We start from the raw sequence: 41,573 nt of genomic DNA on the forward strand, positions 1-41,573 counted from the left end.
CCGGCGAAAACACGCCGGTCACGCACCTGATGCTGGTCGTTGCAGCGTGGATTGCCGCTTGCGAGGCGCGCGGCGGCAAGCTGTCCATCGGGCTCTTCAGCGACCCGCTGGACGGACCGCTTGCCGATATCGCCGCGGGCGAGTTTTCGGCAGCCGAAACAGTGCGCCGCGTTTTCGATGCCGCGGGTTTCGCCAAGGACCAGAACAACCGCGAACGCCTCATGTCGGCAGCAGCCGATCATCTCGAAACCATCCGCCGAAAGGGTGCTTCCGTTGCCCTTTCCGAACTTGCCGAAAAGGATTCCGCAGCGTGAAACAGACCTGGCGCTGGTTCGGTCCCGACGACCCGGTGAAGCTTTCCCATGTCCGGCAGGCCGGTGCGACAGGCATCGTCACTGCCCTGCATCATCTGAACGACGGCCGCGCCTGGCCGGACGACGAGATCGGCAAACGCAAAGCCGAAGTCGAAGCGGCCGGCCTCACCTGGTCAGTGGTCGAAAGCATCATCGTCCACGAGGATATCAAGACGCGTACGGGGCGCTTTCACGAACTGATCGAGAACTACAAGGCGTCCATCCGCGCCGTCGCCGCGGCCGGCATCAAGACCGTCTGCTACAATTTCATGGCGATCACCGACTGGACACGCACCGACCTCGACTATCCCATGTGGCACGGCGGCACCGCGCTGCGCTTCGATATTGTCGAGTTCTGCGCCTACGATGTCCTGGTGCTGAAGCGCCGCAACGCGGAAAACGAACATCCGGCCGAGCGCATCGAGGCCGCCCGCAAGCGGCTCGCAACGATGAGCGAAAGCGACCTCGTGCGGCTGGAGAAAAACCTGATCGGCTGGGTGCCTGCGCGCGAATTCATCTACGACCGCGAGAGCTTCCGCAGGGCGCTCGACGTCTATCGCGACCTCTCGGCCGACGGCCTGCGCGAAAATCTGTTCGCATTCCTGCGCGAGATCGTTCCCGTCGCGGAGGAGGCCGGCGTAAAACTCGCCATCCATCCCGACGACCCGCCCTTCCCGATCTTCGGCCTGCCCCGCGTCGTTTCGGGTGCGGCCGATGCCCGCGCCCTGCTTGCCGCCATCCGCTCCTCGTCGAACGGGCTGACGCTGTGCACCGGTTCTTACGGCGCAGGCGCGCAGAACAACCTAGTCGCCATGGCCGACGAGTTCGCTTCGGACGTCTATTTCGCGCACCTGCGCAACGTCACCAAGGAAGCCGACGGCTCCTTCCACGAAGCCGAGCACCTCGAGGGCGACACCGATATGGTCCGCGTCGTCGCCCTCCTGATGGCCGAGGAACGCCGGCGCAAGGCAGCAGGACGCGAAGACTTCGAAATCCCGATGCGGCCCGACCATGGCCATGCGATCGTCGACGACATCGGCAAACAAGTGAACCCGGGCTATTCCTGCATCGGCCGCCTTAAGGGGTTGGCCGAGTTGCGCGGCATCATGCGCACCATCGATACATTCGGGTATTGAGAAGCATGGCAAAGACACGCCTCGCCATCATCGGCCTCGGCATGGCCGCGGCACCGCATGCAAAGAGCCTGGCGGATCTAAGTGATCGCGTCGAGGTGGCGGCAGCGTTCAGCCCCACTCCGGCGCGCCGAAAAGCCTTCGCCGAAACTTACGGCTTCCCTACATGCGACGATGCCGAAACCATCTTCAACGACGCGTCGATCGACGCCGTGCTGCTGCTCACGCCGCCCAACACGCATCTGGAACTGGTCCGGCGCGCGGCCCTGGCGGGCAAGCACACCCTTCTCGAAAAGCCGCTGGAAACGAGCTTTGAACGCGCCGAATCCCTGGTCGCCGCGGCGGAAAGGGCAAAGGTCAAGCTCGGCATCGTGTTGCAGCACCGGTTTCGACCGACCAGCCTGGCGCTCGCCGATATCATGAGACAAGGCCGCCTCGGCACCTTGGTCAGCGCGTCGGCACGATTGCACAATTGGCGGCCGCAGAGCTACTACGACCAGCCGGGACGCGGCACCAAGGCGCGCGACGGCGGCGGCGTCCTGCTCACGCAGGCGATCCACACGCTGGATCTCCTGATTTCACTCGCCGGCCTGCCGGTCGAGACGATCGCCTACTGCACGACCAGCCCGATCCACAAAATGGAAACCGAAGACCTGGCGATGGGCGCCATACGATTCGAAAACGGCGCCATCGGTTCGATCAGCGCCACCACCTGCGCCTATCCGGGTCAGCCCGACGCGATCGACATCATCGGCACCATGGGTATGGCGCGTCTCGACGGAACACGGCTGTCGGTTCAGTTCCACGACGGCAGCGAATTTTCAGCGGCTGACGAAGCCGCGGGCGGTGGCGCCGGCGCCGACCCGATGGCTTTTCCGCACAACCATCATCGCGCCGCGATCGCCGATTTCCTCGAGGCGATCGGGCAGCATCGCCATCCCCTGGTAACCGGTCGTGAGGCGCTGAAGGTGCATCGCCTCATCGAAGCCATCCTTCGCTCGTCTGATACGGGCCAAAGGCAGCCGGTCTGACCTTAGAGTGAGCCGCGCGCGAAAACCGCGTTCGCTTCCTTGAGACTTGGCATCGATGGCGCGGTGCCGGGGCGGGTCACCGAAATGCCGGCCACCGCGCAGCCGAAACGCACCGCTTCCAGCGGCTCGAAACCGCGCGCCAAACCAACCGCGAAGCCGCCGTTGAAGGCATCGCCGGCGCCGGTCGTTTCGGCCACCGGACCGACGCGGTAGGCCGGCACCAGTTCCGAGAGCGTCCTGGTGTGTAGCAACGCACCCTTTTCGCCGAGCGTGATGACGGCGGCGCCGGCACCGCGCTCCATCAGCTTCGCCGCCGCTGCACGCGCCTGGTCGACGGTCTCGACCTTCATGCCGGTCAGTTCTTCGGTCTCCGTCTCGTTCGGCGTGACGTAGTCGCAAAGCCTGAAGATTTCGTCGGCAAGGGGCGCGGCTGGTGCCGGATTGAGCACCGTGGTGACGCCGGTCTCGCGTGCGATCCGCAGCGCCCGCAGCGCCGCCTCGACCGGCTGCTCCAGTTGCGTGACGAACACGCCGGCGGAGCGGATGAGATCGGCATGCGCGTCGATGTCGGCCGGCGAGATCAGCGAAGCCGCACCCGGCGAAACGATGATGGCGTTGTTGCCGGTGTTTTCCTCGACAAAGATGTAGGCCGCGCCGGTGTAACTTTCCGGCGTCTCGATCACCGCGGGTTTTACTCCCGCATCGGCCCAGGTCTGCATCGCCATCTCGGCGAAGGTGTCCTTGCCGAGCCGGGTGATGAACGAGACATCGGCCTCCAGCCTGGCAGCCGCGACCGCCTGGTTCGAGCCCTTGCCGCCCGGCCCGAGCGTGAAGCCGGTGCCGAGGATCGTTTCGCCCATGCGCGGCTGCCGGGACGCGCGATAGGCCGTGTCGGCGACGAAAACGCCGAGAATGACGATGGGCTTGCCCGTCGCCATGACGCTCACTTGGCGTCCGGAGGCACGACGCCTTTGCGGAACGCGAAGCAGCCATAAAAGCGCCGCTCACCCGTCTGGATCACGCAGTAGGCCTGCTTGGCGCGCTCGTAGAAGGCATAGCGTTCGACCGAAATCATCGGCCAGGACTTGCCTTCGGCCTTGTCGATTTCCTTCTGCACCTCCTGCTGCACCGGCGGTATTTCATCGGGCGAGCCGACGATCTCCATGCGGCCGGCCGCGTCATCCACGAAGGTATCCAGCGGGTAGACCGACAGGACGGCCGCCGCAGCTTCCGCGGCCGTCACATTGTCGATCCTGAGAAGTTTGCCCAGCCGCGTCTGCCGCGCGATGGAATCGGAGGGGAAGTTGGTGTCGGCGATGATCAGATCGTCGCCATGCCCCATCGCCCGCAGTGCCTGCAGCACGTCGGCGTTCAACAGCGGGCTGATCCCTTTCAGCATGATTTTCTCCCTCGTCCCCGATTATCTGAAGTGGTCTAAATTCGTTGTCCGGTCTCGGCATGAAACAGATGAACCCGGTCCGGACGCGGCCTGAGATGGATGGTGTCGCCCGGCTTGAAATCGTGACGCTCGCGAAACAGCGCCACCAGCTTGTCTTCGCCCGCACGCAGGAAAACCATCGTCTCCGAACCTGTCGGCTCGACCACCGAAATCTGTGCCGGGAAACCATCCGAGGCCAGTTCGAGGTGCTCCGGCCGGATGCCGAACAGCACGGGCTGGCCGTCAGCGACCTCGTACTTTCCAGCCACGGGCAGGCTGACGCCGGCCAAGGAAACCGCCGGCTTGTCGCCGCCGGACACGGCACCCTTCAGCAGATTCATCGAGGGCGAGCCGATGAAGCCCGCCACGAAAACATTGGCCGGCCTGTCGAACAATTCGAGCGGTGCGCCGACCTGCTCGACGCGGCCGTCCTGCATGACGACAATCTTGTCGGCCATGGTCATCGCCTCGACCTGGTCGTGGGTGACGTAGACCGTGGTCGTCTTCAGCCGCTGGTGCAGTTCCTTGATCTCGGTGCGCATCTGGACGCGCAGCTTGGCGTCGAGGTTGGAAAGCGGCTCGTCGAACAGGAAGACCTGCGGGTCGCGCACGATGGCGCGCCCCATCGCAACGCGCTGCCTCTGCCCACCGGAAAGCTGGCGCGGGTAACGCTGAAGGTAAGGCTTGAGGCCGAGTATGTCGGCGGCCTTGCCGACCCGATCGGCGATTTCTTTCGGATCGGTCCGCCGCAGTTTGAGCGCGAAAGCCATGTTCTGCGCCACCGTCTTGTGCGGATAGAGCGCGTAGTTCTGGAATACCATGGCGATATCGCGTTCGGCTGGCGCCAGATTGTTGACGACCCTCTCGCCGATCGACACCTGACCGGCGGTGACGCTTTCGAGGCCGGCGATCATGCGCAGCAAGGTCGACTTGCCGCAACCGGACGGTCCGACCAGCACGACGAATTCGCCGTCGGCGATATCGATCGACACACCGTGGATGACTTCCACGGCTTCGAACGCCTTGCGCACGTCGCGAACGGTCACCTTCGCCATCGATCCTCCCATGCGGCCGGCGATTGGCCGAACGAAACGATTAGCTGACCCGCCCGCGGGTGTCCACCGCGAGAACAATCCATTGAAAATCGCCGGCGACTTGTTCCATACTGGAATGGTGTCGTTTCCGGGAGAGAGAAGGCAAGCGGCAGGTTTGGGAAGGAGCCTGCTTGCAGACTGGTTGCGTATCGCGACCGGCAGACGACCCCTCAAAGACATTCCAGCCAGACGCTGGACCAAACACTTCAGGGAGGAACTGACATGAGGAAAGAGGTCTATGACCGGCTGATGATGATGCAATCCAGCCGTCGAAACGTTTTGAAAGGCGCTGCGGCGGTTGGTGCGCTTGCCGTCGGATCGTCAGGGATCGTTGGTGCGCTGACGCGCCCGGCCAGCGCGCAGGACAATTTGCGTGCGCAGATCCTGCAGATTCCGGGTATCGGCAAGGGCCAGCCGACCGATGCCGATTTCCAGAAAGTCGGCGAACTGTGCCTCGCCGCCACCAAGGCCAATGTCACCGAAGGCGAATTCGCCGGCGTCGAACTCACCTTCATGGGGCTGAACAACCAGAACCTGCACAACGTGCTGTTCCGCGGCTTCCTGAAGCCGTGGGAGGCCTACACCGGCGCCAAGATCAACTGGATCGACCTGGCGCAGGCCGACTACAATGCCCGCCTGCAGCAATCGATCGCCACAGGAACGGTCGACTTCGACATCCTGCAGATGGGAGCGCCTTTCGAGGGCGACGTCTGCGGCAAGGGGCTGACCTCCGAGATGCCGGACTGGGTCAAGACGCAGATCGACATGCAGGACGTCGTGAGCTACCTGCAGCCGCCGGTCGGCACGTGGGACGGCAAGCAGTACCGCATCACCGTCGACGGCGACGCCCACAACTTCAACTACCGCACCGACGTATTCTCCGACGCGGCACTGGCCGAAGCCTGGAAAGCTGACGCGGGAGACAAGGCGGGACTCGCCGAATGGGGCGTACCGAAAACCTGGCAGCAGGTTCAGGCGACGACGAAGTTCCTCAAGGGCAAGCAGGTCGGCGGCCAGGATGTCTACGGCTACCTCGATGCGCCGAAAGCCTGGGGCGGCTTCGGCTTCTACTTCCTCGGCAGCCGTGCCAGCGCCTATGCCAAGCATCCGGACGACAAGGCGTGGCTGTTCGATTCCGACACCATGAAGCCGCGCATCAACAATCCGGCCTGGGTGCGGGCGATCCAGGATGTCATCGACGCGCTTCCGTCGGAACCGCCGGACCAGATCAACGCCGACCCCAACCAGACCGCGTTCCAGCAGTTCCTCGCCGGCACCGGTTCGATGGTGGTGTGGTGGGGCGACGTCGGTTCCAACGTCAAGACCAACGATTCTTCCGTGGTCGGCGACGTCACCGGCTTCTCGATCCTGCCGGGCTCGGACGATGTCTACAATTCCAAGACCAGCCAGTGGGACAAGCTGCCGAGCGGTCCGAACTATGCTCCAAACTGCGCCTATATCGGCTGGGGCATCTATGTGATGGCGCGCGTCGACAGCGACGAAAAGAAGAAGAAGGCGGCGTGGTCGGCCGCCGCGCATCTCGGCGGCAAGGACCTGTCGCTCTGGTGCGCTGCCTATCCATCAGGCTTCCAGCCCTACCGAAACAGCCATTTCGACATTCCGGAGTGGGTGGCGGCAGGCTACGACGAGGCGTTCATCTCGTCCTATCTCAAGTCGGAGGCGGATTCCTACAACCACCCGAATGCGGCGATCGAACCCCGCATCCCCGGCATCTTCCAGTATTATTCTGTCGCGGAAGACGAGTTGGCGAAAACCTTCGCCGGCCAGGGAACTGCACAGGAGGGCGCCGACCGCATCGCCTCTGCCTGGGAAAAGATCACCGACCAGATCGGGCGTGAAAACCAGATCAAGCTCTACAAGGCTTCGCTCGGCATGTAGGCGCTCATTGAGCATTGGAGGGCCGGCGACGGAGACGCCGCCGGCCATTTTGATCCAAAGCGATAGCCATAATTCAACGACAGGCAGGTCGGGTGCGCAAGATGATCTTCCACGGCGAGAGCGTGCATGACACTTGAGGTCGTGACGGACGAAATTTCCACCGCGCGGCGCAATGCTGGCAGGCTGGTCATCGCCGCCGGCTCGCTTCTGCTGGTTGCCGCGTTCGCCATGCAGATCCTCTACAAATCCGGCACGACGACGCTCGGCTACGAGACTTGGCGCGTGGTGCTCTACGCCTATGTCGCCTGGGGCATCGCACTCGGCATCGGCCAGGTGCTGATGCGCGGCGAGGCCGGCTGGCGGGCGCTATTCATCCTGCCGGCGGTGCTGTTCACCGTGGCGATGGTGATCTTCCCGACGCTGTTCGGCTTCTATATCGCCATGACCGACTGGAACCTGTCCAGCTTCAGCGGCCGCAAGTTCAACGGGCTCGCCAATCTCTGGCAGATGCTGGCCGATCCCTATTACCGCAATGCCCTGCTCAACATGGTCTTCTATGTGCTCGCCGTGCTGGTCGAATACATCGTCGCCTTCGGCCTGGCGCTGCTGCTCAACGCGCAGATCCGCGCCCGCAAATTCTTCCGCGTCGTATTCCTCCTGCCGCTGATGCTCTCGCCCGTCGCGGTCTCCTGGATGATCGGCAAATCGCTCATGGAATACCGCTTCGGCCCGGCCGCCAAGCTGGCGCGCTGGCTCGGCTGGGACACGCCAGCTTTCTTCGCCACACCCGAGATCGCCCGCCTCAGCATCATGCTCCTGGACGCCTGGACCTTCATCCCGTTCATGATGATCATGCTGCTTGCCGGCCTGCAGGCGCTGCCGAAGGATGTCATGGAGGCTGCCCATGTCGATGGCGCCACACCCTGGCAAGCCTTCTGGGGCGTCACCTTCCCGCTGATGCTACCGGTATCGATCACCGCCGTGATCCTGCGCATCATTTTCAAACTAAAGCTCGCCGACATCGTCATCAACGTCACATCGGGCGGGCCGGGTGGCGCCACCGACACGGTCACCAGCTTCATCTTTCGGGAATACCGCGACCGCTCGAATGTCGGCTACGGCACCATGCTGGCGATGGTCTATCTGATCTTGATCATCGTCTTCATCACCCTGCTCCTGAAATTCGTCAGCCGGTGGACGCGCGATGTCAACTGAAGTGGTTTCGTATGACGAGGACGCGGTGACGCCGGCCATGAAGGCGCGCTTGCTGAGCAGCCGGGTACTGATCTACGGCGCCCTGTTGCTGTGGGCGTTCATCTGCCTGTTCCCGCTCTACTGGACAGTGACGACGTCGTTCAAGGTCGCCGTCAACGTCACCCAGGGCCATCTGATCCCATGGGTCGATTTCCAGCCCGACTGGCGCGGCTGGCGCTCGCTCGGCCTGTCCCCCGACACCATCGGCACGACATCGACGGTGCGCGACGAATTCGTCAAACGCTTCACCAACAGCGTCATCACCAGCGTCTGCGCTTCACTGCTCGCCATCGTCATCGGCAGCCTTGCCGCCTACGGATTGACCCGGTTCCGCTACCGTTTCACATTCATGCGCAACGCCGACATTTCGTTCTTCTTCCTGTCGCAGCTCATCCTGCCGCCGGTCGTGCTCGCACTGCCGTTCCTCGTGCTCTACCGGGAACTCAACCTGCTCGACACGCGGATCGGACTCATCCTGCTTTATGCGCTGATGGTGTTGCCGATCGTCATCTGGATCATGCGCGACCAGTTCAACTCGATCCCGGTCGAACTCGAGGAGGCAGCGCTCGTCGACGGCCTGTCGATCTGGGGCGCTTTCTTCCAGATCGTGCTGCCCATAGCACTGCCCGGCATGGTCGCCGCCTTCGTGCTGTCGCTGGTGCTGTGCTGGAACGAGTATTTCTTCGCGGCGCTGCTGACCAGCACCGACGCCAAGACCTTGCCGGTGATGGTGGCCAGCCAGACCGGCTCGCAAGGCATCAACTGGTGGTCGATGGCCGCGCTCTCGACCGCCGCCATCGCGCCGCTGGTCATCATCGGCATCGTGCTTGAGCGCTACATCATCCAGGGCATGACGGCCGGCGCGGTGAAATAGAACGCGACCTACGCTGTCAGCACCGCCCGCATGTGGGCGAGGATCAGGTCGCGGCCCTTGCGGCCCAACTCGGCCGAAGCGTCTTTCGCGGTCGCCGTGTACCAGCCCTTGTTGTCGCCGAATTTTTCCATCTCCACCGCCTCCGGGCACAGCGCCATCATCAGCGACGTCTCGCCGATCCCGGCGTGATCGAAGGGATACTCGCGCATGATTTCCGCGGTCATCAGCGGATGGGCCTTGATCCAGTTGAAGGGATCGCTGCCCGTCGCATGCTGCGCATAGTAGTCGGCCATTTTCTTGTCGCCCCACCAGCCCTCGCCGCGCTGCTTTTCCAGGAAGCGGAAGATCGCCTGCCGCGCAGCGAGCTTGAAGGCCAGATCTGTCGGCATCCCGGCGGCGAAATTCTCAGTCTGGTGATGAACGAAAACATGCATGTTGCGGAAACCTATCCGCAGCAGCCCGTGGAACAGCTCTTCGGCGAACGGCATCAGCTTGCCGGCGTCGACCTGCACCGAACCGTTCCCTTCCGGCGGTTCGACAGCATAGCTCGCGGCGCCATAATAGAATGGCGGCAGGATGATGATATCCATCTCCGCCTCGATGAGCTCCACCATCTTGATGACAGCGATCGTGTCCATGCCGAAGGCCATGTGTTCGCCGTGATATTCGAGCACGCCGAGCGGCAGGACGACCGGCCAGTTCCCGTCGATCGCCCTGCGCAATTGGTGCGGCAGCATCAGTTCGTAACGCATGATCTTGCTTAGCCTCGGGTGGAAAATGGCCTCAGGAAAGCTCCGCCATCAGGTCCTTGGTCTGCCGGTACAGCGCCTTGAACACATCGTACTGGCGTCCGTAGACCGCGCGGTTGCGCTTGTCGGGGGCGATCCGCCGCGCCACCGGATTCCAGGCAAGGATATCCTTCTTGCGTAGATCGCCGACGGCAAGTGCTGCAAGGAATGCGTCGCCATAACAGGCGCCGACCGTCTTCTGGCAGACAATCTGCGCCAGACCCGAAATATCCGAGGTCGCCTGCGCCCATACAGCGTTCTTGGTACCGCCGCCTACCGCCAGCAGTTTCTTCGGCAGGTGGCCGATGTCGCGATGCGTCTCGAAGATATGGTTGGTCCCGAAAGCGATGCCTTCGAGCAGCGCCCGATAGATGTCGCCGCGCGTGTGGGTGAGATTCAGCCCGAAAAGGGTGCCCTTGGCAGCGGGGTCGTGGATCGGCGTCCGTTCCCCGGAGAAATACGGCAGCATCACCAATCCACGTGCGCCCGGCGGCGATTTTTCAGCCTCCCGCATCAGCTTGCCGAAGGCGCCCGCGGGAGCCAATTCGCGCGCCGCCTGGTCACGGAACCAGTGCGTAAGCGTGCCTGAGGTAGCGAGTCCGGCCATCGACGCGTGTTCGCCGCGAAACAGCCATGGCGCATACCACAGCCGCGGATCCTCGATGCGCGCCCTGGACAGCATGATGGTGAAGATGGTCGAGCCATACATGACCATCATGTCGCCGGCGCCGATCACGCCTACACTCAGCGCTTCGGACGCCGCATCGATGGTGCCGGCGATCACCGGCGTACCCTCGGCAAGACCGGTCGCACGCGCCGCTTTTCGTGTGATCCGGCCGGCAATGTCGGTCGACCACAAGAGCTTCGGCAAGCGATCGAGTCCGATAATATCGGCCGAAAGTTCATCGCTCCAGTTCTGCTTGCCGACATCGTAGAGCGGCGAGAAATTCGCCGCCGAATAATGGTCGATGACGCATTCGCCGGTGAGTTTCTGGACGAGGTAGGTGGTCGAGGTGACGATCTTCGCCGCCTTGGCGAAAATTTCCGGACGGTTCTTTTTCAGCCACAGGATTTTCGGCCCGACCGACTGCGCGGTCAGCGCATTGCCGCAACGAGCCAGGATCCGCTCCGGCCCGATCGCCTCGTTCAGTTCTTCGATCTCCTTCGCCGCGCGTGCATCGACGCCGTAGAGCGCGGCATTCGAAAGCGCTTCTCCGTCGGCGTCGACGGGCAGCATGCAAGGGCCGATGGCGCTTGCGCCAACGCAGCGGATCGCCTTCGGATCGATCTTTGCCTCTGCAAGCATCTCCTTGCAGATGAAGGTGAAATCGCCCCACCAGTCCTGCTTCGGACGATGTTCGGCCCAGCCCGGCTTCGGCACCAGCATCTTGTGCGGCCTGGCGGCACTGGCGACGATCCGGCCCGACTGGTCGACGATGACGCCTTTCGATTCGAAGGTGCCGATGTCGATGCCGAGATAATGGTTCATTGGATATGGTCGTCCCGGTCGAGGCTGAAACCCGGACCGATGCCCGAAATGCCTTCGACCAGAAGCCGCGTCAGTGCTTCGAGATCGCCAAGGTCGCAGACTTCCAGCGAAGAGTGCGAATAGCGCATGGGGAAACCGAGATCGATCGAGGCGACGCCGCCGCCGACCAGTTGCACATACGCGGAATCGGTCAGTGCGCCAGTGTGGGCGCTGCGCTGCAGCGGCATTTTCAGTCGCCCGGCTGTCTTGTCGAACAGCGTCACCAGCGCTGGATGCGGGATGGTACCGTTGAGGGTTCCGCGACCGTGGAAGGAATACATGCTCATTGCCGGTCCGCCGCCGAGCCGCACGTCACCGCGATAGCCCATGTCCGGCGTGTCGGTTGCAAGCAACAGGTCGAGCTGGATGGCAATATCGGGCTGCAGTACCTGCGCCGCCGTTAGCGCGCCGCGCAGGTTGAATTCCTCCTGTACCGAAAAGACGAAGTGCACGGTTGGCCGTTTCTTCATCCTACCCAGCGCACGCGCCACTTCGACGATGACCGCGCAGCCGGCGCGATCGTCCACGGCGCTGCCGGCGATGCGGGTCTCCGACAGCGCGACGACATTGGGGCGATAGATCACCGGCATACCGATATCGACGCCGGCGGCAAGAACCTCGTAAGCCGAACCGAAACCAGTATCGATATAGAGGTCGGAATACGGCACAACCTTGTACTTTTCCTCGGGCATGGTCGCATGATGGCTCTTGTTGGCGATGATGCCGGCAACATCGCGTCCCTCGCCAACGCACAAAAGAACCGCCTGCGATGGCAGCGCCCGCTCGGGCACTCCGCCCAGCCGCTCTACACGGATGAAGCCGTTTGCCTCGATCTTGCGCACCACGAAACCAAGCTGGTCCATATGTGCAAACAGCATGACGCTCGGCGCATCGGCATGACCTTCGAGCGTCGCGATCAGGTTGCCCAGCCGATCGGTGCGGGTCTCAAGTCCCAGGCCAGTCAATTCGCGCGCCAGATAGCGCCGCACGCGGCCCTCATAGCCGCTCAAGCCCGGAATAAGCATCAGTTCGGTCAGCAAGGTCCGCAGCCGGTCTTTCATGTGCTTCTTGCCCTGCATTCGGTCCCTAGCCCCGCGCGGCTCTGACGAGCCGCATGAACTCACTGGCACGGTCGGGATCGACCGCGTTCCAGGTGTTGCCGTCGACCTTCAGCGACGAGCCGACGATGCAGCCATCGGCAATCCTGAGCACGTCGCCGACCGTCGCGTGCTTGACGCCGGTATTGGCGAGCACCGGCGTGTCGGGCAGCACCTTTTTCACCGCCTCGAGGTCACTGAGTGCGGCCGCCTCACCGGTAATCTGACCTGAAACCAGGATGGCATCCGGGATGCTGGAAAACACCGCGCTGCGTGCCCGGTCCGGCAGGCTGCGCTGGTCGAGCGAATGGGCGAATTCAGCCGAGACGTTGTAGAGCATAGCGAGGTCGGAGCGGTGCAGCCGGTCGCGGTAGCGCATTGCCTTGCCGGCGTCCGGCGTCCAGGAACCCATGTCGGATGCGTAGGTGCCGGTGAATATCTCGCGCACGAAGGACGCGCCGGTCGCTGCGGCAAGCGCGATCGAACTCATCGGATCCCACAGCACGTTGACCCCGAACGGGATCTTCATCGTTTCGCGGACGCGGCCGATGACATAGGCCATGGTGGCGGTCGAGGCCGTATCGACGTCGAACTCGTAAGGCCGGTCGTTCTCGTTGCCGAACATCACGGCATCGAAGCCGGCGTCCTGCAGCGCCTTCAAATCCTTGGACACGCCATCGATCAGGCCCTCCACGCCGCCTTTGGCATCGTAGAGCGGCGAGCCCGGCAGGGCACCAAAATGCACCATTGCGATCACCGGTTTTGCCGTGCCGAACACGCGTCTGAACTTTTCGGTCATCGCCTCCCCTTCGGCCCCTCTCGGCCGCCGCGATGCTAGCAACGCACCTATCCACTGTCCAATGGTCCACCGGGCTTTTGGCGATGGATCATTGTGCTAGTTTGCGCGCCAGGCGGAGTGAGCAGGAGCATTTTTCATGAAGACCAGGCGTTGGCGGCGAAGCGGAAGTGAACGACTGGAATTCACCGAACTCGGGTTCGGTGCCGCACCGGTGGCCAATCTCTATCGCGCGATATCGGATGAGGATGCGCACGCCGTCCTTTGCGAAGCCTGGGACACCGGCAGCCGTTATTTCGACACCGCGCCGCTCTATGGACTCGGCCTTTCCGAGACGCGGCTCAACCGCTTCCTGCGCGGCAAACGGCGCGACGATTATCTGCTGTCCAGCAAGGTCGGCCGCGTCCTCAAGGTCTGCGCGCCGGAGGAGCGCACCGGGATCGGAAAGTTCTTCGACACGCCGACTAGGCGCGAGCACTACGATTACAGCCATGACGGCATCATGCGTTCATTCGAGGCGTCGCTTGAACGGCTCGGCGTCGACCGGATCGACATCCTGTATGTCCACGATCTCGACCTCTTCACACACGGCACGCAGGATGTTGTCGATGCGAAGCGTTCCGAGTTCATGAAGTCGGGGTATGCCGCCCTGCTCTCGCTACGCGACCAGAAAGTCATCAAGGCGTTCGGTGGCGGCATCAATGAATCGGAAGCCTGCCAGTGGCTGGCCGAGCGCGGCGATTTCGACCTGTTCCTGCTCGCCGGGCGCTACACGCTGCTGGAACAGGGCGCGCTCGATACGCTGCTGCCGCTTTGCGAGCAGCGCGGCATCGGCATCGTGCTCGGCGGGCCGTACAATTCAGGCATACTGGCGGGAGGACCGAAGCCCGGGGCCTTTTACAATTACTCCGAGGCACCCCAATCCGTGCTCGACAAAGCCGCCCGGATAGAAGCGGCATGTCACCGATACGGCGTGAAGCTCATCGAGGCCGCGCTGCAGTTCCCGCTTCTCCATCCATCCGTGGTCTCGGTGATCCCGGGCGGACAGACCGTCGATCAGGTTCGCGGAAACCGCTCCATTCTCGATGCCGAAATACCGCCGGCGCTTTGGGATGAACTGAAGGCCGAGGGCCTGATCCGTCCGGACGCGCCGACCGAGCCAAGAGAAGCCGCCGCATGACCCCCCGTATCGACGCCCATCATCACTTCTGGAACCCGGCTCGGGGCGACTACGACTGGATGCCGAAGGACAACGCCGTTCTCAACCGGTCCTATCTGCCGCACGACTTTGCACCGCATCTGGCAGAAGCCGGTATCGGCAGCACCGTGCTCGTGCAGGCCGCCGCGACAGTCGAGGAAACCGAATACATGATCGGCATCGCCGACGCGACCGGCAGCGTCGCCGCCGTCGTCGGGTGGATCGATTTCGAGGACCGTAGCCACCTCAAGCATCTGGAACGTCTGCGCGATCATCCGAAATTCGTCGGCGTGCGGCCGATGATCCAGGACATTCCCGATGTCGACTGGATGCTGCGAGACGATGTGCAATGGGCCTATTCCGCGCTGGTCGACCTCGACCTCACCTTCGACGCGCTGGGTTTTTCGCGGCATCTCGTCAATTTCCTCGCGCTCCTCAAGCGCTATCCGAAACTCCGCGTCGTCGTCGACCATTGCATGAAGCCGCAGATCAGGGACCATGGAACGACGCGCGAAGAGTTCGCCTTGTGGGCGGAAGGCATGGCCCGCATCGCCGACGAAACGACCGCGTTCTGCAAATTCTCAGGGCTGGTGACAGAAGCAAACGAAGGCTGGACCGTTGACGACCTTCGGCCCTACGCAGCGCATCTCCTGCAAGTTTTCGGGCCTGACAGGCTGATGTGGGGGTCAGACTGGCCGGTGTGCCTGTTGCGCGCGGATTATCGCGACTGGCACCAGGCCGCACAAACGCTCATGGCCGAATTGAGCGATCCCGGCAAGGAACAGGTCTTCGGCGGCACCGCCGCGCGCTTCTATGGGATAAAGTCCTGACGGCCGGCTGCTCGGCCATCAGTAAGCAAACGCTTACATGACCGCGCCGAGCTGCCACGGTACATACTCATTGTCGCCGAGGCCGAGATTTTCGCTCTTGCTCTTCTCGCCGGACGCGACCGCCAGAATGCGGTCGATGATCTGCCGCCCCTTTTCCTCGATCGGCACGCCATCGTCGATGATGTCGCCGCAGTTCAGGTCCATGTCCTCCTCGAGTTGGCGGTACATGGCGGAGTTGGTCGCGAGCTTGATGGTCGGGGCAGGCTTGGAGCCGAAGGCCGAGCCGCGGCCGGTCGTGAAGACGATGATCTGCGAACCCGAAGCGATCTGGCCGGTGGCAGAAACCGGATCGTACCCAGGCGAATCCATGAACACGAAGCCGGGTTTCTTGACCCGCTCGGCGTAGAGCAGCACATCGGAAAGCGCCAGCGTGCCGCCCTTGGCCGCCGCCCCGAGCGACTTTTCAAGGATGGTCGTCAGTCCGCCCGCCTTGTTTCCCGGCGACGGATTGTTGTCCATCGAGCCGCCGTTCATCTGCGTGTAGTTCTCCCACCAGCGGATACGCTCGATCAGCTTGTCGCCGACCTCCTGCGAGGCGGCGCGGCGCACCAGCAATTGCTCGGCGCCATAGATTTCTGGCGTTTCGGAGAGCAGCGCCGTACCGCCATTGCGCACAAGGATGTCGGTTGCAGCCCCCAGCGCCGGGTTGGCAGTCACGCCCGAAAAGCCGTCGGAGCCGCCGCACTGCAGCCCGATCACCAGTTCGCTCACCGGGATGGGTTCGCGCCTGACAGCGTTGACGGCGGGCAGCAGTTCCTTGATCGCCGCGATGCCCGCCTCGATCGTCTTTCGCGTGCCGCCGGTTTCCTGGATGGTCAGGCCGTGGAAGCGTTCCTCGCCCCGCGACCCGAACATGGAGCGCATGCGGCCGACCTGCATGACCTCGCAGCCAAGCCCGATGAAGATCGCGGCGCCGACATTCGGATGCGTCGCGTGACCCCAAAGCACCCGCTGCAATGTGTCGTAACCTTCGCCTGACGCGGCCATGCCGCAGCCGGTTCCGTGCGCCAGCGCGATGACGCCGTCGATGTTAGGATAGTCGTCGAGCGCACCGGTGCGATTGAAGTGGTCGGCGATGTGACGAACGACGGTCGCGGAACAATTCACCGTGGCGCACAGCGCTATGTAGTTGCGGGTGGCCGCGCCGCCGTCGCCGCGCCGGTAGCCGCGGAAGGTCAGTCGCTCGTTTTCGGGAACGTACTCGACCGGCCGGAAGTCCTGACCAACATGGTAATGCTGGTCATGCGCCCCCATCAGGCAATTGTGCGTGTGAATGTGTTCACCGGCGGCGATAGGGCGGCTGGCATAGCCAATGATCTGCCCGAATTTGAAGATGGGTTTGCCTTCAGCGATATCGGCCGTCGCGATTTTATGTCCCGACGGCACCAGCCGCTCCAGGGCAACACCTGTGCCCGCCGGGCGCTGTCCGGCCCCAAACGCCTTGGTCAGAACGACCACGTTGTCGTTCCCATGCAGGCGAATTACGCCGTCCATTGACATCCCGCTCGACATTCCATTTCTCCGAAAGCTCAACTTTCGCTGATTTGAGCCTTCTTCATCAGCGAAGCAAGCATACACCGCTCCTGAGACTCGGGAAAATCGCACAGAATTGCGTTGTCGCCCGGCTCAGAAGCAGGTGGTCACGAGCCTGTTGCGTGTAAGGCGCTGCTGGCAACCCTGTTGCAGGCGGGGTATTTTCAGCCGCTGCGGCTCGACACGCGGCCGGTCCTGCTCCCGGTACTGCTGCTGCTGGCGTTGAAAGTCCCGCCTGCCCTGGATGCGATCCAGTGCCTGCAATTCGCCCGGAGCAATAATCCTGCTTCGCTCGGCGCGGTTCAGCGGATCAGTCGAGAAGGTTTGCGCCGGAACAGCTACCACTGCGGCAACCAACACAACCATAGACAGAAAGATCGTTTCGACGGCCCGAACCGGCAACCGCATCCGCTTTTCCTCGTGCGCGGAGAAACCCGCTTCGCCTGAATGTAGTGCGGACGGTCCCGCCTTTCCACCCGATGAACCGGATGGGAGAGTTTTGCACGTCAACCGGTAGACTGCGGAGCCGGTTCCTTGACCGCACCGCTCCCCGCGACCTCGGCCTGCGAACGCCGCAGCAGAATTAGCGCCAGAATTGCCGCCGCCACGGCGATGACAGCGCTCAACGCCATCGTCAGTTGCAGCGCCTCGGTGAACGACTGGCGCGCGACAGCCAGCAACTCCTCTCCAGCTTCGGTGGGCAATTGCCCGGCCATCGCCACCGCAGCGCCGAGCGTATCGCGCGCTGCGTTCAAAGCTTCCGGCGACGTGCCCACCGCCCCGACATCGGCCATGCTGCCGCGGTAGATCGCCGTGATCACGCTGCCAAGCACGGCGATACCAAGCGCGCCGCCAAATTCCGTGCTGGTTTCGGCGATCCCGGACGCGGCGCCGGCCTTCTCGGGCGCCACCGAGCCAATGATGAGGTCCGTTGTCATGGTAAAGGCCGGCGCCATACCGACCGAGAAAACGACGTAGCCGATCACCACCACGGCGAGTTCGTTCGGGCCGCCTATCCGGGTCAGCAAAGCAAAGCCAAGAGCGGCGATGAGCAATCCGCCGGCCATTACATGTGAGGGGCGGAACCTCCGCGCGATCGCCGGCGACAGCATCGAACCAGCAATGAAGCCTATTGCAGAAGGCGCGGTCCAAAGCCCAGCCTCCAGCGGCCCCATGCCGAGCACCAGTTGCAGGTACTGGGCGATGAAAAGGAATGCCGAGAACGCGATGAAGAAGGCGAGGATGTTGATCGACAGCGAGGCCGTGAATGCCGGCGAACGAAATATGCTCATGTCGATCAAAGGGATAGCGAGCCTTTGCTGGCGGCGCACGAACGCAAAACCGACGATCAGACCTGCGAGGATCACGGCAACCGGCAGCCAGCCAGCACCATGTTCGGCGAACTGCTTGATGCCGTAGATGACCGCAAGCACGGAAAGCAGCGACAAGGCAGCACTGGTCAGATCTAGCCTGCCAGCTTCAGGGTCACGGTATTCCGGCAGCAACAGCGGACCGACGACAAGCAGCAGGGCCATCACCGGGAGGGCGATCAGGAACACCGAACCCCACCAGAAATATTCGAGCAGCGCGCCTCCGACCAGCGGACCGATGGCGCCACCAGCCGAAAAACTGGCGATCCATACTCCGATGGCGAAACTGCGCTGCCGATCGTCGAGAAACATGTTGCGCAGCAGCGACAGCGTCGAGGGCGCCAGCGTCGCCGCGGCGACGCCGAGCAGCGCGCGCGCCGCAATCAGCATTTCGGCGCTTGTCGAAAACGCTGCGAAGATGGAGGCGGCGCCGAAGGCTACCGCCCCGATCATCAACAGCTTGCGGCGGCCGATTCGATCGCCAAGCGTGCCCATCGTGATCAGCGACCCGGCAACGAGGAAACCGTAGATGTCGACGATCCACAGCAGTTGCGAACTTGTGGGTTTCAAGTCCGCAGCGAGATGCGGCACAGCGAGGTTCAGTACCGTCAGGTCCATCGAATAAAGCAGGCAAGGCAGTGCCAGAACCGCAAGACCGATCCACTCGCGGCGTCCGGCCATGGGAGCAACAGGATTGACGGGCATATCGATGGTCCTTTGTCGGATACAGATTGCCGAAGCGGATTGCAGGCAAAGTAGCTCATGCCTCCTGACAGCTATCTGTCAGGAGCATCGGATCGGCCGCGATTTGTGGTAGAAGCGAGCCGCGACGCCCGCCAACTGCCAAGCCTATCCGTTCACGACGGCGTGGATGTTTCCGTCAGGATCCTTGAACCATGCCGCCTTGATGGCGCCGGTCACATGCACGTCGCCTTCCATGGCCATGCCCGGAAAATCGTAGCGTTCGAAGGCAACGCCTTTCGCCTTCAAGGCCTGGACGATATCAGCGATACCGTCGCCGACCACCCAGGTTACAGCGGTTGCCTTGTTGGTTCCGGCAAGCTCGGATTCATAGACGAAAAGCGTCGACCGCCCGGCGGAATAGGTGACCACGCCTGGCTCTTCGCCATCGAGCGATTTCAGGCCAAGCTTGCCTTCGTAAAAGGCCCTTGCGGTTTTGAGGTCGCGGACAGCGACTGTTGCGACCGCATCTTTGTTCTCAAGCATGGCGTTCTCCTTTCGCTATAGTGCTGCCTGATGCGGGTGGTACGCTGTCAGCCAGCCGCGCAACAACAGGCATCGGGTTCGCTGGAACCGGCGACAGATACTTTCTTCTCATACTTGTCGTGGTGCCTGACCCAGTCGGTGAGATCACCGTTCGGACCGGTCTCGTCACGCCCCTTCGGCGTCAGGTCGAGGTAGTTGTAGGCGCCGATCAGTAGCTCGTCGCCACGGCCGAACGATGAAAACACATGAAAGACGTCGCCGCTCTCGTCTTTGTAGAAAGTGCTGATCCCCGGCAGTTCGGAGCTCGAATTCTCGATCAGCCGATAGTTGTAGTAGACCTCGCCCCCGGCCAGGTCTTCCGGCCGGAAGGAGACGTGGAAGTCGAAATTGAAGTCGCTGTCGAACGACGACACCCAGTTGAAGTACCAGTCCATGCGGCGCTTGTAGGCCTCGATCTTGCCGATCGGCGCGCGGGAGACGGCTGCGAAAGTCACATCGCGATGCTCGAAATGCTGGCGGGCGGCATCGACATGGTCGGCCTGGAAGGAACAGCCGACACAGCCTTCCTGCCAGTCCGGAGCGAACATGAAATGCTGCACGATCAACTGGCTGCGATTTTCGAAGAGATCGGCGAGTGTCTTCTTGCCGTCGACGCTGTCGAAGACATAGTGCTTGTCGACCTTCACCCAGGGTAGCGCACGGCGCTCGGCGCTCAGTTCGTCACGGAAGCGGGTGAGTTCTTTTTCGCGGGCGAGATGAGCCTTCTGCGCGGCGACCCATTCGTCGCGGGGTACGATATTTGTCATTTCTGCCTCCATGACTTGCCTGGATATTATCGGACGCCGGACGCCGGATCAGTCCTCGCCCAACTTCATGATCGGCCGCACTTCGATCGTTCCGAGACGGGCCAGCGGGATTTTCTTGGCGATTTCGATCGCCTCGTCCTTGTCCCTGGTTTCGACCATGACGAAACCGAGCAACTGCTCCTTGGTCTCTGCGAACGGGCCATCGAGGATGTCGACCTGGTCGTCCCTGATCCGAATGCATGTGGCCGTCTGGACGGACTGGAGCGCCTGCGCAGCGATCAGGTGGCCGCTTCGCTCGAGCTCCTTGTCATAGCCGATGGAGTCGCTGTCGAGACGCTCCATTTCCGTCTTCGACATCGCGTCGAGCGTTCGCTCTTCACCATAGACAAGGCACAGGAATTTCATCGAGTTACTCCATGTTGCGAAATGGGCTGATGTGATGCCTGCTGGCTGGCCGCCATGCGGACTTGTCCGGCCGAAATGTCCAGGAACAGGAAGAAAAGGCTGAGCATCCCCAAAGCCGAAACCAGCCCGAGCAGTCCGGACCGCCCCGCCTGGCGGCGTTCCACTTGATCATTCGCAGCATACTTGTCGCCGCGGATCGCGTGCACCCTGGTGAACTGGCCCAACGCTATGGCAGTGTCGAAAGCGAGCATCACAATCTCCTGTCGGGCCGCAGCCACTCCAATCCGTCGATGCAAGGACGAACGGGAAGCGGCGAATCCGACAGCCTCGCGAAAATTTTCTCAGATTCTTATTTGGAGCCGGCCGCAGCCAGCTTTCATGTCAGGCGGCTGACACGTTACCCTGGCTCGGCAACTGGCTGATCTGCATTCTTATGTGATCTGCCTCGGCGGCAGTGTTGGCCAGTGCGAGAGCCCGCTCGAAAGCTTCACGCGCAGCGTCCATCCGCCCCAACTCCTTAAGCAGCGCGCCCTTCACCCCGTAAAAATGAAAATAGCTTGTCAGTTGCTCGCCAAGCGGCTCGATCATCGCGAGGGCCGCGGCCGGGCCATGGAGTTTCGCGACCGCGACCGCCCTATTGAGCGAGATAACTGGCGAAGGCTGCAGTCCCTGCAGCACGGCGTAGAGTTGATCGATCTCCGCCCAGTCGGTGTCCTCGGCCTTCGAGGCATCGGCATGCACAGCGGCAATGGCAGCCTGAATCTGGTATGGCCCGGGCCGTCGGGCACTGAGCGCCTTCTTCACCAGGTCGATCCCCTCGGCGATCATGCGCTTGTTCCAAAGGCTTCGATCCTGATCGTGCAGGAGCACGATGGCATTGTTGGCATCGAGCCTCGCCGGGCTTCGCGCATGCTGCAAGAGGACCAGCGCGGTCAGTCCCATGATCTCGTTCTCGGCCGGGAAAAGCACAAGCAGCAACCGTGCCAGCCGGATCGCCTCCTCGCATAACGGCACCCTGACATGCACGGTGCCGCCGCTCGCCGAATAGCCTTCATTGAACAGCAGGTAGATCATTGCTGCGACGGTGGCGAGCCGCTGCGTACGCTCGCGCGCGTCAGGCGCCTCGTAAGGCACATTGGCCTCGGCGATGCGTTTTTTGGCGCGGGTAATGCGCTGTTCCATGGCCGCCTCGGTCACTAGGAACGCACGCGCTATCTCCTTGACCGAAAGACCCGAAACGATGCGCAAAGCCAGCGCTATCTGCTGGTTTGCCGGCAATTCGGGATGGCAGCAGATGAAAAGCAGCCGCAGCACATCATCCCGATACTGGCCGCTGTCCATGCCTTCGGCGATCGCTGTTTCGGCATCGTCGAGATCCGAAATCAGGTCGTCCGGCGGCAAAGCCTGCTGCTTGCTGCGCCGCCTCACCTCGTCGAGCGCAGCATTGCGTCCGACAAAGATCAGCCAGGCTGCCGGGTCGCGCGGCAGGCCTTTTTCCGGCCAGTTCTTCAAGGCGCGCAGGGAAGCCTCCTGGAATGCCTCTTCCGCCGTGTCGAGATCGCGGAAATAGCGCAGCAGGGCGCCGACCGCCTGTGGACGTGCGGCAGTCAGCGCCGCGTCGATCCAGGCAGCTTCCCTCATTGCGCCTCCGGAGTAGGCTTGAATGTCATCAGCGGCCGGATTTCATAAGCGCCGGTGCCATGCGTGGCCGCACCGGCGAGATCGCGGGCGATCTCGACCGCTTCTTCCCTGCTGTCGCAATCGACCAGGTAAAAGCCGAGCAACTGTTCCTTGGTTTCCGCAAAGGGTCCATCGACCACCAGCGTTCCCTGGCCTTTTCTCAATGTCGTGGCCGCGGTCGTCGGCATCAGGCGGGCAACCGGGCCGAGCTTCCGCTTCCTGGCAAGCTTGTCCTGTACCGCGCCGAGCCTGTCCATGAGCGCGCCATCTTCCTCCGCGCTCATGGAGGTCGTCACCGCTTCGGAATCGTAACAGAGGATTGCATAAAACATGATGATTCCTTTGTCGCTACCGCGAGAGCGCCGGAGTATGCCGATCCGGACGCCGGTCGACAAGCTAGCCGCGATGGGGGGCGGAATGGAGGCCGAGAGGGATTTGCAGTCTAGAAAATCTTGAAGGCGCCAACATCGACACGCGCATCGATGTCGGTGATCAGCATGTGGCCCGGAGTCTGGGTTATCGAAATATCGAGCCTGGCTCGCTGGATGGCGTTCCGGGCAGTTGTGCCGCTTGCCCAGAAGACGGGAACCTCCCCCCGCCGCAGTTCGGTCGCATCGCCCCAATCCGGAAGCCGGATATCGTCGATACCGATCATGGACGGCTCGCCTACGTGGATGGGTGCGCCGTGGGCGTGCGGATATCGCGCGGTGACCGCGCGAACCTTGTCGATATCCTCACTGCGTATCGGGCGCATCGAAACCACCATTTCGCCGCCGAACGGTCCAACACCAAAAGTCGGGATCGCGCTGCGGAACATCGGGAGCGTCCTGCCGGCTGCGACAGGGCGGAGTTCCACACCCCTTTCGATCAAGGCATGTTCGAAAGTGAAGGAGCTGCCAAGTGCAAAGGCGGCAAGATCGTCCCGCCACAATGCGATAATATCCGCCTGATGGCGGGACAGTTCACCGAAACGGTAGATATTGTACCGGGGCGCATCGAAGCGGGCGTCGATATCACCAAGCGTGGGCAACAAGGGGCTGCCGTGGCGGCTCACGCCGACCAGCGGGCAGGATTTCGGGTTGCGCAGGCAGAACTGCTGAAAATCGCGGGCAAACCTGGAGGGCAATACGATCAGATTTGCTTGCAGCTTGGTGCGCGCGAGCCCGTGCGTATGACCATCATACGCACCCATTCTGATAAGTCTGCGCAACCTGGCCGCATCGACCAGGCGCAAGTCGTCGTAAATCGGCGAGATCGTCTGGCGGGCCGTTGCGTCCACAAGCGTATCCCCGTTTCGAAGTACTCAAGCAGGCGCAACATCCGTCAGCGCCTTCTCTCGTGTCAAATTGTCAGAATCTTCTCTGACCGATAAATTCTGTTTATTACCTACCTCGTGGCAAGGTCTGAAATTGCTGTTTGTGAGCCAATGTCACTGGGCCAGAATGCGTGGAGATCACCGGCAATCACGGCATACGATCGCCTTGATTAACTCGTTCGCCTCGAGCAGAAAGCCCAGATCCCGGCCCATGTAGGAGATCAGGAAAGCGGCGTAGAGAACGAAGACCAGGCTGAACACCAGCGTCTTCGCAATCAGCGACAGGGCAAAGACGTTGAGATGCGGAGACGCGCGGGCAAGAAACGCAAGCACGATGTCCGAAAGCAGCATGCTGACGATGAGCGGGAAGACCAGGGTCAGCGCCATCGACAGGGTGCGGGTAAGCAAATCGAGGAAAATCCCTGCGGCTTCCTTGCTGAACACCGGCAGCAGATGGTCTATCGGCCACAGCCCGTAGCTGTCGTAGAGGCTGTTCAAGGTTAGTTCGAGACCGCCAGCAGCCAGATAGAGCGTGAGCATGATGACGGTGAGCAAGGTGCCGGTGGCGCTGGTTTCGTGCGTCATCATCGGGTCGATCAGCGTGCCCATGGTGGAACCGCGCTGAAGGTCGAGGATATCGCCGGCTGCTTCGGCGGCCCAGAACGGGACGCCCATGGCCAACGCGAGCGTCAGACCCACCACAAACTCCTTCAGCATGTAGACGACGATCATCGTCGACGTCAGTTCGCTCTGGTTCAGCATGTCGACGATCATCGGTATGATCGGGACAGCAAAAGCGAGAGCGACGCCGTTGCGCAGGATTCCCGTCAGCGGCACGCGCGTGAAAAGCGGCATCAGGGTCATCAGTCCGAGCAGTCGGGCGATGGCGAAGGCGCCGGCAAGGATATAAACCTGCGCATTCCCGACCGCTGCAAAGAGGGGATCGACCAGCATCGAGGCCGCCTAGCGCGTAACGATCGGAAACTCGTCCAATGCCGTCGAGGCCTGCTCGGCGATCTGCTGGCCGAGCAGCGGCCCGAACAGCAGCAGGACAAGCAGGATCACCACGAGCTTGATGGTCTGCGGCATCGCCTGGTCCTGGATCTGCGTCAGCGCCTGAGCGAGGCCGACGACCAATCCGATCACCAGCGCCGCAATGATCGCGGGCGCCGAAGCGAAGAGAATGGTCAGCAGCGCCCCCTGAACCTTGGCAAGTACGAAATCGTTGGTCATGCGCGAAGCTCCTAGGGCACGTAGCTCAGGATCAGGCCGTGCATCAGACGCGACCAACCATCGACTGCGACGAAGAGGAACAGCTTCAACGGAATGGAGATGAGCACCGGCGATACCATGATCATGCCAAGCGTCATCAGGATGTTCGCCACCACGATGTCGACAATGAGAAACGGCAGGTAGAGAAGGAAGCCGATCTCGAAGGCCCGGGTCAGTTCGGACGCGACAAACGCCGGCACGAGGATCGCGAGATCGTCGTCACGAACATTCTGGCGCGCCTCTTCGGGCCAAAGCCGGCTTGTTCCATCGAGAAAGAACTGGCGCTCCTCAGGCTGCGTGAACCGCACCAGGTGCTGCTTCAGCGGTTCCCTGACCAGGTCGGCGGCCCTGGCAATATCCTCGGTCGTCTGGAACTGGACCTGTCCCTCCTCCAGCCGCCCGGAAATGTCGCTGAGCAAGGGCGCCGTGACGTAGACCGTCAGAACAAGCGCGATGCCGTAGAGCACGAGGTTGGGCGGCATCTGCTGCACGCCGAGCGCGTTGCGGATGAGGAACAGCACCACGGAGATTTTCAGGAATCCCGTCATGGTCACCACCGCCAGCGGCAGCAGGCCGACAAACCCGACGGCAACCAGAATGCCTAGAAGATTGGGAGAATTTTCAAGCATTGTCGAACATGCGAATCACCCGCACGCCCAGACTTTCTCCAATGCGGACGATCTCGCCGCGACCGACCCGCTTCCCGTTGGCGATCACGTCGACCGTTTCCTTCGCCACCTCCGGCAGTGGCACGATGGCGCCGGGCGCCAGCTGCTTGACCTCTCCGAGCGGCAAGGCGGTGCGGCCAAGCTCGAAGACGAGCGTAACCGGCAGACCGTCGAGGTCGGAATCCTCGACTGTCTGAGCAGAGTCGGTCGCATTGTTCATGATCCACTCCCATTTTGATCCGGCGACAGGGACCGGCCGCGCGATCAGGCGGGCACCCGGGCCGGTGAATTCGACAGGTGCGACAAGCCGGCCACCGATGACGATCAGTGCCGACGCGGCCTGGTTTCCAATCTCGTCGAGAAGCACCACATCGCCCGGCAGCAGACCCCCAAGGTCGCCGGCGCTTACCGTGACTGCACCGCGCCACAAATTCGCCGGCACCGGCAAATCCAGAGGAAACCCGGCTGCCTTTCTTTCGCTGCTTCCCAGCAGGCGGCCAAGCTGCGCCGCGTGCCCAGCATGTTCGAGACGAAGGATGCAGACATTTTCTTCCTGCTTGCCGATGAGCCGGAAGGCGAGCGGGGCAGCGCCGGAACTTGCATCGGGGTCTTCGACCGCCGTTACAGCAATCCGGCATTCCAGCCTTTCCTCAAGCCAGGCAAGTTCGCTGCCGAGAAAGAACTCCAGCAGAAGCGCTGCATGTTCCGGCGCAAGTCGCGCAAGGTCCACATCGGGATCGGCTTGGACGAGCCAGCGCTCGACAAGAGAGCGTGGCACACGAAGCGCGCCTTTCGCGTTTCCCATGGTGAAATTTATCGTGCTTTGGGGATGCTCCACCTTACCGGGCAGCGGCCAGAGCGGAGCGAGCGTCATCGCTTCGCCCGCGAGGACCAGGTTTGACGGCGGGCAGCGGCGGTAAAACGCGTTCAGCGCTTCGAGGTTTTCCGGCGCGATCTGCTCAAGCACCAGCGGCTCGCCAGCCGCACGGCTCGGCGCAGACTTTTTTTTGGGTGACGCTCGCCGCGTCTGCTTCCTGGCGGAGGCCAAGGCCTGATGCATCATCGTCTCACATTCGGTGTCGGCTGACGCGGTCAGGACTTATGGCCCGAACCGCTGTCCTCTTCGTCGGAGAGCTCGGCAAGCGCCATGTTCCGGCGTGCCCCACGCGACGACATATGCTCCAGCAGCCTGTCCAGCTTGGTGACCGCCTTGATACGCGCACGGTGGATGCCGCGCGCTTCCGAGAGTTCCGCCTTGCGTTCCTTTTCGGCTTCACCGGCGAGCTTTTCGTCTTCCCTGAACCGCAGCGTTTCCCCGGCGGCCTTCTCGACCTGCCCCCGGATCCGATGCAGACTGACTGCGGATACGGATTGCCCGATCAGTGAACCGAATGCCGAGCGTTCCTTGGTACCTATGCGTTCGAGATGCGCCGCGGTCGCCTCGACCGCCTGCGTCGTACGCATCGTCGCCTTTCTCGCCGCCGTCTGCCGCTGGATGACCTTTTCCCCGGCGCGCTGCTCGCGCAACTGGCGGATGCCGCGCAGGCGGACGATCATGTCACGATCCTTCATCAACAATCTCCCGCATGCGCTCTTCAGTCTTGTGCATCGTTTCGTGCGTCGCCGACGGCTGGCGGAGAAAGTCATTGATCCTGCCAATCTTCGCGGCGGCCTCGTCGGCGACGGCGTCGCTGCCCTTTTCGTATTCCCCGATACGCAGCAGCAGTTCGATGTCGGCATAACGCCCCAGCAATTCGCGGATACGGCCGGCATGTGTGCGGTGTTGATGGGAGACGACGGCATCCATCAGGCGGCTGCGGCTGCGCAGCACATCGATTGCCGGGAAATGGTTGCGCTGTGCCAGTTCGTTCGACAGGAACACGTGGCCGTCGAGCAGCGCCTGTATCTCCTCGGCCACCGGATCCATGGTGCCGTCGCCCTCCATGAGCACGCTGTAGAGGCCGGTGATCGAGCCGATACGGCCCGGGCCGGAACGTTCGAGAAGTCTCGGCAGCGCCGCAAACAGCGACGACGGGAAGCCGCGGCGGGTCGGCGGCTCTCCCGAAGCCAGGCCGATCTCACGCTGTGCCCGTGCGAAACGCGTGATGTTGTCCATGGCCAGCAGCACATGCTTGCCCTGGTCGCGAAAATACTCGGCGATCGTAGTGGCGACATAGGCCGCCTTCACCCTTTCGATCGCCGGCCGGTCGGAGGTCGCGACAACGACGACTGCACGCGATTTTCCCTGCTGCACGAGCTGCCGTTCGACGAATTCGCGCACCTCGCGGCCGCGCTCGCCGACCAGCGCGACGACAGCGACGTCGGCATCGGTGCCGCTGACGATGTCGGAAAGCAGGATCGACTTTCCCACGCCGGGTTCGCCGAATATGCCGATGCGCTGGCCGCGGGCGCATGTGAGCAGCCCGTCGAGCGCGCGTATGCCCAGCTGGATCGGTTCCGAAATCAGCGTCCGCGCCAGTGGCGACGGCGGATAGGCGTTCACCGGGTAGCTGCCGTTGATCTCGGCCTGCGGCAATGGCCGGCCATCCAGCGGTTCGCCAAGTGCGCTGATGACGCGCCCGAGCAGTCCCGGCCCAACCGGCACCTGCAGGTCGCGTCCAGTGGGAATGACCTCGGTAAGGCTCGAGAGTCCGGCCACGTCGCCGAGCGGCACGAGAACTGCCGCTTCGTCCGTCAGGCCAACGACTTCCGCCTTCGACCGGCGGCCGGTCTTTGGATCGACAAGTTCGCAGATCTCGCCCAGCCTGACTTCGTCCACGGTGGCGTGGATAACGAAACCCGTGACCTGGCGCACGCGGCCTTTTCTTGGCCGCACGGCGTCTTCGCGCAGTCCTTCGCGGAGGCTGGGAATGATCGTGGCGAGCTTGCCTTCGATGTTCGCGGTCGGGCCGGTCATGCCTGCGCCCCCGACTTGGTGGTGATCGCCGCGGCAATCGCCTTGAGCTGTGCGTCGATGCTGGCGTCGACCACGGCGATGTCGGTGGAAACGATGCAGGCGCCCGGATCAAGCGTGTTGTCCGCATCGATCTCGACCGTCATGCCGAGATCGCTTTCGCTCAAGATGCTCCGCAGTTCGTCCTGGACAGCGGTCACGGCGTCAGGATGCACCGAAACTCTCAGATATTTGGAGCGCCGGATCTCGGCTATGGCCTGGCTGGCCGCCTTGGCGACCAGCTCGCTGACGTCGAATTCGCCAAGCATCCGTTTCACGACATCGAGGGCGAGGTCGATGACCTCCGCCTGGATGCCGCCCAGATAGCGGTCGACCTCCGCCGCGGCCTCGCTGACGATACGCGCGGCTTCGGCGTCGCCTCCAGCCTTGCCGTCGTTGTAGCCCTGTGCATATTCGCTTGCGTAAGCGCGTCGCGCCGAATCCCGCAGCTGCTCGGCCTCGCGCCGCGCGACATCGAGAAAGCCGTATCCGTCCTGCCAGGCACGCGCCTCCTTGGCACGCAGGATACGGCCCGTCGGCCGGCGCGGTAGATCGTCGATCGCAGCCTCTCTCGCCATGGCGTGCCTCAACCCGCAGCCCGGCGCACGATCGCCGGACCTGTTTCCACAAAAGGCAGCGGGGGTATCGCGTCGATCAGGTCATCGGGCGGCAGCTTCAGGCGGACGCGCATCCCGATGGCGGCCGGAACCGCATCGCACCATGCGCTCAGGCATCGCCAGCCGTCGGCAAGGACGCGCTCACGAATGCCCTCGACTGGATCGAGTGACTGCACAGGCCCCGCAAGGTCCCGGTTCGCAACGGCAAAGGCGCAGAGTTCTTCGCCAAGCGCCTCGTGCAAGGCTGCCGCCTTTTGCGCAAGGATGATACCCGCAAGGGCGCCGGCCCAGTAGATGGCTCCCGAACGAAGCGCGACGTCATCCAGATCATCGGCGGATACGAGCGCAACAGCCCGATCGATGTCATCACTGTCCTCGGCGGTTGATCCGGCAAGCGCATGCCGCTCGACAAGCAGTGCCGACAACCGCGTCTGCAATCGCTCGGTTGCCAGCATGCGCTCACACACTGCCGCGCTGACGGCACCGTCGAAACAATCCGCCAGCCGCTGCGGCGCAGCGTAACCTGCGGGATTGTCTATGAATGAACGCCACGCGACAGCGTCGGCTGTCTCCGTACCGGCATGTTCCGTCATGACTTCTTCACGGGCAGGGATGTATCGAGCGCATAGACGTTGCGGGGCCGGTACCACTGCAAGTAGGCGAGCCTGCCGCCAAGCGCCAGAACGGCGGCGAGCAGCCCGTAGAACAGCCACATTGCCGGGGCGAGACTGTCGGGATGCAGCCAGAGCCCGAGAAAAGTCGTGAACCCCGCTTCGCTCGTGCCCGAAGCAGGCTCCGCCGCCGCGACAGGAATGAGGACCACCGAGACCTTGTCATATGTCAGCCCGGCAATGCCGTTGGCGACCAGCATCTTCACCTGCGGTATCAGGTCGTTCATCGCCACCGACGCGCGGTGCCGAATGAACACCGACGCCGATGACGGGACCAGCCGCTGCTTGAGCGGGTCGTTTTCCGGCAGCACGAGATGCACGCGCGCCGACAGCACGCCGTCGATATCAGAAATGGTCCGCGACAATTCCTGGCTCAGCCCATAGATCATCGTCGCCCGCTCTTCGACAGGCGAAGAAACCAGTCCGTCCCGCTTGAACACTTCGCCCAGCGTCGCGAATTCCTGCTTGGGCAGCCCGTTCTCGTCGAGGATCGCCATCGCATCGGCGAAACGTCCCTTCTGCACCGAAATCGTCATGGTGCCGTCCTTGCCCGGCTGGCGTTGCGCCGGAATGCCGTGGCGCATCAAGGTGGCGACGATTTCGTTGGCCTGGCGCTGGTTGAGGTCGGTGTAGAGTTCCACCGAGCACGCCTGCAGGACGAGCATGCAGAGGACTGCAAAAGCTACGCGGCCCCGCGCACCGCACCGGGACAATACCGTTGACCGCTGCGGTGTGGATACCGTGTTCACAAAAGCTCCATCGCTTATTGCTGTTTGATCAGGGTGCTGGTCGAAGACGTCACGGCGGTCACGCTGCCTACCACCACCTCCAGGTTGGCGGCGGCCCACATCACCGACATGGACCGTTCCAGCAACTGGGAAGCGCTTTCCTCCACCGTGGTGGCGGCATCCTTCGTCGAGGATGCATCCGCGGTCTGGTTCGTCGATGCTGCATCGCCTTCGGAAGCCGCCGGCGGCTTTGCCTTGCCGAGCACATCCTGAATCTGCTGCACGGTGCCTTCGAGTGACTGGACCGCTGCCTTGGCGAGCGCGGCCGGATCGCTGAGATGACCGGCCCCGCTTTTCTCGACCTCGGCGAGATAATCGAAAAGCTGGCGCTCGACGACGGGCTGGACCGGCTGCGCCTCTAGCGGGGCTGCAGGAAGCGCTGTCGTGGCGGCTACGGGGGTGACTTCCATTGTCTGATCCCTATTGCGGTTTGGCTGCGGAAAAATTCTTGGCCTCGGCGGCCCTGCCGCGAAAGATGCGGACCGGAACGTTCCCGTCCTGCGCGACCCGTGCGCCGGACGGAACACCCAAGGTCTTCTTGACCAATGCGACATAGGATGGCGGGCCCGATACCGAGACCACATCATCCTTTTCGGAAACCTTGACTGGGAACCGCACATCGGTGACGCCCAGCGACGCAAGCCTCTCGGCCGCACCGGCTGCCGAATTGGCGTCCAGCTTGATCATCTCCGTCTGCGTTTCCGATTCAGCGGCGACGTTGAGCGTCGACCCGTCGAAATGCCAGACCAGCCCGTAGCGGTTGCAGACCCACTCCAGAAACTCGCGGGCGGTCCCGACCGGCATTCCGGCGCTCAACCGTCCCTTGACCTCTTTACTGACCCGCACCGGCACGCCGATGTTCTTGCCGAACTCGACCAGGGCGTCGCCGACCGGCTGATCCACGGTGATGTACTTGTAGGTCCCCGCAGGCCATTCGGGCTCGGCAGCCATCGCGGCCGCGCCGACCAAGCCGCACGACAATCCAACCGCAAGGCCAAATGCAACCTTGACAGCCAACCCTGCTTTCCCGGAGCGCCGAACTACGCGGCAGACCTCGTCTTCCGTCATATGGTGCCCTGCCAGGACGCCAGACGCCGTCCCAACTCAAGGAACGCGTTGCCGCCGTTTGCCATAACACCCCGCCGATTCACTCTATCGTGGCGAGCCTGAAAAGAAAAGTCCATTTGGACTTTGCCTGCATAGTGCAGTGCCAAATGTTGCGCCTTCCAGCCAAAAAGATATGGTGGCTGCGCAATCGCTTCCTGCCTGCGACTCAACTTATAGGCGTGGCGAAGCGGCCTTGATGGGAACCGGCACAATGACTTCGTTTCAGCCCCGGAATTGCGGCGCCGTGTTTTTTGCCGTCGCGGCGATCCTGCTGGCGACCGCGGATATCGCACCCGCTCAATCGAATGGCGGCTACGACCCGAGAACCTGGAGCTATGACCCGGAGGGAGACATGCTGATTTCTCCGTCCGGTCAGGGATCCGACACCGGCTATTCCGCCCAGCCCAAATGGTCGCCCATCCCCCGCGAAGTCGTGCGTTTCGGTGAAGCTCAGCCCAAGGGCTCGATCGTCATCAACACGTCGGAACGACGTCTCTATTATGTCCTGGGCGACGGCACCGCGCTGAAATATGCCGTCGGTGTCGGCAAGGAGGGTTTTAGCTGGGCTGGGCGTGACGAGATATCGAGCAAGCGGCATTGGCCGGACTGGAGACCGCCCGCGGAGATGCGCCAAAGGGAGGCTGCCAGCGGACGCGTGTTACCGGCTCGTGTCGAAGGCGGCCCGAACAATCCGCTCGGCGCCCGGGCTCTCTACATCGGCAGCACGCTCTATCGAATTCATGGCACCAACCAGCCCTGGACGGTCGGGCAGGCCAATTCCTCCGGATGCATCCGCATGACCAACGAGGACGTCATCGACCTTTATGAACGGGTTGGTATTGGCGCCCGGGTTATCGTACGGCATTGATGCCATCGATTTCGACAGGGCCGGGTTTCAGATGAACGATCGCCGAAGATGATCCCGTTCAACATCAAGCAACTCGAGACCTTTCTGTGGGTGGCGACTTTCGGCAGTTTCCGGAAGGCCGCCGGAAGGCTGAACACCACGCAGCCGGCGGTGTCGACGCGGATCGCCGGACTGGAAGACGCGCTGGGCGTCAAGTTGTTCGAGCGCCAGAGCAGCACGGTGCGGCTGACCGCCAAGGGGCAGCAATTGCTGCCCTTGGCTCAACGCGTGCTGCGGACGGCCGACCGTTTTCAACTGGCCGCCAATTCGCTGGCAGGGACGACCGGCGCCCTTCGTCTCGGCGTCGTCGAGACGGTCGTCCATACGTGGCTGCCCGATTTTCTGCGGGAATTTCAGGCGAGCTATCCACTGGTCGAGATGGATCTGGTCGTCGATGTAACGACCAACCTGCGCAGTGAGCTCATTTCCCGTCGGATCGACCTTGCCGTTCTGATGGGGCCTGTCCTGGAATACCGCATCGAGAACATCGAGATGCCGTCGTTCCCGCTTGCCTGGGTTTGCTCGCCCAATCTGAAGCTGCCCGAAACGGGCAAGGTCACGCTGAACGACCTGCTGCAGTTTCCGATCATCACCTACGCGCGCACCACCCGGCCCTACAGCGAAGTCTACCGGAAACTGAGCGGCGAGTTCGAGGAGGCGCCGCGCATGTTCCCGGCCAACTCCCTTTCCGCCTCTCTCAAGCTCACGCTGGACGGCATTGGAATCGGCTCGCTTCCGCGCGATCTCGTCGGTGATCACGTCGCCAGCGGGAAACTCCGCATCGTCGAGTGCGAATGGCACCCGTCCGATTTGCAATTCACGGCCTCCTACCCCGTCGAGCCTTCCAATCCGGTTGCCGAACAGGCCGCGAAACTCGCCTACCGCATCGCCCATGCACATGCCGAGCGCCGGGACCAGTCATAGCAGCCGCCATCCCGGGATGGGCTGCTCCGTTCGCTGCGTCAGCCTGTGGCCGTGACCGGCAGATAGATGCGGTCACCCGCAAAGATCACGTCCGGGCTCAGAATGTGGTCCATGTTGAGGACCACGGTCTCCGCTACGTCGGCTGAACGGGTGCTGGCGATGAGGCGAATGCTGTCTCCGTCCCGCACCTCGACCCATTCATAGCCGCTTTCCTCGAGTTTGGGGTTGGTGCGGCCGTCCGGATTGCTGGCTCCTTCCGGATGCGTGGCGACATAGTCACCGGACACCCAGCCCGTATATGTCTTGCCGTCGGGGCCAAAACCTTCCACAGGGATCCAGGTTTCCCCTGAATCTTCCGAAGGCTTGCCGGTTTGCTCGACGAATGTGCCGGGTTCGAGAACCGTGACCTTCTCGGCGTCGGCGCCGGGCGTGGCGCGAAGGTTCAAGCCGTCGTCGGCAGTTACGACGAGTTGCGGATATTCCTCCGGCTCCGGCTCTGGTTCTGGTTCCACGGGCGTCGGTTCGTCCGGCTGATCAGTTCCGGTCGGCTCATCCGGTTTGGTCGGATCCTGTCCACCTGGCGCGGCAACCTTCCAGGGCTCGCCATCGAGCGTATCCCAGGCGAACAGGAACATGCCGATGCCGAACGTGGCGCCCAGCGCAATGCGATCCCAGGCCGCCCAGCGCTTGTCGGCCTTCGCCGCCGCCGCGATTCCCTCTTCGGTGCGTGGCGGGGCCTTCCGGTTCACGAACTCCGTCCTGATTGCCGAGCCCCAGAATTCGGCACTGCCCAGCGTGAACAGGCTACCGGAAATCCAACCCAGGGGCGAATCCAGGTTTTGGACCGTATAGGCCAGAGAGCCGCCGAGATAGGCGAAGTTACCAACATGGTCACCCAGCAACCGCATCGCCGTCCGACCCGTAAATGCCTGCATGGTCGACTTGGGGCCGTAGATCATGTTGCCCACGGTGAACGGGCCGTTCACCACCGGGTTTGCTTCGGCTCCGCCCGGAGCAAGTGGAGCAGCGGAACCGGGCGACGACACAATGAACGAAAGGCCGCTGGCAAGGTTGAGTGCGCGGCCGAGCCTCGTGTGCGGCGCCGTGGCGTTAGGGAACACCGACTGGGCACTGAAGACGACACCACGCAGCGCGAACATCACGCCACCGGCCGTCGCCGTCCAATGCGGCGGCAGCGAGCTCCACAGCATGTAGGACGTACCCGCCATGGTGCCGAACGTGTCGAGCGCCATCTGGTTTTCCCTGGTCCGCGAATAGACCAGCGCGCCCTCCACCAGGGTCCGCTGTAGCGGCGTCATCGTCTTCTTGTGGGTCGTCCTGAACGTCGTCAGTTGCAGCACCGAGAGCGCATTGGCCTGGTCCGTGCTCATCCACTCGAACTGCTCGAGCGTGAATTTGCGGAACTGGCCGGGGCTGAGTTCCTCGAATTGCTTCGGCGTCATCGCCTCGATCTGCGGACGCGTCAGCGCCTCGATGTGGTTGACCGTGAAGCCGCCCCACTGCTCGCGCGTCAGCGCCGCAATCTGCGCGTCGGTCAGCCAAGGCACCTGGGCCGGATCGAGCTTGGCGATGTCCAGCCGTTCGGCCGGGATCGCCTTCACCTGGTTCTCGGTGAAGTTCTTGAGCAGGCCCGACTCGCCGAGGTCCTTGAACTGCTGCTCGGTGAAGTTGGCGATCTGCGTGTCGGTCAGCCAAGGGACCTGCGAAGCGTCGAGCTTGGTGACGTCGATGGCGCCGGCTTTGGTATCAGGTATAGCACCCAGTTGGCTCTGCGTGAGGTGCTTCAGCAGCCCGGCCTCGCCCAATGCCTGCAACTGCGTCTCTGTGAATTGCGCGACCTGACCGTCGGTCAGCCACGGCACCTGTTTGGCGTCGAGCTTGGCGGTGTTGATCGCAACGATTTCGGTGTCCGGGACGGCGCGCAGTTGTTCCCTCGAAAGCAACGCAAGAACGCCGCTTTCGCTGATATCGCCAAGCTGCTTCTGCGTGAAATTGGCGGTCTGCTTGGGCTTCAGCCACGGAACCTGTGTCGCATCCAGCGTCGACACATCGAGGAATCCGATCTTATTTCCCGGTATGCCCTGCAGTTGCGACTTCGTCAGATGGCGATGTAGCCCGGCCTCGCCCAGAGTACGGAACTGCTGTTCGCTGAGCTTGCCCACTTGGCCGTTGGTCAGCCACGGAATCTGCCGTTCCGCAAGGCCGGCCACGTTCACGTCGCCGATTCGGTTTTTGGGGATTCCCCGCAGCTGGCTCTTGGTCAGATGCGACAGCAGGCCGAGCCGGTCCATGTCGCCGAATTGCTGCTCGGTGAGTTTGGCCACCTGCTCACGTGTCAGCCATCCAACCTGGTTCGGCTGGAAATCCGCCATGTTGAGATTCTGGACCTGATCTAGCGATACGGCCCTGACCCCGTCGCGGGTCAACGGCTGTGCTGCGGCGGGGCGACTGCCCGAGCTGCCTGGCTGATTGGCCGCAGGTCCGGGCTTCACACCACCCTGCCCCGTCGAACCGGTGAGCGTATCGTTACCATCCTGGCCCGGCCGATCCGCCCATGACGACTTGGCATTCTCGGTGTAAAGTGCGTGGTAATTCGTGTCGGAGCCGTAGCTCGGCTCCATTTGTCCAAACAGGTCGCCAAGTTGATTGACGGCCGTGGTCTCGTCGATCGCTCCTGAACGGTAATTTTCAAAGACCGCGACTTCCGCCGGATCGGCAAAGGTCAGGATATTGGACGGAGCGCCGCCGTTTTCCGCCAATTCTTCCGCGACTTTGAACTCCGTGAACCGCGCACGTCCCTCATCTTGCAGGCTCGCGTTCACAAATGCGTCGACGAACGTTGCCTCGTCGACGAAATCCGCCGGATTGAGGTAGTCGGGATCGCCGACATGCGACAGTTCGTGAGCCAGTCGCCCGGCCTGCTCTCCCACCACCACATCCGGGGTAATATTCGTTGCCTCCTGGGCAAGCTGGTCCCCGTCCAGACTGATCACTTTCAATGTAGGATCGTAGAAAATACCGCGTGCGTTGACGTCATGGTCGGGCAGATTCACATCCTGGACATGAAGGTCCGAACGTGCCGAATTGACGATCCGAACCTGTTTCTGATGCGCGGCGCGGAGCAGGTTCATGAGCGTCGGCGACCGGCTGAACTGGTCGGCGAGATCCAGGATCGTCATGTCGGAAATCCGCAGATCCTGCGGGATCATGCCGTCCAACAGCTGGAGGGCTTCCTCCCGGTTGGCCGCCAGTTCGGCATCGGTCAATTTGGGACCGCCTGACGGATTCTCGTTCGATGCTGCGACAGCCCTGGTTTTGCTCGGCTTGTTGTGGCCCATGATATTGCCGACGATGCGAGCGTCATTCAGCGCGTTCTGGAGTTCGGCTGAAGGTGGCGCATCGAGGAACACCCACCGCGGCTGATAAGCCGGGTCCTTGTCCCGCAGCGCGATATCCTTGTTGATCTGCTGACGCAGGTGCTGCGACAGCGGCACTTCGCGCATCTCGGCCACGCCCTTCACCGTCCTCCAGCGATGGTAGGTCTTCACCTCGATCGCTTCGACGTCGCCCCGCGCATTGTACACGGGAGCGTCAACGTACCGGCCGCCTTCGCCGACGATCGGATATTTCCCGTTCGGATCGGCGTCCACCGGGAAGTGCTTCTCGCCCAGCGACCCGTTGAGTTCGCGTGTGTACTCCTCGCCGGCCCGCCACTTGTGGGGCTGCCGCATATTGCGAACATGATCGAGCGTATGTGTGGTGGGCGGCGCAGCCTCGATGGCGGGGCGTTGCGGGCCAGCGCCGAGCGCGTTCATCGCCGCATCGAAATCGGTAAGCGGCACATACACGTTTTCACCGGCATTGTCCGGCGAACCGTTTCCGCGAGGCGCCGGTTTCGGCGACAAGAGCGGACCACCACCATCGGCTGCCTGCGTCGCGAGAGATGTCAGCACGCCATCGGGGCCATAACGCTCGGCCATTTCGCGGCCGGAATAGTAGCGCGACTCCTGCTCGTAGCGCGCCAGCAATTCCTCCGGCGTGAATTTCACCATGGGATCGCCAGAACGAACTCCGTCGAGGTAGGCCGACGGTGTGCTTGGATCCTTGCCGCTCGTATAGACATAATCCGCGGTATTGGCTTCAGGCATACCGGTGAACGACTTCGTCACCGGATCCCACGTAAGCCGCCCGAAGCCGCCATTGTCGTTACCACTCGTTGCGCCGGTGTCGCGCGCCGCTGTTGGGACCACGATCGGATCGCTGTCGTCGGGCCGCGCATTCGGCTCCCTCGCGCCGTCGGCGCTGCCATCCCTGGCGCTCTCGGTATCGCCGCGTTCACCGGGCGCTGTCGTGCCGTCGTCGTGAACATTGACGACTGTCCCCTCGACCACCGGATGGTTGGAATCGTGGAACACCACCTCGTCGGTCGGGCGATAGACACCGTCGGAACCCTGCTCATGCACGACCATCGGCCGCGACGATTGTCCGTCGCCTGACGGGTCGAACCTGCCACCCGTGGGCGGCGGTTGGTTGGGGCCGTTGGGATCGCCTGCCGGCAGTGCCCGAGGACCGGTTCCCTGCTGGCCGGAGGTTTCGCCGACCACGTCGCCATCGATGACGACCTCATCCGGGTCCGGCATGACGTGCTCGCCAGTCGGCCGGTAGACGCCATCGGGACCCATTTCGTAAACGGCCCGTGATTGCGGCCCCGTTTCCGGCCCGCCGGGAAAACTGCCCGACGGGTGAGTGCCGCTCCGGGGGCTGCCCCCTCCAGGCATGTTGTTCAACAGTCCACGACCACCCAGGCCGGTACCGACGAGGCCGGTACCAATGCCCATGACTGCGTTCGCGAGCTCGAGCAGGGACATGTCGCCGCCATGCGCCGCAAGATCTTCCATCGACTTGCCGAGCAGCGGCACACCGGTAACCACCGCGCCGGCATCGAGACCCCAGGCTGCGGTGTTCAGCTTGCTGCCGCTTTGCATGAAATTCGAGACGTCGTCCGCATAGGAGGACTTCTGTACATTCACGTTAAACTTGCCGACACCCCAGCTGGTATTCTTCATCTGGGCCATGCCGAAGCCGCCTGCCAGAGACTTGGAAGCAGGCAGGCCGGCCCTCGCCAGGCCGAACGTGCGCAATGCACCCGCGCCCACCGGCAGGAACGAGGTCACACCCATCGTGATATTCCAGGCCGACTGGCTGTCGAACTCGCCGCCCTGAAGAAGGTGCTCGCCCTCCCTCACCAAGGCCTTGCCGCCTAGGGCCGCACCGGAGGTGATCGCGATGGGAATAGCCCATTGGCCGCCCGGCACGAACGAGACGATAGTGGAGACGCCGGCAACGATGCCAAGGCCTATATCCGTGGCTCTGTCCCAGAAATCCACCTTGCGGCCGTCGGCCACTTCCAGTTCGTCGAGCGTGAACCCGTCCTTGCCGAGCGACATGTCACCGCCCTTGGCCATGACCAGATTGCCGTCCTCGCTGAAGATGCGGTTCTCGTGCTGGAATTCGTCGAAGTCGCTGTAATATTTTCCCGAGGTGTCGACATAGCCGGTTTCACCGTCGCCGGTCTTGATCTCGAAGAGAGCCGTCGACGATTCCATCCCGCCGTCGAGGGAGAAAATCGGTACGAGCTTGACCTCGGGGTTATCGCCTGCGCGATCGGTGATCTCATCGACGACCTTCTCCACCCCTTCGCTCGATGGATCGAGGCCGAGTGTCTCGGCAACCGTGCTGCTCAGTTCGCCGGACGTATATTCCTTGTACTCGCCGGTGAAGCCGGCTTCGTAGAGGTTGTTCATCTGCACCTGATAGCCGGCCATCGCCTGCTCACGGTGCTCCTCGAAATACTCGTTCTTGAGTTCCGACTCGTGCTGTGCCGCGCCCAATTCGAGCAGCTTGGGGTGGCTTGCGGAAAAAGCGTACCAGTCGCGCCCCGCCACCATCGCAGGTCGCACATCTTTTTCCCAATTTTCCAGGCGTTCCTTATCGCTTTCCGCCTGGCTCCGTTCGATTTCCGCGGCTGCGATTTCAGGATGCACCCACAGCTTCTGGCCGTCTATTTCTATCTGGACCGGCTTGCCGCTGGCGCCGATCGCGCTCGGTCCATCCTTCTCAAAGGCAATGGCAACTTCCGGCGCAACCCATACGTCGTGGCCGTCCACCTCGATCTTTACCGCCTGTTCGCCTGGCTGCAACGTACCGGCAGGCGGCTCCGCGGTTCCTGCCCCGTAGTCGGTGATCGCTTGGTCACGAGCCGCCGTCGCATCGACGAGCGCCGTCTTTGCATCCTGCAGCCCGGCATCGAGCAGATCGACCTGCGCGCCCACGATCTTCGATCTGGCCGCGTCCAGCGCCGACTGTGAGCCGGTTCCGTTTACGGTGCAGACCGGCGCCGACGATGACGTCTGCTGCGTCGACGCAATCATCTCCTGCCACTGCTTGTTGAGCGGATCGTTGCGGAAGTCTTCCCTGATGCCTTCGTCGTTGAGATCGTACGTCAGGGCATATTTATGCACATTGGTGTCATCACCATTCTCGTCGGTGAAAGTGTCGTTCTCATAGACTGTAACGACATAGAGCTGCCCATTTTCCTCTATGACTTCCTGCGACAGGATCTTCCCGGTGAATTCACTATTTCCATTGGTATAACCCTCCCAATCGAAATGGTGCGGGTTCCTCTCCCTTGCCTGCGCAAGCAATTGCTGTTTGAGAGGCTCCATGGTCACGGCCAGATCCGCCGCGTCGCTTTGCGCGACCCCGTACTCCTGATACGCCTCGGCCAGCGTTACCTGACCGGCCGCCGCCCCCTGCAGTGTTTGCAGGCCTTCAAGCCGCTCTTCGGTCGCCTTGTATTCGGCGCTTCCAGGCTTGGCATCGGTAAGCTTCAATTCCAGGTCGGTCGTAGCGACCAGCTGGTCGACGGTAGCCTTATTGCCATTGGCAGTGTGCAGCGACAGCTCTGTGAAAAGTTCGGCGACCTCCGCGTGCTCGGCTTTTCCTTGCTGGTTGGATTCCACCGGGCTGGGGCCGTCAGTGCTGCTAACAGCCTCCTGGTTCGGATCGCTGAGCCCAGGCAGGTCAACCTGTTTCTCAATCGCTTCGAGAAGTACCTGCTGCCCTTCCTCGTACTCGGTCCTGGCCGCCGTGGCGCTTTCGAGCGCGGTGTTGGCGAGGTTCAGCCGCTCCTGCGCCTCCGCCAGCGTGCCTGTTGGTTCCGGCGGCTTCCAGTCCATTCCATAGGGCGCCAGGACGTCGTCGAGCGTCGCCTCGGCGTCTTTCATGGCTTGGTCGTACTCGGGATCCAGGGCGTAGACGTCGAGCTGCGCCTGGCTTTGCGTGGGCTTCGCCTGCGCCTCGCCAAGACGCGAGACGGCGACATTCTCGGCCGCGATTGCTGCTGCAACCTTTGGGTCGAACCACTGCCAGCCCCCATCCACCATCAGCGGCACCCACTTGCCGCCTGAAGGAGCGGTTGCGGAAGGTGGCTCACCGAAGGGGCCGACCGAGGTCGGCGTGCCGTCGAGGTTCGGCGTGGCGGCTATCGATGGACCGTAGTCCTCAATTGCATCGAGAACGGCCTGCTGCTTTTCCAGCGCCTCGCTGGTCAGCTCCGGCGTCGCTCCGCCGAAAATGCCGTCCAGCGCCGTCTTGAGTACCAGGTCTTCCTTGGCCTTTTCCGGGTCGCTGCTGTTGGGGTTGATGTCGATCAACAGCCCGGCCAGCGCCTCCTGCGCGGTGCCCTCCTGGATGTCCACGACCGCGCCAGTCGTATTGTTGGTCAGCGTGACATTGCCGTCGGGCGCCGTGGTCAGCGTATAGCCATTGAATGTCACGTTGACGGTGGTCTTGGTGGCGCCTTCGATCACCACGGTTTCTCCGGGATGAATAAGATCGGGGTCGCGCGGTGAGGTAAACAGTTCGGGATTGCTCT

39 protein-coding genes (1 of these 39 running past the window's edge) are annotated in these 41,573 nt (G+C 62.6%); 10 read left to right on the forward strand and 29 right to left on the reverse strand.

All coding sequences use genetic code 11. The features are described from left to right. The 3 genes in view from OHD58_RS23790 to OHD58_RS23800 are tightly spaced (at most 5 nt apart) and all read left to right on the forward strand, a layout consistent with a single transcriptional unit that may run on beyond the window. Window positions 1–314, forward strand: partial view of a mannitol dehydrogenase family protein gene (locus OHD58_RS23790; protein ID WP_263806048.1) — the final stretch only. It extends 1,168 nt beyond the left edge of the window; 314 of the gene's 1,482 nt are visible here — the last part of the coding sequence; the start codon falls outside the window, past its left edge; the stop codon is at window positions 312–314. Then, on the forward strand, window positions 311–1,489 hold the full coding sequence (uxuA, locus tag OHD58_RS23795; protein ID WP_263806049.1) for a mannonate dehydratase: 1,179 nt from the start codon (window positions 311–313) through the stop codon (window positions 1,487–1,489). The genes OHD58_RS23790 and uxuA overlap by 4 nt, the downstream gene beginning before the upstream one ends. A 5-nt stretch (window positions 1,490–1,494) precedes the next feature. Then, window positions 1,495–2,517 carry a Gfo/Idh/MocA family protein gene (locus OHD58_RS23800; RefSeq protein WP_263806050.1) on the forward strand — a complete coding sequence of 341 codons (1,023 nt, stop codon included), beginning with the start codon at window positions 1,495–1,497 and terminating at the stop codon, window positions 2,515–2,517. 2 nt (window positions 2,518–2,519) lie between these two features. On the opposite strand, the gene rbsK is transcribed toward OHD58_RS23800, so the two are convergent. Genes rbsK through OHD58_RS23815 form a run of 3 tightly spaced genes read right to left on the reverse strand, consistent with a single transcriptional unit; the run spans window position 2,520 to window position 5,010 of the window. Next, window positions 2,520–3,455: a ribokinase gene (gene rbsK / locus OHD58_RS23805; protein ID WP_263806106.1), complete on the reverse strand. Its 936-nt coding sequence runs from the start codon at window positions 3,453–3,455 to the stop codon at window positions 2,520–2,522. A gap of 5 nt (window positions 3,456–3,460) precedes the next feature. Then, window positions 3,461–3,916 carry an RbsD/FucU family protein gene (locus tag OHD58_RS23810; protein WP_263806051.1) on the reverse strand — a complete coding sequence of 152 codons (456 nt, stop codon included), beginning with the start codon at window positions 3,914–3,916 and terminating at the stop codon, window positions 3,461–3,463. Window positions 3,917–3,951: 35 nt separating this feature from the next. Continuing rightward, window positions 3,952–5,010 carry an ABC transporter ATP-binding protein gene (locus tag OHD58_RS23815; protein ID WP_263806052.1) on the reverse strand — a complete coding sequence of 353 codons (1,059 nt, stop codon included), beginning with the start codon at window positions 5,008–5,010 and terminating at the stop codon, window positions 3,952–3,954. 261 nt (window positions 5,011–5,271) lie between these two features. Between OHD58_RS23815 and OHD58_RS23820 the strand changes: the two genes are divergently transcribed. The 3 genes from OHD58_RS23820 to OHD58_RS23830 all read left to right on the forward strand — a co-directional run bounded on the left by OHD58_RS23820 (window position 5,272) and on the right by OHD58_RS23830 (window position 9,076). After that, window positions 5,272–6,948, forward strand: coding sequence for an ABC transporter substrate-binding protein (locus OHD58_RS23820; protein WP_263806053.1), 1,677 nt, complete (start codon window positions 5,272–5,274; stop codon window positions 6,946–6,948). A gap of 126 nt (window positions 6,949–7,074) precedes the next feature. Further along, window positions 7,075–8,163, forward strand: coding sequence for a carbohydrate ABC transporter permease (locus OHD58_RS23825; protein ID WP_263806054.1), 1,089 nt, complete (start codon window positions 7,075–7,077; stop codon window positions 8,161–8,163). A 37-nt stretch (window positions 8,164–8,200) separates the two neighbouring features. Then, window positions 8,201–9,076, forward strand: a complete 876-nt coding sequence (locus tag OHD58_RS23830) for a carbohydrate ABC transporter permease (protein ID WP_263806108.1) — start codon at window positions 8,201–8,203, stop codon at window positions 9,074–9,076. A gap of 8 nt (window positions 9,077–9,084) precedes the next feature. On the opposite strand, the gene OHD58_RS23835 is transcribed toward OHD58_RS23830, so the two are convergent. From OHD58_RS23835 to OHD58_RS23850, 4 genes are read right to left on the reverse strand one after another with little or no spacing between them, the layout of a single operon-like run. After that, on the reverse strand, window positions 9,085–9,828 hold the full coding sequence (locus OHD58_RS23835) for a creatininase family protein (protein WP_263806055.1): 744 nt from the start codon (window positions 9,826–9,828) through the stop codon (window positions 9,085–9,087). A 31-nt stretch (window positions 9,829–9,859) separates the two neighbouring features. Continuing rightward, on the reverse strand, window positions 9,860–11,353 hold the full coding sequence (locus OHD58_RS23840) for an FGGY-family carbohydrate kinase (protein WP_263806056.1): 1,494 nt from the start codon (window positions 11,351–11,353) through the stop codon (window positions 9,860–9,862). Continuing rightward, window positions 11,350–12,453 carry a M42 family metallopeptidase gene (locus tag OHD58_RS23845; protein ID WP_263806057.1) on the reverse strand — a complete coding sequence of 368 codons (1,104 nt, stop codon included), beginning with the start codon at window positions 12,451–12,453 and terminating at the stop codon, window positions 11,350–11,352. Before OHD58_RS23845 ends, OHD58_RS23840 begins: the two co-directional genes overlap by 4 nt. 25 nt (window positions 12,454–12,478) lie before the next feature. Next, on the reverse strand, window positions 12,479–13,288 hold the full coding sequence (locus OHD58_RS23850; protein WP_263806059.1) for a BtpA/SgcQ family protein: 810 nt from the start codon (window positions 13,286–13,288) through the stop codon (window positions 12,479–12,481). A gap of 136 nt (window positions 13,289–13,424) precedes the next feature. Between OHD58_RS23850 and OHD58_RS23855 the strand changes: the two genes are divergently transcribed. Both OHD58_RS23855 and OHD58_RS23860 read left to right on the forward strand, forming a co-directional pair. Next, window positions 13,425–14,465, forward strand: coding sequence for an aldo/keto reductase (locus OHD58_RS23855; RefSeq protein ID WP_263806060.1), 1,041 nt, complete (start codon window positions 13,425–13,427; stop codon window positions 14,463–14,465). Then, entirely contained in the window at window positions 14,462–15,313 is an 852-nt protein-coding gene (locus OHD58_RS23860; RefSeq protein WP_263806062.1) for an amidohydrolase family protein, read from the forward strand. The genes OHD58_RS23855 and OHD58_RS23860 overlap by 4 nt, the downstream gene beginning before the upstream one ends. A gap of 33 nt (window positions 15,314–15,346) precedes the next feature. On the opposite strand, the gene OHD58_RS23865 is transcribed toward OHD58_RS23860, so the two are convergent. The 21 genes from OHD58_RS23865 to OHD58_RS23965 form a co-directional block, all read right to left on the reverse strand. Next, entirely contained in the window at window positions 15,347–16,885 is a 1,539-nt protein-coding gene (locus OHD58_RS23865) for a UxaA family hydrolase (protein WP_263806064.1), read from the reverse strand. Window positions 16,886–16,999: 114 nt separating this feature from the next. Beyond that, window positions 17,000–17,314 (reverse strand): hypothetical protein, encoded by a 315-nt coding sequence (locus tag OHD58_RS23870; protein WP_263806065.1) that lies wholly within the window; start codon window positions 17,312–17,314, stop codon window positions 17,000–17,002. Window positions 17,315–17,412: 98 nt separating this feature from the next. Then, window positions 17,413–18,981 carry an MFS transporter gene (locus OHD58_RS23875; protein WP_263806066.1) on the reverse strand — a complete coding sequence of 523 codons (1,569 nt, stop codon included), beginning with the start codon at window positions 18,979–18,981 and terminating at the stop codon, window positions 17,413–17,415. A gap of 144 nt (window positions 18,982–19,125) precedes the next feature. Then, a complete protein-coding gene (locus OHD58_RS23880) occupies window positions 19,126–19,503 on the reverse strand; it encodes a VOC family protein (RefSeq protein WP_263806068.1) in 378 nt (125 codons plus the stop codon). A 47-nt stretch (window positions 19,504–19,550) separates the two neighbouring features. Beyond that, complete coding sequence (locus OHD58_RS23885) at window positions 19,551–20,309, reverse strand: DUF899 domain-containing protein (RefSeq protein WP_263806070.1); 759 nt, start codon at window positions 20,307–20,309, stop codon at window positions 19,551–19,553. 48 nt (window positions 20,310–20,357) lie between these two features. Continuing rightward, the gene (locus OHD58_RS23890) at window positions 20,358–20,714 is read right to left on the reverse strand and encodes a YciI family protein (protein WP_263806071.1); all 357 of its coding nucleotides are present in this window, start codon (window positions 20,712–20,714) and stop codon (window positions 20,358–20,360) included. Next, window positions 20,711–20,965, reverse strand: a complete 255-nt coding sequence (locus tag OHD58_RS23895; RefSeq protein WP_263806073.1) for a hypothetical protein — start codon at window positions 20,963–20,965, stop codon at window positions 20,711–20,713. The genes OHD58_RS23890 and OHD58_RS23895 overlap by 4 nt, the downstream gene beginning before the upstream one ends. A 130-nt stretch (window positions 20,966–21,095) precedes the next feature. Further along, window positions 21,096–22,355, reverse strand: coding sequence for an RNA polymerase sigma factor (locus tag OHD58_RS23900; RefSeq protein WP_263806075.1), 1,260 nt, complete (start codon window positions 22,353–22,355; stop codon window positions 21,096–21,098). Continuing rightward, window positions 22,352–22,726, reverse strand: a complete 375-nt coding sequence (locus tag OHD58_RS23905) for a YciI family protein (protein ID WP_263806076.1) — start codon at window positions 22,724–22,726, stop codon at window positions 22,352–22,354. Before OHD58_RS23905 ends, OHD58_RS23900 begins: the two co-directional genes overlap by 4 nt. Window positions 22,727–22,836: 110 nt before the next feature. Continuing rightward, window positions 22,837–23,628 (reverse strand): D-glutamate cyclase family protein, encoded by a 792-nt coding sequence (locus tag OHD58_RS23910; protein WP_412177282.1) that lies wholly within the window; start codon window positions 23,626–23,628, stop codon window positions 22,837–22,839. Between the two features lie 219 nt (window positions 23,629–23,847). Then, window positions 23,848–24,663 carry a type III secretion system export apparatus subunit SctT gene (gene sctT, locus OHD58_RS23915; protein WP_263806078.1) on the reverse strand — a complete coding sequence of 272 codons (816 nt, stop codon included), beginning with the start codon at window positions 24,661–24,663 and terminating at the stop codon, window positions 23,848–23,850. A gap of 9 nt (window positions 24,664–24,672) precedes the next feature. Further along, complete coding sequence (locus OHD58_RS23920) at window positions 24,673–24,942, reverse strand: EscS/YscS/HrcS family type III secretion system export apparatus protein (protein WP_263806080.1); 270 nt, start codon at window positions 24,940–24,942, stop codon at window positions 24,673–24,675. 11 nt (window positions 24,943–24,953) lie between these two features. After that, a complete protein-coding gene (gene sctR / locus OHD58_RS23925) occupies window positions 24,954–25,610 on the reverse strand; it encodes a type III secretion system export apparatus subunit SctR (protein WP_263806081.1) in 657 nt (218 codons plus the stop codon). Continuing rightward, window positions 25,603–26,616: a type III secretion system cytoplasmic ring protein SctQ gene (sctQ, locus tag OHD58_RS23930; protein WP_263806082.1), complete on the reverse strand. Its 1,014-nt coding sequence runs from the start codon at window positions 26,614–26,616 to the stop codon at window positions 25,603–25,605. Before sctQ ends, sctR begins: the two co-directional genes overlap by 8 nt. Before the next feature lie 125 nt (window positions 26,617–26,741). Next, window positions 26,742–27,221: a hypothetical protein gene (locus tag OHD58_RS23935; RefSeq protein WP_263806083.1), complete on the reverse strand. Its 480-nt coding sequence runs from the start codon at window positions 27,219–27,221 to the stop codon at window positions 26,742–26,744. Then, a complete protein-coding gene (locus OHD58_RS23940) occupies window positions 27,208–28,566 on the reverse strand; it encodes a FliI/YscN family ATPase (RefSeq protein WP_263806084.1) in 1,359 nt (452 codons plus the stop codon). Before OHD58_RS23940 ends, OHD58_RS23935 begins: the two co-directional genes overlap by 14 nt. After that, window positions 28,563–29,180, reverse strand: coding sequence for a type III secretion system stator protein SctL (sctL, locus tag OHD58_RS23945; protein ID WP_263806085.1), 618 nt, complete (start codon window positions 29,178–29,180; stop codon window positions 28,563–28,565). Before sctL ends, OHD58_RS23940 begins: the two co-directional genes overlap by 4 nt. 8 nt (window positions 29,181–29,188) lie before the next feature. Beyond that, window positions 29,189–29,812, reverse strand: a complete 624-nt coding sequence (locus tag OHD58_RS23950) for a Yop proteins translocation protein K (RefSeq protein ID WP_263806086.1) — start codon at window positions 29,810–29,812, stop codon at window positions 29,189–29,191. Next, window positions 29,809–30,639, reverse strand: coding sequence for a type III secretion system inner membrane ring lipoprotein SctJ (gene sctJ / locus OHD58_RS23955; protein ID WP_263806087.1), 831 nt, complete (start codon window positions 30,637–30,639; stop codon window positions 29,809–29,811). The genes OHD58_RS23950 and sctJ overlap by 4 nt, the downstream gene beginning before the upstream one ends. A 14-nt stretch (window positions 30,640–30,653) precedes the next feature. After that, window positions 30,654–31,088 carry a hypothetical protein gene (locus OHD58_RS23960; protein ID WP_263806088.1) on the reverse strand — a complete coding sequence of 145 codons (435 nt, stop codon included), beginning with the start codon at window positions 31,086–31,088 and terminating at the stop codon, window positions 30,654–30,656. Window positions 31,089–31,098: 10 nt separating this feature from the next. Next, window positions 31,099–31,695 carry a type III secretion protein gene (locus OHD58_RS23965; RefSeq protein ID WP_263806090.1) on the reverse strand — a complete coding sequence of 199 codons (597 nt, stop codon included), beginning with the start codon at window positions 31,693–31,695 and terminating at the stop codon, window positions 31,099–31,101. Window positions 31,696–31,996: 301 nt separating this feature from the next. On the opposite strand from OHD58_RS23965, the gene OHD58_RS23970 reads away from it, so the two are divergent. Then, entirely contained in the window at window positions 31,997–32,653 is a 657-nt protein-coding gene (locus tag OHD58_RS23970) for a L,D-transpeptidase (RefSeq protein ID WP_263806091.1), read from the forward strand. 48 nt (window positions 32,654–32,701) lie between these two features. Beyond that, window positions 32,702–33,616 carry a LysR family transcriptional regulator gene (locus OHD58_RS23975; protein WP_263806092.1) on the forward strand — a complete coding sequence of 305 codons (915 nt, stop codon included), beginning with the start codon at window positions 32,702–32,704 and terminating at the stop codon, window positions 33,614–33,616. A gap of 38 nt (window positions 33,617–33,654) precedes the next feature. On the opposite strand, the gene OHD58_RS23980 is transcribed toward OHD58_RS23975, so the two are convergent. Beyond that, window positions 33,655–41,508, reverse strand: a complete 7,854-nt coding sequence (locus OHD58_RS23980; RefSeq protein ID WP_263806093.1) for an SH3 domain-containing protein — start codon at window positions 41,506–41,508, stop codon at window positions 33,655–33,657. Window positions 41,509–41,573: the final 65 nt, after the last annotated feature.

The sequence above is a fragment of the Mesorhizobium sp. ZC-5 genome, from assembly GCF_025753855.1.
Taxonomy (GTDB): Bacteria; Pseudomonadota; Alphaproteobacteria; order Rhizobiales; family Rhizobiaceae; genus Neomesorhizobium.

What these genes read in the sequence shown, in the direction of transcription:
- OHD58_RS23800 (WP_263806050.1), top strand. Translation starts at nt 1,495, where the DNA reads ATGGCAAAGACACGCCTCGCCATCATCGGCCTCGGCATGGCCGCGGCA.
- rbsK (WP_263806106.1), bottom strand. Translation starts at nt 3,455, where the DNA reads ATGGCGACGGGCAAGCCCATCGTCATTCTCGGCGTTTTCGTCGCCGAC.
- OHD58_RS23810 (WP_263806051.1), bottom strand. Translation starts at nt 3,916, where the DNA reads ATGCTGAAAGGGATCAGCCCGCTGTTGAACGCCGACGTGCTGCAGGCA.
- OHD58_RS23815 (WP_263806052.1), bottom strand. Translation starts at nt 5,010, where the DNA reads ATGGCGAAGGTGACCGTTCGCGACGTGCGCAAGGCGTTCGAAGCCGTG.
- OHD58_RS23820 (WP_263806053.1), top strand. Translation starts at nt 5,272, where the DNA reads ATGAGGAAAGAGGTCTATGACCGGCTGATGATGATGCAATCCAGCCGT.
- OHD58_RS23825 (WP_263806054.1), top strand. Translation starts at nt 7,075, where the DNA reads ATGACACTTGAGGTCGTGACGGACGAAATTTCCACCGCGCGGCGCAAT.
- OHD58_RS23830 (WP_263806108.1), top strand. Translation starts at nt 8,201, where the DNA reads ATGAAGGCGCGCTTGCTGAGCAGCCGGGTACTGATCTACGGCGCCCTG.
- OHD58_RS23835 (WP_263806055.1), bottom strand. Translation starts at nt 9,828, where the DNA reads ATGCGTTACGAACTGATGCTGCCGCACCAATTGCGCAGGGCGATCGAC.
- OHD58_RS23840 (WP_263806056.1), bottom strand. Translation starts at nt 11,353, where the DNA reads ATGAACCATTATCTCGGCATCGACATCGGCACCTTCGAATCGAAAGGC.
- OHD58_RS23845 (WP_263806057.1), bottom strand. Translation starts at nt 12,453, where the DNA reads ATGAAAGACCGGCTGCGGACCTTGCTGACCGAACTGATGCTTATTCCG.
- OHD58_RS23850 (WP_263806059.1), bottom strand. Translation starts at nt 13,288, where the DNA reads ATGACCGAAAAGTTCAGACGCGTGTTCGGCACGGCAAAACCGGTGATC.
- OHD58_RS23855 (WP_263806060.1), top strand. Translation starts at nt 13,425, where the DNA reads ATGAAGACCAGGCGTTGGCGGCGAAGCGGAAGTGAACGACTGGAATTC.
- OHD58_RS23860 (WP_263806062.1), top strand. Translation starts at nt 14,462, where the DNA reads ATGACCCCCCGTATCGACGCCCATCATCACTTCTGGAACCCGGCTCGG.
- OHD58_RS23865 (WP_263806064.1), bottom strand. Translation starts at nt 16,885, where the DNA reads ATGTCGAGCGGGATGTCAATGGACGGCGTAATTCGCCTGCATGGGAAC.
- OHD58_RS23870 (WP_263806065.1), bottom strand. Translation starts at nt 17,314, where the DNA reads ATGCGGTTGCCGGTTCGGGCCGTCGAAACGATCTTTCTGTCTATGGTT.
- OHD58_RS23875 (WP_263806066.1), bottom strand. Translation starts at nt 18,981, where the DNA reads ATGCCCGTCAATCCTGTTGCTCCCATGGCCGGACGCCGCGAGTGGATC.
- OHD58_RS23880 (WP_263806068.1), bottom strand. Translation starts at nt 19,503, where the DNA reads ATGCTTGAGAACAAAGATGCGGTCGCAACAGTCGCTGTCCGCGACCTC.
- OHD58_RS23885 (WP_263806070.1), bottom strand. Translation starts at nt 20,309, where the DNA reads ATGACAAATATCGTACCCCGCGACGAATGGGTCGCCGCGCAGAAGGCT.
- OHD58_RS23890 (WP_263806071.1), bottom strand. Translation starts at nt 20,714, where the DNA reads ATGAAATTCCTGTGCCTTGTCTATGGTGAAGAGCGAACGCTCGACGCG.
- OHD58_RS23895 (WP_263806073.1), bottom strand. Translation starts at nt 20,965, where the DNA reads ATGCTCGCTTTCGACACTGCCATAGCGTTGGGCCAGTTCACCAGGGTG.
- OHD58_RS23900 (WP_263806075.1), bottom strand. Translation starts at nt 22,355, where the DNA reads ATGAGGGAAGCTGCCTGGATCGACGCGGCGCTGACTGCCGCACGTCCA.
- OHD58_RS23905 (WP_263806076.1), bottom strand. Translation starts at nt 22,726, where the DNA reads ATGTTTTATGCAATCCTCTGTTACGATTCCGAAGCGGTGACGACCTCC.
- sctT (WP_263806078.1), bottom strand. Translation starts at nt 24,663, where the DNA reads ATGCTGGTCGATCCCCTCTTTGCAGCGGTCGGGAATGCGCAGGTTTAT.
- OHD58_RS23920 (WP_263806080.1), bottom strand. Translation starts at nt 24,942, where the DNA reads ATGACCAACGATTTCGTACTTGCCAAGGTTCAGGGGGCGCTGCTGACC.
- sctR (WP_263806081.1), bottom strand. Translation starts at nt 25,610, where the DNA reads ATGCTTGAAAATTCTCCCAATCTTCTAGGCATTCTGGTTGCCGTCGGG.
- OHD58_RS23935 (WP_263806083.1), bottom strand. Translation starts at nt 27,221, where the DNA reads ATGAAGGATCGTGACATGATCGTCCGCCTGCGCGGCATCCGCCAGTTG.
- OHD58_RS23940 (WP_263806084.1), bottom strand. Translation starts at nt 28,566, where the DNA reads ATGACCGGCCCGACCGCGAACATCGAAGGCAAGCTCGCCACGATCATT.
- sctL (WP_263806085.1), bottom strand. Translation starts at nt 29,180, where the DNA reads ATGGCGAGAGAGGCTGCGATCGACGATCTACCGCGCCGGCCGACGGGC.
- OHD58_RS23950 (WP_263806086.1), bottom strand. Translation starts at nt 29,812, where the DNA reads ATGACGGAACATGCCGGTACGGAGACAGCCGACGCTGTCGCGTGGCGT.
- OHD58_RS23960 (WP_263806088.1), bottom strand. Translation starts at nt 31,088, where the DNA reads ATGGAAGTCACCCCCGTAGCCGCCACGACAGCGCTTCCTGCAGCCCCG.
- OHD58_RS23970 (WP_263806091.1), top strand. Translation starts at nt 31,997, where the DNA reads ATGACTTCGTTTCAGCCCCGGAATTGCGGCGCCGTGTTTTTTGCCGTC.
- OHD58_RS23975 (WP_263806092.1), top strand. Translation starts at nt 32,702, where the DNA reads ATGATCCCGTTCAACATCAAGCAACTCGAGACCTTTCTGTGGGTGGCG.